Source organism: Serratia sp. KG1D, from assembly GCF_037150675.1.
Taxonomy (GTDB): domain Bacteria; phylum Pseudomonadota; class Gammaproteobacteria; order Enterobacterales; family Enterobacteriaceae; genus Serratia; species Serratia nematodiphila.
Map to the genome: position 1 here is coordinate 56,201 of NZ_JBAGIH010000002.1, position 57,182 is coordinate 113,382.

Annotated in this window: 52 protein-coding genes and 1 tRNA gene (2 of these 53 running past the window's edge); 27 read left to right on the forward strand and 26 right to left on the reverse strand. The window is 58.6% G+C overall.

Annotated features, from left to right (window positions below; genetic code table 11):
- The 3 genes from hchA to WFM45_RS12030 all read right to left on the reverse strand — a co-directional run.
- Nucleotides 1-140: the 5' portion of a glyoxalase III HchA gene (gene hchA / locus WFM45_RS12020; protein ID WP_250602228.1), read on the reverse strand. 736 nt of this gene lie to the left of the window's left edge; only the first 140 of its 876 coding nucleotides appear in the window; the start codon lies at nt 138-140; its stop codon lies off the left edge, out of view.
- Between the two features lie 246 nt (nt 141-386).
- Nucleotides 387-1,331, reverse strand: coding sequence for an NAD-dependent epimerase/dehydratase family protein (locus tag WFM45_RS12025; protein ID WP_049277169.1), 945 nt, complete (start codon nt 1,329-1,331; stop codon nt 387-389).
- A 66-nt stretch (nt 1,332-1,397) separates the two neighbouring features.
- Entirely contained in the window at nt 1,398-2,228 is an 831-nt protein-coding gene (locus WFM45_RS12030; protein WP_044030866.1) for an alpha/beta fold hydrolase, read from the reverse strand.
- Between the two features lie 199 nt (nt 2,229-2,427).
- On the opposite strand from WFM45_RS12030, the gene WFM45_RS12035 reads away from it, so the two are divergent.
- The 5 genes from WFM45_RS12035 (at nt 2,428) to WFM45_RS12055 (ending at nt 10,947) form a co-directional block, all read left to right on the forward strand.
- Entirely contained in the window at nt 2,428-3,852 is a 1,425-nt protein-coding gene (locus WFM45_RS12035) for a coniferyl aldehyde dehydrogenase (protein WP_336955802.1), read from the forward strand.
- Nucleotides 3,853-4,111: 259 nt separating this feature from the next.
- Nucleotides 4,112-6,307, forward strand: coding sequence for a catalase/peroxidase HPI (gene katG / locus WFM45_RS12040; RefSeq protein ID WP_015378454.1), 2,196 nt, complete (start codon nt 4,112-4,114; stop codon nt 6,305-6,307).
- 524 nt (nt 6,308-6,831) lie between these two features.
- Nucleotides 6,832-7,731, forward strand: a complete 900-nt coding sequence (locus tag WFM45_RS12045) for a VOC family protein (RefSeq protein ID WP_015378455.1) — start codon at nt 6,832-6,834, stop codon at nt 7,729-7,731.
- Nucleotides 7,732-7,772: 41 nt separating this feature from the next.
- Nucleotides 7,773-9,062 carry an alginate export family protein gene (locus WFM45_RS12050; protein WP_336955805.1) on the forward strand — a complete coding sequence of 430 codons (1,290 nt, stop codon included), beginning with the start codon at nt 7,773-7,775 and terminating at the stop codon, nt 9,060-9,062.
- A gap of 502 nt (nt 9,063-9,564) precedes the next feature.
- Nucleotides 9,565-10,947 (forward strand): serralysin family metalloprotease, encoded by a 1,383-nt coding sequence (locus WFM45_RS12055; RefSeq protein ID WP_250602231.1) that lies wholly within the window; start codon nt 9,565-9,567, stop codon nt 10,945-10,947.
- Between the two features lie 105 nt (nt 10,948-11,052).
- Here the strand turns inward: WFM45_RS12055 and WFM45_RS12060 are convergent, their stop codons facing one another.
- The 6 genes from WFM45_RS12060 to WFM45_RS12085 all read right to left on the reverse strand — a co-directional run bounded on the left by WFM45_RS12060 (nt 11,053) and on the right by WFM45_RS12085 (nt 17,973).
- Nucleotides 11,053-12,105, reverse strand: a complete 1,053-nt coding sequence (locus WFM45_RS12060) for an NAD(P)H-dependent flavin oxidoreductase (protein ID WP_033632609.1) — start codon at nt 12,103-12,105, stop codon at nt 11,053-11,055.
- A gap of 96 nt (nt 12,106-12,201) precedes the next feature.
- Complete coding sequence (locus WFM45_RS12065) at nt 12,202-13,812, reverse strand: MFS transporter (protein WP_033632608.1); 1,611 nt, start codon at nt 13,810-13,812, stop codon at nt 12,202-12,204.
- Nucleotides 13,805-14,230, reverse strand: coding sequence for a DoxX family protein (locus WFM45_RS12070; protein WP_033632607.1), 426 nt, complete (start codon nt 14,228-14,230; stop codon nt 13,805-13,807). Before WFM45_RS12070 ends, WFM45_RS12065 begins: the two co-directional genes overlap by 8 nt.
- Nucleotides 14,231-14,239: 9 nt before the next feature.
- Entirely contained in the window at nt 14,240-15,070 is an 831-nt protein-coding gene (locus WFM45_RS12075) for an alpha/beta fold hydrolase (protein ID WP_015378462.1), read from the reverse strand.
- Between the two features lie 143 nt (nt 15,071-15,213).
- Entirely contained in the window at nt 15,214-16,611 is a 1,398-nt protein-coding gene (locus tag WFM45_RS12080) for an MFS transporter (RefSeq protein WP_004928618.1), read from the reverse strand.
- Between the two features lie 171 nt (nt 16,612-16,782).
- Nucleotides 16,783-17,973, reverse strand: coding sequence for a sugar transporter (locus WFM45_RS12085; protein ID WP_033632605.1), 1,191 nt, complete (start codon nt 17,971-17,973; stop codon nt 16,783-16,785).
- Nucleotides 17,974-18,232: 259 nt separating this feature from the next.
- Between WFM45_RS12085 and WFM45_RS12090 the strand changes: the two genes are divergently transcribed.
- Nucleotides 18,233-18,919: an aspartyl/asparaginyl beta-hydroxylase domain-containing protein gene (locus WFM45_RS12090; protein ID WP_031300704.1), complete on the forward strand. Its 687-nt coding sequence runs from the start codon at nt 18,233-18,235 to the stop codon at nt 18,917-18,919.
- A 17-nt stretch (nt 18,920-18,936) separates the two neighbouring features.
- Here the strand turns inward: WFM45_RS12090 and WFM45_RS12095 are convergent, their stop codons facing one another.
- The gene (locus WFM45_RS12095; RefSeq protein WP_336955812.1) at nt 18,937-19,869 is read right to left on the reverse strand and encodes an aromatic alcohol reductase; all 933 of its coding nucleotides are present in this window, start codon (nt 19,867-19,869) and stop codon (nt 18,937-18,939) included.
- 86 nt (nt 19,870-19,955) lie between these two features.
- On the opposite strand from WFM45_RS12095, the gene WFM45_RS12100 reads away from it, so the two are divergent.
- On the forward strand, nt 19,956-20,375 hold the full coding sequence (locus WFM45_RS12100) for a winged helix-turn-helix transcriptional regulator (protein ID WP_160125614.1): 420 nt from the start codon (nt 19,956-19,958) through the stop codon (nt 20,373-20,375).
- Nucleotides 20,376-20,405: 30 nt separating this feature from the next.
- Here the strand turns inward: WFM45_RS12100 and WFM45_RS12105 are convergent, their stop codons facing one another.
- The 5 genes from WFM45_RS12105 to WFM45_RS12125 all read right to left on the reverse strand — a co-directional run bounded on the left by WFM45_RS12105 (nt 20,406) and on the right by WFM45_RS12125 (nt 25,444).
- Nucleotides 20,406-21,122 (reverse strand): ABC transporter ATP-binding protein, encoded by a 717-nt coding sequence (locus WFM45_RS12105; RefSeq protein ID WP_242142109.1) that lies wholly within the window; start codon nt 21,120-21,122, stop codon nt 20,406-20,408.
- Nucleotides 21,119-21,994, reverse strand: a complete 876-nt coding sequence (locus WFM45_RS12110; protein ID WP_004928596.1) for an ABC transporter ATP-binding protein — start codon at nt 21,992-21,994, stop codon at nt 21,119-21,121. The genes WFM45_RS12105 and WFM45_RS12110 overlap by 4 nt, the downstream gene beginning before the upstream one ends.
- Nucleotides 21,991-23,277, reverse strand: coding sequence for a high-affinity branched-chain amino acid ABC transporter permease LivM (livM, locus tag WFM45_RS12115; protein WP_085336768.1), 1,287 nt, complete (start codon nt 23,275-23,277; stop codon nt 21,991-21,993). Before livM ends, WFM45_RS12110 begins: the two co-directional genes overlap by 4 nt.
- A gap of 10 nt (nt 23,278-23,287) precedes the next feature.
- Complete coding sequence (locus WFM45_RS12120; RefSeq protein WP_048324303.1) at nt 23,288-24,202, reverse strand: ABC transporter permease subunit; 915 nt, start codon at nt 24,200-24,202, stop codon at nt 23,288-23,290.
- 123 nt (nt 24,203-24,325) lie between these two features.
- Nucleotides 24,326-25,444: a branched-chain amino acid ABC transporter substrate-binding protein gene (locus tag WFM45_RS12125; protein WP_033632602.1), complete on the reverse strand. Its 1,119-nt coding sequence runs from the start codon at nt 25,442-25,444 to the stop codon at nt 24,326-24,328.
- A gap of 433 nt (nt 25,445-25,877) precedes the next feature.
- Here WFM45_RS12125 and WFM45_RS12130 point away from each other — a divergent pair.
- Nucleotides 25,878-25,953: transfer RNA gene (locus WFM45_RS12130), tRNA-Asn, on the forward strand.
- A 73-nt stretch (nt 25,954-26,026) separates the two neighbouring features.
- Here the strand turns inward: WFM45_RS12130 and WFM45_RS12135 are convergent.
- The 3 genes from WFM45_RS12135 to WFM45_RS12145 form a co-directional block, all read right to left on the reverse strand.
- A complete protein-coding gene (locus WFM45_RS12135) occupies nt 26,027-27,235 on the reverse strand; it encodes an aldose 1-epimerase family protein (RefSeq protein WP_336955818.1) in 1,209 nt (402 codons plus the stop codon).
- Between the two features lie 425 nt (nt 27,236-27,660).
- Nucleotides 27,661-27,963: a transcriptional regulator gene (locus WFM45_RS12140; RefSeq protein ID WP_336955820.1), complete on the reverse strand. Its 303-nt coding sequence runs from the start codon at nt 27,961-27,963 to the stop codon at nt 27,661-27,663.
- 4 nt (nt 27,964-27,967) lie between these two features.
- Nucleotides 27,968-28,321 (reverse strand): type II toxin-antitoxin system RelE/ParE family toxin, encoded by a 354-nt coding sequence (locus WFM45_RS12145; RefSeq protein ID WP_336955822.1) that lies wholly within the window; start codon nt 28,319-28,321, stop codon nt 27,968-27,970.
- A gap of 436 nt (nt 28,322-28,757) precedes the next feature.
- Between WFM45_RS12145 and WFM45_RS12150 the strand changes: the two genes are divergently transcribed.
- Nucleotides 28,758-30,053, forward strand: coding sequence for an MFS transporter (locus WFM45_RS12150; protein ID WP_336955824.1), 1,296 nt, complete (start codon nt 28,758-28,760; stop codon nt 30,051-30,053).
- 26 nt (nt 30,054-30,079) lie between these two features.
- Entirely contained in the window at nt 30,080-30,886 is an 807-nt protein-coding gene (locus tag WFM45_RS12155; protein ID WP_033632598.1) for a substrate-binding domain-containing protein, read from the forward strand.
- On the opposite strand, the gene WFM45_RS12160 is transcribed toward WFM45_RS12155, so the two are convergent.
- The 3 genes from WFM45_RS12160 to WFM45_RS12170 all read right to left on the reverse strand — a co-directional run bounded on the left by WFM45_RS12160 (nt 30,861) and on the right by WFM45_RS12170 (nt 33,573).
- Nucleotides 30,861-31,760: a LysR family transcriptional regulator gene (locus WFM45_RS12160; RefSeq protein ID WP_049278342.1), complete on the reverse strand. Its 900-nt coding sequence runs from the start codon at nt 31,758-31,760 to the stop codon at nt 30,861-30,863. The two genes, WFM45_RS12155 and WFM45_RS12160, sit on opposite strands and share 26 nt — an antisense overlap.
- A gap of 103 nt (nt 31,761-31,863) precedes the next feature.
- Nucleotides 31,864-32,349 carry a diacylglycerol kinase gene (locus tag WFM45_RS12165; protein WP_228392530.1) on the reverse strand — a complete coding sequence of 162 codons (486 nt, stop codon included), beginning with the start codon at nt 32,347-32,349 and terminating at the stop codon, nt 31,864-31,866.
- Between the two features lie 99 nt (nt 32,350-32,448).
- A complete protein-coding gene (locus WFM45_RS12170; protein WP_016927031.1) occupies nt 32,449-33,573 on the reverse strand; it encodes a hypothetical protein in 1,125 nt (374 codons plus the stop codon).
- A gap of 738 nt (nt 33,574-34,311) precedes the next feature.
- On the opposite strand from WFM45_RS12170, the gene WFM45_RS12175 reads away from it, so the two are divergent.
- From WFM45_RS12175 to spt, 4 genes are read left to right on the forward strand one after another with little or no spacing between them, the layout of a single operon-like run.
- Nucleotides 34,312-36,051: a fatty acyl-AMP ligase gene (locus WFM45_RS12175; protein ID WP_033632596.1), complete on the forward strand. Its 1,740-nt coding sequence runs from the start codon at nt 34,312-34,314 to the stop codon at nt 36,049-36,051.
- Nucleotides 36,048-36,962 (forward strand): NAD-dependent epimerase/dehydratase family protein, encoded by a 915-nt coding sequence (locus WFM45_RS12180; protein WP_033632595.1) that lies wholly within the window; start codon nt 36,048-36,050, stop codon nt 36,960-36,962. Before WFM45_RS12175 ends, WFM45_RS12180 begins: the two co-directional genes overlap by 4 nt.
- A gap of 31 nt (nt 36,963-36,993) precedes the next feature.
- Nucleotides 36,994-37,254, forward strand: a complete 261-nt coding sequence (locus tag WFM45_RS12185; protein WP_015378483.1) for an acyl carrier protein — start codon at nt 36,994-36,996, stop codon at nt 37,252-37,254.
- Nucleotides 37,241-38,413 (forward strand): serine palmitoyltransferase, encoded by a 1,173-nt coding sequence (gene spt / locus WFM45_RS12190; RefSeq protein WP_004935542.1) that lies wholly within the window; start codon nt 37,241-37,243, stop codon nt 38,411-38,413. The genes WFM45_RS12185 and spt overlap by 14 nt, the downstream gene beginning before the upstream one ends.
- A 70-nt stretch (nt 38,414-38,483) precedes the next feature.
- Here the strand turns inward: spt and WFM45_RS12195 are convergent, their stop codons facing one another.
- Nucleotides 38,484-39,215 carry an ATP-binding protein gene (locus WFM45_RS12195; protein WP_015378484.1) on the reverse strand — a complete coding sequence of 244 codons (732 nt, stop codon included), beginning with the start codon at nt 39,213-39,215 and terminating at the stop codon, nt 38,484-38,486.
- A 372-nt stretch (nt 39,216-39,587) separates the two neighbouring features.
- Between WFM45_RS12195 and WFM45_RS12200 the strand changes: the two genes are divergently transcribed.
- From WFM45_RS12200 to WFM45_RS12250, 11 genes are all read left to right on the forward strand, one after another.
- On the forward strand, nt 39,588-40,313 hold the full coding sequence (locus tag WFM45_RS12200) for a lipoprotein (RefSeq protein ID WP_033632594.1): 726 nt from the start codon (nt 39,588-39,590) through the stop codon (nt 40,311-40,313).
- A gap of 30 nt (nt 40,314-40,343) precedes the next feature.
- Complete coding sequence (locus WFM45_RS12205) at nt 40,344-41,138, forward strand: hypothetical protein (RefSeq protein WP_033632593.1); 795 nt, start codon at nt 40,344-40,346, stop codon at nt 41,136-41,138.
- A gap of 72 nt (nt 41,139-41,210) precedes the next feature.
- Entirely contained in the window at nt 41,211-42,548 is a 1,338-nt protein-coding gene (locus WFM45_RS12210; RefSeq protein ID WP_060559893.1) for a lipopolysaccharide biosynthesis protein, read from the forward strand.
- A complete protein-coding gene (locus WFM45_RS12215) occupies nt 42,545-43,414 on the forward strand; it encodes a hypothetical protein (protein ID WP_016927024.1) in 870 nt (289 codons plus the stop codon). The genes WFM45_RS12210 and WFM45_RS12215 overlap by 4 nt, the downstream gene beginning before the upstream one ends.
- 20 nt (nt 43,415-43,434) lie before the next feature.
- On the forward strand, nt 43,435-44,001 hold the full coding sequence (locus tag WFM45_RS12220; protein ID WP_103085483.1) for a YtfJ family protein: 567 nt from the start codon (nt 43,435-43,437) through the stop codon (nt 43,999-44,001).
- 28 nt (nt 44,002-44,029) lie between these two features.
- Complete coding sequence (lptF, locus tag WFM45_RS12225; RefSeq protein WP_033632591.1) at nt 44,030-45,100, forward strand: LPS export ABC transporter permease LptF; 1,071 nt, start codon at nt 44,030-44,032, stop codon at nt 45,098-45,100.
- The gene (lptG, locus tag WFM45_RS12230; protein ID WP_336955835.1) at nt 45,097-46,176 is read left to right on the forward strand and encodes an LPS export ABC transporter permease LptG; all 1,080 of its coding nucleotides are present in this window, start codon (nt 45,097-45,099) and stop codon (nt 46,174-46,176) included. Before lptF ends, lptG begins: the two co-directional genes overlap by 4 nt.
- A 102-nt stretch (nt 46,177-46,278) precedes the next feature.
- Nucleotides 46,279-47,028 carry a glycosyltransferase family 2 protein gene (locus WFM45_RS12235; protein WP_336955837.1) on the forward strand — a complete coding sequence of 250 codons (750 nt, stop codon included), beginning with the start codon at nt 46,279-46,281 and terminating at the stop codon, nt 47,026-47,028.
- A 305-nt stretch (nt 47,029-47,333) separates the two neighbouring features.
- On the forward strand, nt 47,334-48,836 hold the full coding sequence (locus WFM45_RS12240; RefSeq protein ID WP_336955838.1) for a phospholipase: 1,503 nt from the start codon (nt 47,334-47,336) through the stop codon (nt 48,834-48,836).
- Nucleotides 48,833-49,606 carry an ankyrin repeat domain-containing protein gene (locus tag WFM45_RS12245; protein ID WP_336955840.1) on the forward strand — a complete coding sequence of 258 codons (774 nt, stop codon included), beginning with the start codon at nt 48,833-48,835 and terminating at the stop codon, nt 49,604-49,606. The genes WFM45_RS12240 and WFM45_RS12245 overlap by 4 nt, the downstream gene beginning before the upstream one ends.
- 32 nt (nt 49,607-49,638) lie before the next feature.
- The gene (locus WFM45_RS12250; RefSeq protein WP_336955842.1) at nt 49,639-50,397 is read left to right on the forward strand and encodes an ankyrin repeat domain-containing protein; all 759 of its coding nucleotides are present in this window, start codon (nt 49,639-49,641) and stop codon (nt 50,395-50,397) included.
- A gap of 203 nt (nt 50,398-50,600) precedes the next feature.
- Here WFM45_RS12250 and WFM45_RS12255 read toward each other — a convergent pair whose 3' ends face one another.
- Nucleotides 50,601-51,908, reverse strand: coding sequence for a serine hydrolase domain-containing protein (locus WFM45_RS12255; protein WP_336955844.1), 1,308 nt, complete (start codon nt 51,906-51,908; stop codon nt 50,601-50,603).
- Nucleotides 51,909-52,015: 107 nt separating this feature from the next.
- Here WFM45_RS12255 and WFM45_RS12260 point away from each other — a divergent pair, with 107 nt between their 5' ends.
- Nucleotides 52,016-52,927 (forward strand): LysR family transcriptional regulator, encoded by a 912-nt coding sequence (locus tag WFM45_RS12260; protein ID WP_336955846.1) that lies wholly within the window; start codon nt 52,016-52,018, stop codon nt 52,925-52,927.
- Nucleotides 52,928-53,119: 192 nt separating this feature from the next.
- Here WFM45_RS12260 and WFM45_RS12265 read toward each other — a convergent pair whose 3' ends face one another.
- Both WFM45_RS12265 and WFM45_RS12270 read right to left on the reverse strand, forming a co-directional pair.
- Nucleotides 53,120-54,178, reverse strand: coding sequence for an HNH endonuclease (locus tag WFM45_RS12265; RefSeq protein WP_072062323.1), 1,059 nt, complete (start codon nt 54,176-54,178; stop codon nt 53,120-53,122).
- 106 nt (nt 54,179-54,284) lie between these two features.
- A complete protein-coding gene (locus tag WFM45_RS12270) occupies nt 54,285-55,592 on the reverse strand; it encodes an SIR2 family NAD-dependent protein deacylase (protein WP_336955849.1) in 1,308 nt (435 codons plus the stop codon).
- 325 nt (nt 55,593-55,917) lie between these two features.
- On the opposite strand from WFM45_RS12270, the gene WFM45_RS12275 reads away from it, so the two are divergent.
- A complete protein-coding gene (locus tag WFM45_RS12275) occupies nt 55,918-56,922 on the forward strand; it encodes a LacI family DNA-binding transcriptional regulator (RefSeq protein ID WP_004935582.1) in 1,005 nt (334 codons plus the stop codon).
- 6 nt (nt 56,923-56,928) lie between these two features.
- Here WFM45_RS12275 and araD read toward each other — a convergent pair whose 3' ends face one another.
- Nucleotides 56,929-57,182, reverse strand: the end of a protein-coding gene (araD, locus tag WFM45_RS12280; RefSeq protein ID WP_336955850.1) for an L-ribulose-5-phosphate 4-epimerase. Its footprint extends 439 nt past the window's final position; only the last 254 of its 693 coding nucleotides appear in the window; the start codon falls outside the window, past its right edge; it ends in the stop codon at nt 56,929-56,931.

A 57,182-nucleotide genomic window follows, 5' to 3' on the forward strand; every position in this document is an offset into this window, starting at 1 on the left:
TAGGCGTTCGGGTAGCTGGCGCCCGTGAAGTCGGTTTTGGACGAGGTGTATTGGCTGAGGGAGTAAGGGGATGGGAAGAACGCGTTGTCTTCCGCCACATCCGGGGTGGGATTACGATCGTTGGACACTGAATCAGTCATGATTATCTCCATATTCACCGTTGCATTGCCCATTCAGCTTAAATAACCGCCGGCAGGGCCGCAATGAGGGATATCCCTCAATCACCCTCGCGCTGGCGGCGCTCAAGCGGGGTACCATAGCCAATAAAAAGCCCCGCCCGGAGAAGGACGAGGCTCGCTCGCGCCGATCGAGACGGTGTGAGAGGATCATGAGGGCAGAGTGATGACAGGGTGCCGAATGCGCCTGCTCATGGCGCGACAGATGCCTTAACGTCGCGCTTGCGCGTTCTTCCACTCCCGCCAAATCGTTTCCAGCCCGGCGCGATACGTCGTGACGGCGAAATCGGGAAAACGCTGTTTGAACTTGGTCGAGTCGAACAGGTTATCGTGCTCGTAGCGCGGCAGCAGCTCGCGCATCTCTCGCGCCCCGGACGAAAACAGCCCTGCGGCGATCAACGCCCATTTGCCGATAACGGAATATGAAATGTCCTTCCCAAACACCTCGCAAGCCAAGGCGGCGAACTGCGCATAGGTGAGCCGCTCGTCGCAGCATGGGAGATGCCACGTCTGGCCGAACGCGTCGGGCGTATTGCCGAGCCGAGCTAACCCGCGGCTGGCGTCGGGCGTCCAGATCAGCGTGCGCAGCCTGTCATCGCGAACCGGCACGCGCGGTTTTTCCCCCGCTTTCAGCCTGTCGACGATCAGCGCATTGGTGAAGCTCTGCGTTTTCCCCGGCCCATAAAACTCGGGCGCACGGCCGATCAGCACGGGGATCTGCCCCCGCTTCATCTCGTCGAGCACCCTCTCGGTCATCAGAGCGCGCACCCGTCCCTTGCGCCCCCGAGGCGCGAACGGCGTCGATTCCGTCTGCGGCTCGCCGTTCTGCGGATACATATAGGTATTGTCGAAATAGACAAAGGGCACGCCCGCGGTACGGCTGGCGTCCAGCGCATTCTGCAGCATGGTCGGAAATTGCCGCTCCCACAGCGCCGAATCCGGCGGCAGGCCGGCGGCGAAATACACCACCTCGCTGCCCTTCACCGCCGTCAGGGTCTGCTGTGCATCGAGCAGATCGGCCGCAACCAGCGTATCGCTGTCGTTGACCTTCCTCGGGTTGCGGCTGACCAATCTTAAATCATCGGTGTACGCGCGCTTCAGTTCACGCGCCAGCTCTTGGGCGATCTGGCCACTGGCGCCCAGGATCGTTTGCATTGGCGTTCCTCATCGCAATGAAAAAAGCCCCGCCCACTCAGGGCGGAGCAAAGTGCTTGTTCGCGCTTAACTGTTCACGAACGCCAGCAGATCGGCGTTGACCTGATCGGCGTGGGTAGTCGGGATGCCGTGCGGAGCGCCCTTGTAGGTATGCAGCGTGCCGTTTTGCACCAGCTTGGCCGACAGCACGCCGGAATCCTGATAAGGCACCACCTGATCGTCGTCGCCGTGGATCACCAACACCGGAATGGCGATCTTCTTGAGATCTTCGGTGAAATCGGTCTGCGAGAAGGCGACGATGCCGTCATAGTGCGCCTTGGCGCCGCCCATCATGCCCTGGCGCCACCAGTTCCAGATAATGGCCTCCGACGGTTTGGCGCCCGGACGGTTATAGCCGTAGAACGGGCCGGCGGGCACGTCGTAATAGAATTGCGCCCGGTTGGCGGCCAGCTGCGCCTGGAAATCATCGAACACCGCTTTGGGCGTGCCCTGCGGATTGGCATCGGTTTTCACCATCAGCGGCGGCACCGCGCTGATCAACACCGCTTTGGACACCTTGTCCTCGCCGTGGCGCACGATATAGCGCACTACCTCGCCGCCGCCCGTCGAGTGGCCCACGTGCATCGCGCCCTGTACGCCCAGGTGTTTCACCACCGCGGCGACGTCATCGGCGTAGTGGTCCATGTCGTGCCCTTCCCACACCTGGCTGGAGCGGCCGTGGCCGCGGCGATCGTGCGCAACCACGCGGAACCCTTGGTTCACGAAGAACAGCATCTGGGCATCCCAGTCATCGCTGGACAGCGGCCAGCCGTGGTGGAAATAGATAACCTTGCCGTTTTTAGGGCCCCAATCCTTGTAGAAAATCTCGACGCCATCGCTGGTCGTTACATAACCCATGTCGTTTCTCCCATTTACACTATGGTTAAAAAAGAAGGTTTATACTGCGCGCGGCGCCGGGATCTCTGGCTCCCTCATCCCGGCTGGCCGACGATCTTGCGTTGATCGTTTAACGAGTATAGGTTTAAAGCTCACTTTAAGGTCAAACCCAATTCGGCAAACCGCATTCCCGCTTTCGATCGGCATCAGGAGTATTCAAGTGCAAGGAGATGACACCGCCACGACGATAGAGCAACGGCTTGCCGCCCAGCGCCACGCCTTCCTGCGCGACGGCGCGCCGACGATGGATCAGCGCAAGGCCGCCCTGCGCCGCTTGCGGAGCGCCATTCTGGCCCAGCGCGGCGCGCTGGCGGCGGCCGTCAGCGCGGACTTCGGCCACCGCTCGCCTTACGAGACCGACATTCTGGAGATTCTGGTCACTGTGCAGGCGATCGATTACCTGCTGCGCAACCTGAAACGCTTCATGAAGCCGGAGCGCCGCCACGTCGCCCTGCCGTACCAGGCTGCGCGCGCCTATGTGCAATATCAGCCCAAGGGCGTGATCGGCGTCATGACGCCGTGGAACTACCCTTTATCGTTGACCTTCATCCCGCTGGCCACCGCCCTGGCCGCCGGCAACCGCGTGATGCTGAAACCTTCGGAGCTCACGCCGCATACCAGCCAGCTCATCGAGACGATGCTGGCGGCGCAGTTTCCCGCCGACGAGATCGCCGTGGTGACCGGCGGGCCGGAGATCGGGGCCAGATTCAGCGAGCTGGCGTTCGACCATCTGGTGTTCACCGGCAGTACGGCGATCGGCCGTCAGGTCATGCAGGCGGCCGCTAAAAATCTGGTGCCGCTGACGCTCGAGTTGGGCGGCAAAAGCCCTGCCGTCGTGGCGCCCGGCGCGCTCACCGCCAGAGACGTCAACAGCCTGGCGTTCGGCAAGCTGTCGAACGCGGGCCAAACCTGCATCGCGCCCGATTACCTGCTGATCCATCAGAACGATGTGGAGAGCTTCATTGCGCTCTACGACGCGGCGGTCAAAGCGTTTTACCCCACAGGGCCGACGGGCAGCGACTACGGCGCCATCATCAGCGACAGGCACTATCAACGTTTGCAAGACCTGCTGGCCGATGCCCAGGCGCGGGGCGCGCAAATCATTCCGGTCGGCCATCGCCCGGACTCGGCGTCTGAACGGCCGAAAACCCTGGCTCCCACGCTGATCGTCGGCGCCCCCGACGACAGCCGGATCATGCAAGAAGAGATCTTCGGGCCGCTGCTGCCGGTGCGCACCTACGCCGCCTTTGATGAAACGATCGACGTTATCAACGCCGGGCCGCGCCCGCTGGCGCTGTATTACTTTGGCCCGGCAGGCGCGCAGCAGGATCGGCTGCTGAAGCACACCACCTCAGGCAACGTCAGCGTCAACGCCACCCTGCTGCATTTCGCCCAGGACGATCTGCCGTTCGGCGGCATCGGCCCCAGCGGCATGGGGGCCTGTCACGGCATCGAAGGATTTCGGGCGCTGAGCCACGCCAAGGGCGTTTTCATCCAGAGCCGCTGGCACTTTACCGGCCTGCTGCGCGCGCCGTTCGGCAAACTGGCGGACGCGGTGCTCACGTTCATGTTGCGGCGCCGATAAAGCGGTGTGCTGACAATCAATAGCACAGCCATGAATCGCCGCAAGCTATCACAATATTCACTCATTCCTATTTTATCTCTCCGCCGCCGCTGACTAAGCTTAGCCATGAGTCACCCTTTGTCCGTTGGCGACGGGGGTGACGTAAATCGATTGAGTTCAGTTATTTAGCGCAACACCCGACGCAAGCCTTACCCGCATGCCTTGTTAACCGCTCCACGCCCGGCGGCTGGAGCATCTTTACGGAAGCAGAGAGCGCATTATGACAACTGAAAGCAAATGCCCGTTTTCGGGCGGCAAGCAGCCCGCACCGCAGAACGGCCCCACCAATCAGGATTGGTGGCCTAATCAGCTCAGCCTGAAACCGCTGCATCAGCACTCCCCCCTGTCCGATCCGATGGATAAAGACTTCAACTACGCCGATGCCTTCAACAGCCTCGATCTGGCGGCGGTCAAACAGGATCTGCACGCCCTGATGACCGACTCGCAGGAATGGTGGCCAGCGGACTTCGGCCACTACGGCGGCCTGTTCATCCGCATGGCCTGGCACAGCGCCGGCACCTACCGCATCGGCGACGGCCGCGGCGGCGCGGGCGAAGGCCAACAGCGCTTCGCCCCGCTCAACAGCTGGCCGGACAACGTCAGTCTCGACAAGGCGCGCCGCCTGCTGTGGCCAATCAAGCAGAAATACGGCCGCAACATCTCCTGGGCCGATCTGATTATCCTGACCGGCAACGTGGCGCTGGAATCGATGGGCTTCAAAACCTTCGGCTACGCCGGCGGCCGCGCCGACACCTGGGAGCCGGACGACGTCTACTGGGGGTCTGAGAAGATCTGGCTGGAACTGAGCGGCGGGCCGAACAGCCGCTACTCGGGCGACCGCGATCTGGAAAACCCGCTGGCGGCGGTGCAGATGGGCCTGATCTACGTCAACCCGGAAGGCCCGGACGGCAACCCCGATCCGGTGGCCGCCGCGCGCGACATCCGTGAAACCTTCGCCCGCATGGCGATGAACGACGAAGAAACCGTGGCGCTGATCGCCGGCGGCCACACCTTCGGCAAGACCCACGGCGCCGGCCCGGCGTCTCACGTCGGCGCCGATCCGGAAGCGGCCGGACTGGAGTCGCAGGGCCTCGGCTGGCACAGCACCTTCGGCACCGGCGTCGGCAAAGACGCCATCACCAGCGGCCTGGAAGTGACCTGGACCACCACCCCGACCCAGTGGAACCACGACTTCTTCCGCCACCTGTTCGAATACGAATGGGAGCTGAGCCAAAGCCCGGCCGGCGCGCACCAGTGGGTGGCGAAAGACATCGGCGAAACCATTCCCGACGCCTTCGATCCCAACAAGAAGCGCCGCCCGACCATGCTGACCACCGACCTGTCGCTGCGCTTCGATCCGGCCTACGAGAAGATTTCACGCCGCTTCTATGAACACCCGGAAGAGCTGGCCGACGCCTTCGCCCGCGCCTGGTTCAAGCTGACCCACCGCGATATGGGGCCGCGCGCGCGCTACCTCGGCCCGGAAGTGCCGCAGGAAGAGCTGATTTGGCAGGATCCGATCCCGGCGGTCGATCATCCGCTGATCGACGAGCAGGACGTCGCCGCGCTGAAAAGCAAGGTGCTGGCCTCCGGCCTGCCGGTGTCCGCGCTGGTCTCCACCGCCTGGGCTTCCGCATCGAGCTTCCGCGGTTCCGATAAACGCGGCGGCGCCAACGGCGCGCGCATTCGCCTGGCGCCGCAGAAGGACTGGGCGGTCAACCAGCCTGCGCAGCTCGCCGCGACGTTGGCCAAGCTGGAGAGCATCCAACGCGCCTTCAACGACGCGCAGACCGGTGGTAAGCGCGTCTCGCTGGCGGATCTTATCGTGCTGGCCGGCGCGGCGGGCGTGGAACAGGCGGCGAAGAACGCCGGCTTGACCCTGACGGTGCCGTTCGCCCCAGGCCGCATGGACGCCTCGCAGGAACAGACCGACGTGGACTCCTTCGAGGCGATGGAGCCGCTCGCCGACGGTTTCCGCAACTTCCTGAAGGGCAAATACCGCGTGCCGGCCGAAACGCTGCTGGTCGACAAGGCGCAGCTGTTGACCCTGACCGCGCCGGAAATGACGGTGCTGGTCGGCGGGCTGCGGGTGCTCGGCGCCAACGTCGGCGGCACGCAGCACGGCGTGTTCACCCATCGCCCGCAGGCGCTGACCAACGACTTCTTCGTCAACCTGCTCGACATGGGCACCACCTGGCACCCGGTGGGTGAGGACGGCCTGTTCGAAGGCCGCGATCGCCGCAGCGGCGCGGTCAAATGGACCGGTACCCGCGTCGATCTGGTGTTCGGTTCGCACGCGCAGCTGCGCGCGCTGGCCGAAGTCTACGGCAGCGCCGACGGGCAAGAGAAGTTCGCCCATGACTTCGTCGCCGCCTGGAACAAAGTGATGAACCTCGATCGCTTCGATCTGGCGTAAACTCCCCGCAACGGTCTGCTTCGGCAGGCCGTTTTTCCTCCCGAGAGCAACACTGCCTCCGCTCAGCGCCAGCCGTAGCGCACGTCGCTATATTTCTTTTCCCGCTTATTCGTATTTACTCAACAAGTCATATAAAAATTTGATGGGCGGCAATTCTTTTAATGCTGTATTTATATTTAGAGGGCAATGAAGAACGTAAATTCAGCGCGCTAATACGATATATCCCATCAAGGAGAACACCGTTATGGATTATCCTCAATTCACTTCAACACGCGACGAGCCGGGCCGCATTATCAGCGCCGTCCCTTAGCGACAGCGGGCCTGCTGGCCCGGCGCCTCACCGTTTACACCAATAAGAATAAATGTTCTGCCCCTGCGCCATATTCGCCGGGGCGTCAGAACTTCGCCCCTATTTAGCGTTTCATCACGCGCGTTGCGTTTTTAGCTTTTATTTTTCAGCCGACGGGAAAACTCATAGGAAATTACGCTGCACTCAGGAAAATAACCGCTACCTGGAGGTCATCATGCAACACATTATCGGTATTTCTTCTCGTCGGCTGAGGATATCGGCCCTTGCGCTGCTGCTCCCTGCCGTATCATGGGCGGCCGATACGGCATCTCTCGCCGTGGGGCCGCAATATGACACCACCCATGTCTACGTCGAACGCGGCAAGATGGATGCCTTTGTCGACAGCATCCTAAAAACCTTCGGCGGCACCCGCACCGAACGCGTGCTGGTCAACGTCACGCCGACGCCGAGCGAAACCTATTCCCAGCTGATACTGACGCCGGCCGGCAGCTTCTCGGTGTTCGATTTCAAAACGCCGATCCCATACCCGTTCGGCGTCGAACGCAACGGTTTTCTGGTCAGGGATATGGACGCCGCTATCCGGCAGGCCAGGGCCGCCGGCGCCGATGTGCTGGTCGCCCCCTTCGATGATCCGATTGGGCGCGACGCGGTGATCCAATGGCCCGGCGGCGTCAACATGCAGCTTTATTGGCACACCAAGGCGCCCAACTACAAGCCGCTGCTGAGCGTGCCGGAAAACCGCCTGTATCTCTCCGCTTACCGCGTCGATGACTTCCTGAAAAGCTATCAGACGTTCTCGCACGGCAAAGTCGTGCGCGACGAGCAGGTCAGCGATGCGGCGATCGGCCGCAACGATAACGGCAAGATCCGCCAGATCGAACTGGACTCGCGTTTTGGCAAAACGCGCATTTTCGTCACCGATGGGCATCTGCCTTATCCGTTCGGCCATGAGCGCACCGGCTATGGCGTCGAGGATCTGCAGGCCACGCTGGCCAAAGCGACGGCCAGCGGCGCGCAGGTGCTGTGGCGTTCGACGGCGGCGGAACGCCGCGCCTCGGCGCTGGTACGTTTCCCCGGCGGCTACATCGCCGAAATTCACCAGACGGCCAAATAAACCCAAGGCGCGCTGCGGCGCGCTTTTTTCTTCGGATATTCATGATGAAACGCACGCTACCCGCACTGTTGCTGTTCTCCACGCTTCCCGCTCTGGCGGCGGAGCCCGCCGCTTCCCCCTGGAAAAACATCCCGTTGGGCGATGCGGCCACCTTATCTTTCGACGGTTCACTGCGCGAGCGCTATGAATGGACGGATCAACGGGATCTGAGCGGCGGACGCGACGACACTTTCATGCAGCGCTTGCTGGTTGGCGCGCGCCTCGACTACGGCGACTATTTCGGCGCCTATGTGCAAGTGGGATCGTCGCTGGCCACGCCGCGCGATCGCGGGCGCAAGCCGACCGACGAAGATCATGCCTACCTCGGGCAGGGCTATGTAGATATGAAACTGCCCACTGCCTACGGCCTCGGCACCCTGCGGGTCGGCCGCCAGGAGATTGCGCTGGGCTCGCTGCACCTGCTGGGCACCCGCGACGGCCCCAACGTGCGCCGTTCCTTCGATGCTATCCGCGCCAGCTGGGTCAAGGATAAAAACCGCCTCGACGCCTTTATCGGCCATCCCGTCACCCTTAAAACCGGCAGTTTCGATGACGATACCGACAACAGCCAAAAGGTGTGGGGACTGTACGGCACCACGCCGCTGACGCCGCTGGCGTCCTCGCTCGATCTCTACACCTTTGGCTTTGAGGATAACGACGCCCACTACGCGCAGCTTAGCGGGCAAGAGCGGCGCTATACCGTCGGCGCACGCATCTTCGGCGCAGCGCGGGGGTTCGACTGGGATAATGAAGCTGCCTGGCAGTTCGGCAGCGCAGAACAGCGCGATATCCGCGCCTGGTCGGCGTCGGCGCACGCCGGCTATACGGTGAGCGACTGGCGCTGGCGGCCGCGCTTCGGCGGCAAGATTGGCATCGCCAGCGGCGACAAAAACGGTCACGATGGGCAGCTCAACACCTTCAACGCCATGTACCCCAAGCTGCCCTACCTGACCGAAAACGGGCTGGTGGCGCCGGCTAACCTGATCGCCATCCATCCTTCGGTCACCATTACGCCGTGGCAAACCCTGGCCATCGATTTCAGCTGGGACGCCTTATGGCGGCAACGCCGTGAGGACGCCTTCTATCTCGGGCCAATGCGCCCGGTGAAAGGCAGCGAACAGGGCTCGCGCTTTATCGGCAACCAGTACCAGGTCGAAACCACCTGGACGCCGAGAAGCGATCTCCAGTTCAAGGTGGCCTACGTCTACTTCGACGTCGGCCACAGCCTGCAGCAACATGCCGGGCTGAAAGATATGAACTTCGTGCTGGCGCAGGGCACCTACAGTTTTTAAGTATCAGGTAAGTTAATCGATATACGCGGGCACCCTTAATAATCCCGTACTCAATTAATGACGATCGCCGGCGAGTAGCCACCCATATGCATTGCGGCAATGGCGGCTACTCACCGCCATTCACAGATAAAAGCCAAATAAAAGCAAAAAGATAAATCAATCACGTAAACTCCGCGAGCCAATCACAGTGTAATATTAAATAAAGATTTAATTCCACCTAGTTATTTAAGCACGCCTTTTACGCATATCTTATGTAAAAGATTCATATAAGAATAACTCATTAATAAAATAATTGTGTTTATACTGCTTTAACTCAGTCACAGTACACAATTAATTCCTCACCGTGATTAATGATAAGGATATATTCCGCTTGAACGCAATATTCAAGCCAGACCAAGGAGGCAAGCCAATGATATCACATTAATTATCCCTGATTTTCAAACCTGTGTACGAGCATATAGAGCGTTAGGTGCAATATTGTCAACGTCCAAAGGAGTTTGATATGTCATTAGCTACCGATAAGATTTCCGATTATTTAACCCGTTATGAAAGAGGCGATCACGCGGAGAGCAGTAAACCGTCATATACCACGCAAGAGGTTTCAGATCTGCTGCTGAGAAGCCATTATTCCGCCAATGGCAAAGGCGTGACAGACCATGCGGCTACCTTGACCTACTCTTTCCCCGTCTATACCGGCAGCGACAAGACGGGCGCCACGCAGCTTACCGCCGCTCAGCAAGCCCAAACCAAGCTTTCATTGCAATCCTGGTCGGATGTGGCCAACATCACGTTCACCGAGGTTAAAGGCAACGACGCGAAAAATGCAGATATAAAGTTTGGTTTTTATAAGGCGGCCAGCGGGGGCAATTACACCTCGTATGAAAGTACGCAGAGCAATCTCAAAAGCACCATTTGGATCAGCGGTAATAACGGCTACGACGCCTCCAATCCGCAAACCAATAACTACGCCAGGGATACGCTTACCCATGAAATAGGGCATGCGTTGGGGCTTTCTCATCCCGGCAATTATGATGCGTCAAATGCCACCTACCCCACCTACGCCAACTCGGCGAAGTATTATGAAGACGACCATCAATATTCTTTGATGAGCTATTTTAACGAACAATACACCAGCGCTGACTATAAAGGCGTTTGGCCATCAGGACCGCAGCTGGATGATATTACCGCCATACAGAAGCTTTACGGCGCGAATACCACCACGCGCACCGGCGATACCACCTATGGTTTCAACTCGAATACGGACAGAGACTTTCTGAGCGTTAAAGCGTCCACGGACAAAATCGTGGCGGCTATCTGGGATGCCGGCGGCAATGACACGCTGGATTTTTCAGGCTACAGCCAGGATCAGCGCATCAACATTAACGAAGGCGCATTCTCTGATGTAGGCGGCTTGAAGGCGAATATCGCCATCGCCTACGGCGCGCAGATTGAAAATATCATCGGCGGCAGCGGCGCCGACATTCTTGTGGGCAACGCGCTGAACAATACGCTAAAAGGCGGTGCAGGCAACGACATCATTTACGGTGCCGGCGGCGCCGATCAGCTCTGGGGCGATGCAGGCGCGGACACCTTCGTCTTCCGCGAAACCGGCGACAGCCAAGCCACCGCGCCGGATTGGATCCGCGATTTCCAGACGGCGGTGGATAAAATCGACCTGTCGTGGCTCAACCAGACGGCTAAGGCCGAGGGGGGCGAGTTGCACTTCGTGGATAGTTTAAGCGGCTCGTTATATGAAGCGGCGCTGAATTATGACGCGCAGCAGAATCTCACCGATCTGGCCATCAATCTCTCCGGCAATCAATCACCTGATTTCTTGGTTAAAATCGTTGGGCATGTCGACGCTTCCGCCGATATTCTCGTCTAGCCAAGAAACCAACAGTCCGGCGCGAACGCCGGACTGTTCATCTCTTATCAGGCCTCACCCCGGCGTCTTTTTACATTACCACAGCAATAAATCGCGCAGACGAGGTCACACCGCTGCCAGCTCCGCCGCCAGGGTGGCGACCAGCTGCGCCGCCGGCATCGGCCGCGCCAGACCGACACCCTGCCCGGCCCACAGCGACATAAACTCCCCGCGCCCGGCCCTGGCCGCCGCCTGGCGGATATCGCCGGTGAGCGCATTCTGCACCGGATAAGGCAGGATCTGCGCCTCTTCCGCGCGCATCTGCCGCATGAAATCATTAACGATGCCGCGCGCCGGGCGGCCGCTGAAGGCGCGCGTCAGGCGCGTGCTGTCATCGCCGGCGTTGCTCAGCGCCGCCCGCCAGGCTTCGGCGATGCCCGACTCCGGGCTGCACAGAAACGCGGTGCCGAGCTGCGCCGCCTGCGCGCCCAGCAATTGCGCCGCCGCGATGCCGCGCCCGTTCATGATGCCGCCCGCGGCGATCACCGGGATTTTCACCGCCGCCACCACCTGCGGCAGCAGGGCCATCAGCCCGACGCAGGATTGTTCGATATCGCCGAGGAAGGTCGGGCGGTGGCCGCCCGCCTCCGAGCCCGAGACGCAAACGAAGTCGGCGCCCGCCTCTTCCCAGGCGCGGGCTTCCGCCACCGTGGTGGCGGTGCCGATCACCCGTGAACCGGCCTTCTTGAACTGCGTGACCGTGGCGCGCGGCAGCACACCGAAGGTGAAGCTGACCACCGGCGGCGCAGCCTCCAGCAAGGCTGCGATCTGGTCGCGGTTGTTTTCGGCGAATTGAGTGGGGATCGGCGGCTCGCTCAGCCCCAGCGCTTCGCGGAACGGCCGCAGCAGGTGCTGGGCGCGCTTCAGTTCGGCGAGATCCGGGTGCTGCTCATTGAGCAGAAACAGGTTGATGTTGAACGGCGCGGCGGTCTGCGCGCGGATCTGCTGCACACGTTCGAGGATCACCGCCGGTGAAAACAGCGCCGCCGCGCACGATCCCAGCGCCCCGGCGTTGCTCACCGCCACCGCCAACGCCGGCGGCGACGCGCCGTTCATCGGCCCCTGAACGATCGGATAGCGCAGCCCAAGCTCGCGGGCAAAAGCAGAAGGTGCCGTCATCAATGTGTCTCCCTGTACTGACTACATTCGTCTTACGGCGGCCGCGCCGCCGAACCGACCAAAAGCATAGCACCTTCTCACCGCCTGGCCGTGCAGTTAATGCTTCACCTGCCGCCTGTCCAACGACAGGAAGTGATGCACCACCGGTTTCTCCGGGCCGATATGGAAGCGCAGCGCCTCCTGCTGCAGATCGGCGTCGGCGTGCGACACCCGCTGGTGCTGCCGCAGATGCTCCGCCCAGGACTCCACCAGGAACCACTCCATGATGCATTCCGGATCGCCGGTATGCTCGGTGATGCCCCAGGCGTAAGCGCCATCGCGGCGGCGCGCCCGCTCCAGCATCAGCAGCGTGCGCAAGAACTGCGGGCGATCCTGTTCGCGGATGCGGTACTCCACCTGAATCATGACCGGGCCGCGATCGTTTTCGACCGGCGTGTTGACCAACGGTTCCGGCCAATGGTTCGACGGCTGCAGATCGGCCTCACCGGTCGGCAGACGCAGGCGGTGGAACAGCAGCCCCGCCGCCAACAGGCCGACGCCGCCGACCAGCAGCGTGGCGGCCACGCCCAGCTCCTGCGCCACCAGCCCCCACAGCAGGCTGCCCGCCGCCATCGCGCCGTTGAACACCATCAGGTAGATGGCCAGGCCGCGGCCGCGCACCCAGTTGGGCAGCACGCCCTGCGCCGCACCGTTGAGCGTGGTCAGCGCGATAATCCAGCCTGCACCCAGCACCAACAGCAGCACCACCGCCAGCCACTGCGGCGGCGCCAGCGACAGGGCCGCCATCACCGCCGCCGTCAACACCGCCGCCAGCAACACCAGCCCGTCGGCATTCAGCCGCTGGCGCAGGCGCGGCAGCACAATAGCCCCGAGGATCGCCCCGGCGCCCACCGCCCCCAGCAAAACGCCGTAAAAGCCGGCGCTGCCGCCCAGCATGCGGCGCGCCACCAGCGGCAACAGCGCCCAGACCGAGCTGGAGAAGGCGAAAAATACCGCCGCCCGCAGCAGCACCACGTGCAACTCGCGGCTGGAGCGGGCATAGCGCAGGCCGGCGCGGAAGGCGCCGAAGAAGTGTTCCGACAGGCCGCTGTCCTCAACCTTCGGCCGCTTCCACCACAGCAGCGCCGCGATCACCAGCACATAGCTCATCACGTCCGCGCCGTAGGCCGCGCCGGCGCCGAAGCTGGCCAGCAGCAGCCCCCCGGCCGCCGGGCCGATGGAGCGAGCGATGTTGATGCCCAGCGAGTTCAGCGCCACGGCGTTTTTCAGCTCGGCGCGCGGCACCAGCTCCGGCACGATCGCCTGCCAGGTCGGCCCCATCAGCGCCGCGCCGATACCGCCGACGAACGTCAGCGCCAGCAAATACTCCACCGTCAGCGAGCCGGTCTGCGACAGCACCAGCAGGCTGCCGCTCACGCAGGCCAGCAAGATTTGCACGAAGATCAGAAAGCGCCGCCGATCGAGAATGTCCGACAGCACCCCGGCCGGGATCGCCAGCAGGAACACCGGCAGCGTAGCGGCGGTTTGCATCAGCGCCACCGCCGAAGGGTTGCTCGACAGGTCAGTGATCAGCCACGAGCTGGCGACGTCGCGCATAAAGCTGCCGACGTTGCCGAGCACCGTCGCGCCCCACAGCACCGCAAATAATGGGATTTTCAGCGGCGCGAAGCCGCCCGCCGCCGCCTTGTTTTCCGTCTGCTCAGCCATCTGTTCGCTCCTTCAAATCGTTAAATGCCACCAGCAACAGCGCGCCGGCCAGCCCAAGGTGTTCAAAAAATCCGTTCATCATCTGGCCGCGCTCCGCCCCGTCGAACTGCCAGAACGGATTGGCCATCAGCGTCGCCATCAGGGTAAAACCGGCCAGCGCCAACGCGCCGAGCCAGCGATAAAAGCCGCTCAGGATCAGCGCCGACGCCGCCAGTTCGAGCAGCGTCACCAGCACGGCGAACAGCGCCGCCGGCTGCAGGCCGAAGTGGCTCATCTCGGCGACCGCGCCTTCGACGTTCAGCGCTTTGACCAACCCGCCCTGAATATAGGCGGCGCAAATGGCGAGCAGCAGCAGCCAGCGCACCGCAGGCGCATGCAGCCGCTGTGCGCAGCGGGCGGCGATAGCAGTCAGGTTCATCGCGCCCCCTTAAAACGGCGAATTTTGGATGAAGGCCAGCAGATCGGCGTTGAAGCGATCGGGATCGATCTGCGCCAAACCGTGCGAACCGCCGGCGTAAACATTCAGCTCCGCCTGTTGCATAAGCTTAGCGGCTTTCAGCGCCGAGGCGCCGATCGGCACGATCTGATCGGCGTCGCCGTGCACCAGCAGCGTCGGCTTGTCGATCGCCAGCAGGTCGGCGGTGTAATCCACTTCGGAGAACGCGCGCACACACTCGTACTGCCCTTTCACGCCGCCCTGCATGCCCATCAGCCAGAAGTGGTCGATCAGCCCCGCATTGCTCTCCACCTCGTCGCAGTGGAGGCCATAGAACGGCACCGCCAAATCTTTGAAGAACTGCGAGCGGTTGCCCGCCACGCCGCTGCGAATGCCGTCGAAGGCCGCCATCGGCGTACCCTCAGGGTTGACCGGCGTTTGCAGCATCAGCGGCGGTACGGCGCCGACCAGCACCACCTTCGCCACCCGATCGCTGCCGTGACGGCCGATGTAGCGCGCCACTTCGCCGCCGCCGGTGGAATGGCCGACCAGGATCAGATCGCGCAGATCCAGCGTTTCGATCAGCAGGGCCAGATCGTCAGCGTATTGGTTGATGTCGTTGCCGTGCCAGGTTTGCTCCGAACGGCCGTGGCCGCGGCGATCGTGGGCGATCACGCGGAATCCGCTCTGGCCGAAAAACAGCATCTGGTTGTCCCAGGCGTCGGCGGACAGCGGCCAACCGTGGGAGAACAGGATCGGCTGGCCGCGGCCCCAATCCTTATAGAAAATGCGTGCGCCATCGGGCGCGGTAAGGGTGCTCATGACGTGTTCCCCGCTCGGTATCGAATTGGATTTTGTACGGGTTAACAGTACGGCAGGCGTAAAGGCAGTGATAACGGAATAATTTTCGCATGATCGCGAGTTTTTTTGCTGAAGAAGCCGGCGTCGCCGCCGGCGCAAAAACGTCAGATGTTTTCCAGATCGATACCGCGCGTTTTTGGGCCGAACAGCCCGATCACCAGCATCACGATCAGCATGCTGGCGACGATAAACGCGATCACCCCCAGCGAACCGCCGTACTGCAAGATAATGCCGATGATGATACTGCTGAACACCGTCGACAGCCGGCTGAAGGAGTAGCAGAAACCGACGGCGCGGGCGCGGATATGGGTCGGGAAGATCTCGGACTGGTAAGAGTGGTAGCTGTAGGTCAGCCAGGCGTTGGACCAGGTGATGAAGAAACCGCACAGGATCAGCCACAGCGGGTTGTTCTGCAGTGCGAACAGCGAGCCGAAGATCACCGTCACCAGGCAGGACAACACGATCTGCCACTTGTTCTCCATCTTGTCGGCGTAGAAGCTGCACAGTAGCGAGCCCAGCGGGTAGGCCAGCGTGATAAAGAAAGCGTACAGCAGGCTGTGGGTGACCGAAGCGCCCTTGCCCGACAGCAGCGCCGGCAGCCAGTTGCCGAAGCCGAAGAAGCCGATGGCCTGAAAGAAATTCATCACTACCAGCATCAGCGTGCGATCGCGATATTGCGGCGCCCAGATGTCGCGAAAGCGGCCGCGCAGCGGCGCTCCCTCGGCATCGTCCACCGGGCGCGACGGGAAGTCCGCGGCCGCCACGCCACAGCGCCGCTCCATGTCCCGCATCACCTGCCGAGCCTGCGCATAGCGCCGCTGTTGCACCAGCCAACGCGGCGACTCCGGCAGCCCCTTGCGCACCAGCCAGATCACCAGCGAAGCCAGCGCGCCGGCAATCACCACATAGCGCCAGCCGCTCAGCCCCCAAATCGTCTGCGGCACCAGCCACCAGGACATCAGCGCCACCGCCGGCACCGACAGAAACTGCACGAAGAACGCGAAGGCGAAAGCCCGGGTGCGCAAGTGCGCGGGCACCCACTCCGTCAGGTAGGTATCGATGGTCACCAACTCGATGCCGAGCCCGACGCCCACCAGAAAACGCAGAAAGATCACCCATTCCGCCTGCTGTTGAAACGCCAACAGCAGCGAGAAGGCGCCATACCAGATCAGGGCGAACATAAAGGTGGCGCGCCGGCCGAAGCGATCAGCGTACGGGCTCAGCAGGCTGGCGCCGACGAACAGACCGAGAAAGGTGGCGGAGGCAAAGGCCGCCTGATCCGACACGCCGAAAACGCCCTGCGCGCCGGTGTGGAAAATGCCGTCGGCGATAAGGCCAGTGCTGATATAGCCGGTCTGGAACAGATCGTAGAGTTCGAAAAAGCCGCCCAGCGACAGCAGAATGATAAAGCGCCACAGGCCGGCCGACGCGGGCAAGGCGTCGATTCTGGCCGCCAAATCCCGCGCATGGATCGGCGACGCCGCTACAGATTCACTCACCATTAACCTCGCATTAACATTTTTGATGACTTTCTATGCTAGCGAAGCGGCGTCGGAGTTAAATTTTTAATTAGCAGACTATGAAAAAAAGTTAAGCATAAAACGCTGCAGCAGCCTGTTTTATAGCAGGAAAATGTAGCGCGGGATGCCGCAGCGGCATCCCGAATCGGCAGGTTAACGGCTGTGGTGCTGCTGCAGCCGTTCGCTGCGGTAGACGCTCAACAGGCACCAGCCGAGGGCGATCAGCGCCAGCGGCGCGGCGACGAAGCCGATGTTGCCCATGCCCAGATGCAGGCTCACCTGGTTGCCCAGCAGCGCGCCGCTGCCGATGCCGAAGTTGTACAGGCCGGAGAAAATCGCCATCGCCACGTCGGTAGCGTCCGGCGCCAGGCTCAGCACTTTGGCCTGCATCGACAGGCCGATCGCCATGATCGCCATCCCCCAGAAGATGCACAGCACCGTCAGGTGGCTTTCACTGCCGGCCGCCGGCAACAGCAGCAGCAGGCTCAAGGCCAGCAGCGTGATGGCGCCGATGAAGAAGCCGGAAGGAAACCGCTCGCTGTAGCGGCTGAACAGCAGGCTGCCGACGATGCCGGCGGCGCCGAACAGCAGCAGCATCAGCGTGGTGAAGTTCTCCGACAGCCCGGCCACGGTCTGGATAAACGGCTCAATGTAGCTGTAGGCGGTGAAGTGCGCCGTCACCACAATGATGGTCAGCATGTAAAGCGCCACCAGCGCCGGGCGCTTGAACAGCAGCGGCACGCTGGCCAGCGAACCGGAATGCTCGCTTTTCAGCACCGGCAGCAGGCGCCACAGCAGCACCAGCGCCAGGGTGGCGCACACCGCGATGCCGATAAAGGTCATGCGCCAGCCGAGCAGCTGCCCGACCACCCGCCCGAGCGGCAGCCCGAGCACCATCGCCAGCGCGGTGCCGCCCGCCAGCAGGCTCAGCGCCTGGGCTTTCTTGCCCGGCGGCGCCACGCGGATCGCCAGCGAGGCGGTGATAGACCAGAACACCGAGTGCGCCAGCGCCACGCCGGCGCGCGAAATGACCAGCGTGGTGAAGTTCCAGGCCACGGCGGTCAGCACGTGGCTGGCGATAAACAGCATGAACACGCCGATCAGCAACTTGCGGCGCTCAATCTTGCTGGTCAGCAGCATGCACGCCAACGAGGCGGCGGCGACGATCCAGGCGTAAATGGTAATGATCAAGCCGACCTGTTCGGTTTGCATCGAGAAGCTGGCGGCGATATCACTCAGCAGACCGACCGGAATAAACTCGGTGGTGTTGAAGATAAAGGCCGAGACGGCAAGGATAACCACGCGCAACCAGGCGGTTGAGCGCGAAACGGGAGCGTGTTCCATGGTAAACAAAATCCGGACAGGTGCGGCAAGTTGCGATATTTTAACCAACCGGCCCGATAAATGCGATATGCGTCACACTTTAATTGTGTGGTTTTTTTCACCGCCCATCGACACGCTCACCGACGCACGGTTGCCAAAATGCTGTGCTAATCTATTGAAGCGTACCAATTTTTCCTGCCGTTCTTCCCAGGCCGTCCACGCGCCGCGCCGAAGAAGCGCGCAGTGTCCCTTTGGCGTTTCCTGAGGCGAGGTCATTATGATGTCCGCGATTTATGATTGGTCCGTGCTCGCATTGCGCAATGTTTACGATCGCCGCATTCAGGGCAAGCCGGTGCTCGACAGCGCCGCGCTGTTCCCCGACGCCGAACGTTTCACCGCCCAATGGCGGCAGATCCGCGAAGAGGCGCTGACCGTCGCCCACGATCTGCACAATATTCCCCGTTTTCACGAGATCATGAGCCAGCAGGCGTCGATCTCCGCCAACGACGCGCGCGACTGGCGCATGTTCATCATGAAGGCCTACGGCCAGCCCATCCCCCACAACCTGGCGCGCTGCCCGACGCTGGCGGCGCTGATCGCTTCGTCGCCTGACGTGCTGTCCGCCTCGCTCTCCTTCCTGGCGCCCGGCAAACAGGTGCCGCCCCATCGCGGGCCGTTTCGCGGCATTCTGCGCGGCTATCTGGTGCTGGACATGCCCAAACGCGCCGACGGCGCGCCGGCGGCGGTGCTGAAAGTGGACGGCCGCGAATACCGGCTGCACGAGGGGGAGTTCATGCTGTGGGACGATACCTTCGAACACGAGGTGTGGAACGACAGCCCGCAGGTGCGCACCGTGCTGCTGCTGGACATCCGCCGCCGCGACATGCCCGCCGGGCTGCGGCTGCTCTCCGGCGCCATCATCGCGCTGGTGCGGCTGAACGTGCGCTGGATGCAGCGCCAGTTCTGACTGCGGCGCTCAGGCGATTAACCGCCCTGATAAGCCAGCCACTGCTCGGCGGTGGTGGTGGCTATGCCCTGGCGCGCATTGAAGGTTTTTGCCTTATCCCAGGCCACGCCGTCGGGCCGGGCGAAAGCCAGCCGGTATTTGGCGCCGACATCATGCGGATGATTGCGCACCTCCGCCTGCAGCCGCTCTTTGTCCAACAGGATCCTGTTGACCTCCACGCCCCAGTGCGCCTGCATAAGATCGGCAAGCTCGCGGTAGGTCAGCGTGTCGCCGGCGATATAGACCACCTGGTTGCGAAACGCGGGCCGATGGAAAAAAATCGCGGCCGTCAGCCGGCCAATGTCCTCAGGGGTGGTCAGCGTCACCGCGTAGCGCCAGTCGCCCAGCGCGCGCACCGTTTTGCTTGCCACATCCACCACGCCAAAGCCGGGGTCAAACAGGTAGCTGGTGAAAATGCCCGTGGAAACAATCACCCACTCCGTCGCCTTCTGCGCACGCAGCAGGTGGCGCACCTCAAGCTGTTCATCCCACACCTGTTGCCCGCTGCCTTTACCCACGACATCGTAGTCCACGCCGAACTGCCACGGGAAGTAGCGCGCCACGCCCGCCAGCAAGACGGCCTGGGTGATCTTTACCTGCGTGCCCGCCCCGCCGACAAAGCCGCTGCAGTTGATCACCGCGTCGAAGGAACGGAATAGCGCGCTCAGCGCCTCCACGCCGTTTTGCTGCAGATCGCCTTCCACCACGGCGATGCCGAGCCGCGCCAGCGCATCCCGCCGCGCCCGGAGCGGGCCGCTCACGGCGCGTGCAGCCTCCGGCCGGAGCAGCACGCTGATTTTTAAAGATGGAGATAACCGAGCCTGCCGGCTCATCGCACGCAATACCGGCAGCCCCAGTTCACCGGCGCCGAGTATGAGCACGGCATTGATAGATGGATTTGTGGATTTCATTCTTGCCTCCTGTCTTGACACTGCGTCATCCTGACAGCTGACAAAAACGGGTTCAATTAGGTACACGCGTGATACCGGAGAGGAATATGACGAGCGATCGGGAAGCGCTGCTGCAATTTTCGCAGGCGTTCTGTGAAGAACTGAGCAACGACGATGAAGGGTTGAAGCGTGAGATCCTCGCGCATGCGGGCAACCGTTGGTCGCTGGGGGTATTGCATATCCTGGGCACTCACGGGCCGCTGCGCCACGGCGAGATAAGCCGCCAACTGGCGGGCGTGACGCAGAGAATGCTGACGCGGACGCTGCGCCATCTCGAGCGGGACGGGCTGATATCGCGCTGCGATTATCAGGAGAAACTGCCCCGCGTGGTTTACACCATCACCGACGCGGGGGAAGAGATGCTGCTCAACATGCTGCCACTCTGGTCGTGGATTATCGCCTCCGCCGACGCCTTCAGAGCGGCCCGTTCGCACTACGATGGCCAAGAGCGCAACGCCGAAAAATGAACGCGGGCATCCCTGCCCGTGGGGCGGCGCTCAGCCGCCGCCCAGATAGGCCTTTCTCACCTCCGGATCGTTCAACAGTTCTTCCCCGCTGCCGGTGAGGCGGATCTGGCCGTTGACCATCACATAGCCGCGATCGGACAGTTTCAGCGCATGGTTGGCGTTTTGCTCCACCAGAAACAGCGTCATGCCGCTGCGGGTCAGTTCGCGCAGCACGCCGAAGATCTGCCGCACCACGATCGGCGCCAGCCCCAGGCTCGGCTCGTCCAGCAGCAACAGCTTCGGCCGGCTCATCAGCGCGCGGGCGATCGCCAGCATCTGCTGCTCGCCGCCGGACATGGTCATCGCCCGCTGGTTGCGCCGCTCCTTGAGGCGCGGAAACAGCTCGAACATGCGCGGCAAATCCTCCTCCAGGTAGCGATTGCCGACGGTGATGGTGCCCATCAGCAGGTTCTCCTCCACGCTCATGTCCGGAAAGATGCGCCGCCCCTCCGGCGCCTGCGCGATGCCGCTGCTGGCAACAAAGTGCGTGGAGCGACGGCTGATGTCCTCGCCGCCAAACAGGATCTGCCCGCCGGCGATGCGCGGCTGGCCGAAGATCGACATCAACAGCGTGGACTTGCCCGCGCCGTTGGCGCCGATCAGCGCCACTGTCTCCCCGGCGTTCACCTGCAGCGACACCTGGCGCAGCGCCTGGATCGGCCCGTAAAACACATCCACTTCGCGAAATTCCAACATCGCTTCGCTCATCCCGCCAGCTCCTCTTCATCCGCGCCCAGGTAGGCGGCGATCACCGCCTCGTTGTGCTGGATCTCCTGCGGCGTGCCGCGGGCGATCACATCGCCGTGATCGAGCACGATCACCCGATCGGAGATCTCCATTACCATGCCCATGTCATGCTCGATCAACAGCACCGTGATGCCGTGATGCTGCCGCAGGAAGCGAATGATGCGGCTCAGCGTGGCCGTCTCCACCGGGTTCAGCCCGGCGGCCGGCTCATCGAGGCAGATCATCTCCGGCGCGGTGCACATGGCGCGCGCGATCTCCAGCCGCCGCTGCTGGCCGTAAGACATCTCCCCCGCCAGCCGGTTGGCGCAGCTCACCAGATCCACCACCTCCAGCCAGTAGAAGGCGTGATCGAGCGCGGCGCTCTCCGCCCGGCGGTAGCCCGGCGTATTCAGCACCCCGGCGATCAGGTTGCGGTTGCTCTGCATGTGCTGCGCCACCAGCAGGTTCTCCACCACCGACATTTCGCGGAACAGACGGATATTTTGGAAGGTGCGCGCCAGCCCGGCACGGTTCACCAGGTGGGTGCCGCCGAACATCTTGTAGTAGAGGCGCGAACCGAGCCGCTTTGGGCGTATCCAGTCGCCGGCGCGGAACTTCTGCCCCAGCACCTGGATCACGTCGGTCGGCCGCTTGTGGGTATTGAGCAGGATCGCGCCGCCGCTGGCGCGGTAAAAGCCGGTCAGGCAGTTGAATACCGTGGTCTTGCCGGCGCCGTTGGGGCCAATCAGCGCGGTGATGGAGCCGCGTTCCACCTCCAGATTGACGTCGTTCAGCGCTTTGATGCCGCCAAAGTGCATCATCAGGTGTTCCACCCGCAAAATGGCGTCGCTCATGGCGCTACCCCCTTGCGTTCGGCGAAGCTGGATCGGCTGATGCGCACCAGCCCGCGCGGCCGCCAGATCATCATCGCCACCATCAGCACGCCGAACAGCAGCACCCGGTATTCGGCGAAGCTGCGCAGCAGCTCCGGCGCCACCGTCAGCACGAAGGCCGCCAGCACCACGCCGAGGGTGGAGCCCATGCCGCCCAGCACTACGATCGCCAGGATCAGCGCCGACTCGAAGAAGGTGAACGAAGTCGGGTTGACGAAGCCCTGGTAGGTGGCGAAGAACACCCCCGCCAGCCCGGCGGTGGAAGCGCCGAGCATAAACGCCGACAGCTTCACCAACACGTGATTCAGCCCCAGAGAACGGCAGGCGATCTCATCCTCGCGCAGCGCCTCCCAGGCGCGGCCGATCGGCATGCGCGTCAGCCGGTGCTTGATATACAGCACCAGCAGCACCACCAAAAACAGCACCGCGTAGATGAAAATGAACTTGAGATTCGGGTTGTAATCGATGCCGAAAAACTCGTGGATCGGCACCCCGCCGTCTTTGGCGCGCCGGCCGAACTCCAGGCCGAACACCGTCGGCGCCGGCACCGAGACGCCGTTCGGCCCGCCGGTGAGCGACATCCAGTTGTTCAGCACCAGCCGAATGATCTCGCCGAAACCCAGCGTAACGATCGCCAGGTAGTCGCCGTGCATGCGCAGCACCGGAAAACCCAGCAGTGCGCCGGCCAGCGCCGCCATCAGCGCCCCCAGCGGCAGCATCGCCCAAAACCCCAGCCCGAGATATTGGTAGCCCAGCGCCAGCCCGTAGGCGCCAATGGCGTAAAACGCCACGTACCCCAGATCGAGCAGCCCCGCCAGCCCGACCACAATGTTCAGCCCCAGGCCGAGCAGCACGTAGATCAGGCCGAGGATCGCCACCGTCAGCAGGTATTTGGTGGCGACAAACGGGAACAGCAGCGCGATCGCCGTCATCAGCGGCAGGATCCAGCGCAGGTTGGATTTATAGCCCAGCGGCCGCACGTAAACGCCGTCGTTGCCGCCGTCGAAGCGCGCCAACACCCTGCGCCCCGGCGCGGTTTGCAGGAACAGGCTCAGCAGCAGCCGCCCGGCCATCACCGCGGCGATGATCCATACCAGCCGATGCGGCTCGAAGTTGAAGCTGTAGCCGTTCAGCACGATGCCGACGATCGGCCCGAACACGATCAGGGCGATCAGCCCGGCCAAAACGGCGTCCAGCAGGCTGCGTTTGACGTTCAGCCCGCCGTTGATTACGAATTGCGACATGGCGTTCTCCTTAAACCTTGGCGACCAGCGGCCGGCCGAGCAGGCCCTGCGGGCGGAAGATCAGGATCGCCACCAGCAACCCGAAGGAGAACACGTCCTTGTAATCCGAATTCACCATGCCGGCGAACTGCGCCTCCGCCACGCCGAGCAGCAGCCCGCCCAGCATCGCGCCCGGCAGCGAGCCGATGCCGCCCAACACCGCGGCGGTGAAGGCCTTGATGCCGATGATAAAGCCGACGTAAAAATCGAAGGTGCCGTAGTTCATGGTGATCAGCACCCCGGCCAACCCGGCCATGGCGGCGCCGATCACGAACACCAGCGAGATCACCCGATCGGTATTGATGCCGAGAATCGAAGCCATTTTGCGATCCTGCTGGGTGGCGCGGCAGATGCGCCCCAGCCGGGTGCGCTGAATGATGTAGGTGAGGATCGCCATACCGAGCAGCGACGCCACCAGAATGAACACTTTGGTGTAGGTGATCTGCACCACGCCGCCGTCGAACTCCAGGCGGAACACGCCGCTCAGCAGCGTCGGGATGCCCTGCTGGCGCGGCCCCTGGCTTATCTGCGCGTAGTTTTGCAGGATTAACGACATGCCGATGGCGGAGATCAGCGGCGCCAGGCGGGTGGAGTTGCGCAGCGGCTTGTAGGCAATGCGCTCGATTACCCAGCCGTACACCCCGGTGATGACGATGGTGAACACCAGCGTGCCGAGGATCAGCAGCGGAAACGAGTGCAGCCCGAAGAACGACAGCAGCGCCAAACCGATGGCGCACAGGTAGGCGGAGATCATATATACCTCGCCGTGGGCGAAGTTAATCATGCCGATGATGCCGTAAACCATGGTGTAGCCGATGGCGATCAGGCCATACACCGCGCCGAGGGTCAGGCCGTTGATCAGCTGTTGCAGAAAGAATACATCCATAATGAGCAGTCTCGCCTGGTAAGGCCGCCAACGCAGTCCGACGCGGCCAAAGGTCATCGCGGAACGGGCGCGCCAGAGCGGCGGCCCGTCGGTCATAGGGTCATAACTTCACGGTTCGGCCGTTTACAGCTGGTGATATTTGCCCTTGTCATCCCATTGATAGACCACGTAGTCCGAGACCTTCAGATCGCCCTTCTGATCCCAGGCTTTTTTACCCATCACGGTGTCCACGTCGTGCGACTTCAGCCATTCGGCGGCCTTGGCGCTGTCTTTGCCGCCGGTGGCGTTGAAGGCGGCGGCGATCGCCTGGATCGAGGCGTAGGAATAGAGGGTGTAGCCTTCCGGCTCAAAGCCGCTGGCGCGGAACTTGGCGATCACCGCCTTGCCCTCCGGGATCAGGCGCGGATCGTTGCCGAAGGTCATCAGCACGCCGTTGGTGTACTGCGGCCCGCCGGCGGCGGTCACCAGCTCTTCGGTCACCACGCAGTCGCCGGAGAAGAACTTGGCGGTCACGCCCTGCTCGCGCATCTGGCGCACCAGCGGCCCGGCTTCCGGATGGCAACCGCCGAAGTAGACCACGTCAGGTTTGACCGAGGCGATCTTGGTCACCAGCGCGTTGAAGTCTTTCTCGCCGCGCGACAGCCCCTCATACAGCACCTCTTTAACCCCGCGCTTGTTCATCGCCGCCTTCGCTGCGTCCGCCAGCCCCTGGCCGTAGGTGTCTTTATCGTGGATCACCGCGATGCGTTTGGCCTTCAGGGTATCCAGCATGTAGTTGGTGGCGATGACGCCTTGCTGATCGTCGCGCCCGCACATGCGGAACATGCTCTTCATGCCGCGCTCGGTGATCTGCGGGTTGGTGGAGCCGGGGGTAATGGCGATGATGCCGGCCTCGTCATACACCTCGGAGGCGGGCATGGTGGATGAGGAACAGAAGTGGCCGACCACCGCCGACACCTTGTCCTGATCCACCAGCCGGTTGGCGACCGCGACCGCCTGCTTCGGTTCACAGGCGTCATCCCCCTGCACCAGTTTGATTTTTTCCCCTTTGATCCCGCCGGCGGCGTTGATGTCCGCCGCCGCCTGCGAAGCCCCGCGCCAATACTGATCGCCATAGGTGGCGTTCGGCCCGGAGAACGGCCCGGCGACGCCGATGACGATATCGGCCTGCGCGGAAAAAGCCGTACCTAAACAACCGATGAGCAAAGCAGCGAGCGGACTTTTTATCAATTTCGATGACATTGTTATCTTCCTCAGCACTGTTGTAGCGAAACGCCCTGGGGCGCGGATCAGTCACTTTATGTGTAGACGGGGAAAATAATTTTCTTGAGAGCGCAGTCGCATTCCCCAAAAATGGGTAAGCAAAAATCCAGCCATTGTGACGACGAATACATATTGTTTGCTTATTCATCCTACATATCAGTTGCAGCGCGGCGTGTAGCGGGGGTAACCGAGAGTATGGGCAGTGCGGCTAGCGTGAGAGGGAGAACGGCCCTGCACCATCGCCGTGCAAAGGCTTGTGCAATCGTTGTGGGCCGCAAAATCACCGCACAGCGATGGAAAATGCCGAAAAACAGCGCAAGGTGTTCATTCCCTCAGCAAACGCGCTTTTTTTGCAGTTTAGCGCTTTGACAAACCCCGGACGCCCCGCTATTATTCGCCCCGTTCCAACGATTCCTCTGTAGTTCAGTCGGTAGAACGGCGGACTGTTAATCCGTATGTCACTGGTTCGAGTCCAGTCAGAGGAGCCATATTTAGAAAAGCCCGCTTAAGGCAACTTAAGCGGGCTTTTTGCTTTAACGCTAAACGCGTCGACAGGCAGCGTTACTCTTTGGCTATCGGCGCGGCATTCTCATCAATTTTTACCTTACCCTGAATATCAGCAATCTTCTTCTCCAGATCCGCCACCTGCGCTTTGCTGTGCAGCAAGGTATAGGTCAGATCAAACTGCGCACTGGCGCCAGGCTGCAACTGCTTGACGCGTTTTTGTTCGCGCTCGACGGTAACCGGGTAGGCATAGCTGGTGCCCGGCTCAATCCCCGTCACATACCCTTGTTTTAACGTATCGGTATTCTTCCACAGCGTCAGGACGGGCAACTGGCGGGTATCGAACTGAATCGCCACCCCTTTGTCGCCCGCGTTATTGACCAGCGCCGCCAGTGTCTGATGATTCGGATCCGATAATGGCTTAATGTTAAAGACCATTTCATCGAACCCTTTGGTTGGGCCGGCATAGGTTCCCCAGGTCTTCAGCCCGGCTTTGGCATAGTCGTTAAACGGGCTGATGCTGGCCATCGGCGCCAGGAAACGGGCGCCATTTTCCAGAATCGGCGCGCCGAAATTGCTGTGATAAATAATCTGGTAGTCATGGGGATAATCCGCCCGGTTGGTTAACACATCATGCAGGCTGAAACTGTTGCTGCCGGGCACATAGCGCAATTCGGTGAGGGTTTGCAGATCGGCTTTTTTGAATGTGCTCTCTTTGATCAGGCCGCGAATACGAATTTCATACGGCGCCGTATCCGCTACCTCAACCTCAACCCGCGAGGCCGGCGTATTGCCCGCTTTGCCGTGCAACGTGTAAATTTGCCCTCCTTCGGTCACCGGATGACCGGTCCACTCATAGCCACAACGCACCATCATCTCATTGAAACCTTCCAGCCAGCCGAGCCCATTGCGGCTTTCCAGATTGATAAAAGCGGGGTTGACCACCTCTTTGACCGGTGAATCCCATCCCATTTTCGCGCCAAAGCCTTCTGCCCGCAGGAGGTTCATGCCGCGGGTGGGACTCAGCGTGATGGTCAGGCCATCCTGGCTGCGGATAATCAGGACTTTGCTGCCTTCTTGCTTACCGCCGTGCAGCACTTTCTGCTCGATGCTGAACGTTTTATCCTTCACCTTCAGCGCCTCGCTCGAAATCTTCCAGTTTCCTTTCTCCACGCCATCTTCAGCGCTGGTCAGCGCCCAACTCTGCGCCGCCGCCTGCCCTGAAATCAGGGCCGAAAACACCGCCATAACCCATGTCTTTTTCATTTCCCTTCCCCTTTAGCTGAATCGATTTTTTTCTAAACAAGGAAAATCTACTGTTAAGCAGGTTAAAGAAATGTGATGAACTTCACCGGGTGAGTATTTGAAGTAATAGTGCGATAAAAATACGAATTTCATCGCAGTTCTAATGAAAGATATTGAGTTTTTGCACATGAAATGAGCTATTTATCAACATAATTTGTATCGTTTCAGCTAAGAAGCAAGGAGACAGTTACGGGCAAGCAAGACATCGCGAAGGGAGTGCGGGTGGCTTGTTTAACGCTATCCGGCCCAAACGAAAGCGCTCACACAGCCTGCCCGTTTTGAGCCTCTTTGCTTTCACGGCCGCCTGCTCGTGTCAAAGGAGCCCTGGTGCACAAAGCCCGCTCCGGGGAACCTGAGCGGGCTTTGTGCTTTTCTGCCGTTAGCGCTTACAGCACAAATTCGTAGTGCGAACCGTCCGGCAGTTCGACATCCAGCCGCAGTTTGCCGCCGGCCGCCTCAACATAGCGTTTAAGCGAAGACAGTTTCAGATCGCGGCCCGGTTTTTCCATCACGGCGACGGTCGGCTGCCTGATCCCCAGCGCCTGCGCCATTTCAACCTGCGTTTTCTGTACTTTTTCACGCAGCTCGGCAAGGTGAATGTTCAGCATGATGTCCGCCACCAGCGCCTGCGCTTTGGCCACGACCTCGGGCTTTTCATCCGCAATAAGCTGTTCCAACGTTCTGCCCATCGCGTCACTCCTTCTCGTTTAATGTGTTCAGCCAGTTCGTGAATTCCCGATCGGCAATCTGCAGCATTCGATCGTAAAAACGCTTTTCATTACCGGCTTTATTGCCCGCGCAAAGCACAATGCCAATACGGTACGGATCGAAAGCGAAGAATGCCCGCAACGGTTCGCCACGGCTCTGAATACGCAGCTCTTTCATGTTGCTGTAACGCGAGCCTTTAACCGTATCGGCATAGGGCCTGGGCAAGCCGTGCCCTTTTTCCCGCAGGACCATCAATGCAGCAAGCACGCAGGCCCGGTCGGCATCGCTGAGTGATCTGAACCAATGATCAAATGCATCCGTTGTTTTAATTTCCCACACGGGACCTCCCTAAAATATAGATCAGTAACTATATAGATGTAAAGCTATAGCAGAGAGGCGCTGGGATAGCATGCAAAGGCATGCGTTGTTACTGCAAGGCTGAACGTACATCCACGCATTTTGCAAACGCAGTGCGCGGCATTCACCTTTTTACGAGCGGTATCGAATAATCGTTCAGAGGCACGGGCGCTTCCCCGCGCCCCTTTATGAACCCTGTCACAAAAAGCGCATAACGTTTTCGGCGTTCTGCGCAGCGGGCGGTGAGCGGCAAACTTGTTAACGCCACGTTACATCGGGTTAGGCAACATTGTTAACGCAGATTGATGCGCCAAACGCATCGCGCCATGCGTTTATTGCGCTTATTTACTTTATTTTCCTGAGCGAGTCTTCAGCAACAGGCGCGGCGTCAGGCGCCAATAACAAACTGGAGATAACGATGCATTCCTCTACCTCACCCATGACCACCCGGGCCAGATCCGGCGCGATACTGCGCGTCACCTCCGGCAACTTTTTAGAGCAGTTCGATTTTTTCCTGTTCGGCTTTTACGCTACCTACATCGCACACACCTTTTTCCCGGCCAGCAGCGAGTTCGCCTCGCTGATGATGACCTTCGCGGTATTCGGCGCGGGCTTTCTGATGCGCCCGATCGGCGCCATCGTGCTGGGCGCTTACATCGATAAAGTCGGCCGCCGCAAAGGGCTGATCGTCACCCTGTCGATCATGGCCGCGGGCACCTTCCTGATCGTGCTGATCCCCTCTTACCAAAGCATCGGGCTTTGGGCGCCGCTGCTGGTGCTGTGCGGGCGTCTGTTGCAAGGCTTCTCGGCGGGCGCGGAGCTGGGCGGCGTGTCCGTCTATCTGGCCGAAATCGCCACGCCGGGCCGTAAAGGCTTCTACACCAGCTGGCAGTCCGGCAGCCAGCAGGTGGCTATCATGGTGGCGGCGGCCATGGGCTTCGCGCTCAATGCGGCGCTGGAAGAAAGCGCCATTCGCGAATGGGGCTGGCGCCTGCCTTTCCTGTTCGGCTGCCTGATCGTTCCCTTCATCTTTTTCCTGCGCCGCAAGCTGGAAGAGACGCAGGAATTTACCGCTCGCCGTCACCACCTGGCGATGCGCGACGTGTTTAAAACCCTGCTGAAAAACTGGCCGGTGGTGATCGCCGGCATGCTTATGGTCGCCATGACCACCACCGCGTTTTACCTCATCACCGTCTATGCGCCGACCTTCGGCAAAAAGGTGCTGCTGCTCAGCGCTTCCGACAGCTTGCTGGTCACCCTGCTGGTGGCGATCTCCAACTTCATCTGGCTGCCCATCGGCGGCGCGCTGTCGGACCGTTTCGGCCGCAAACCGGTGCTGGTCGCCATGACGTTGCTGACGTTGGCCACCGCCTACACGGCGCTGAGCCTGCTCGCCGCCGCCCCCAGCTTCAGCATGATGCTGGCCGTGCTGCTGTGGCTGTCCTTCATTTACGGCCTCTACAACGGCGCCATGATCCCGGCGTTGACGGAGATCATGCCAACGGAAGTGCGGGTGGCCGGGTTCTCGCTCGCCTACAGCCTGGCGACGGCGGTGTTCGGCGGCTTTACGCCGGTAGTCTCCACCGCGTTGATCGAATACACCGGCGACAAGGCTTCACCGGGCTACTGGATGAGCTTCGCCGCGTTGTGCGCCCTGCTGGCGACGCTGTATATGTATCGCCGCATCGCCATGCCGCTGCAAACCGCGCGCTAAGCCGCCATCTCAAAAGGAATGATGCCATGCAAAAACTCACTCGTTCGATCCTCGCCGCGCTGGTGTGCGCCTCCTGCAGTACGGCGGCGCTGGCCAAAGACGTGACCGTCATGATTTCCGGCGGCTTCAAAGCCGCGCTGGAGAAGCTGGCTCCGGAATATGAAGCTCAAAGCGGCGACAAAATCATTCTGGTGTCCGGCCCCTCGATGGGCAAAACGCCGCAGGCGATCCCCGCGCGGCTGGCGCGCGGAGAGCAAGCCGATGTGCTGATCATGGTGGGCGACGCGCTCACCCAACTGGAAAAAGAGCGCTGGACCCAGCCGGGTTCGCGCGTGGAGCTGGCCGATTCGCCGATCGGCATGGTGGTGAAACAGGGCGCGCCCAAGCCGGTGATAAAAACGGATGCCGAGCTGCGCAATGTCTTGCTGCAGGCGGACTCTTTCGCCTATTCCGACAGCGCCAGCGGCCGCTATGTCAGCGGCCAACTGTTCAAAAAACTGGGCATCGAGGAACAGGTGAAAGGGAAAGCGCATAAGGTTGAGCGCATTCCGGTGGCCTCTGAAGTGGCGCAGGGGAAATACGCGCTGGGCTTCCAGCAGGTGAGCGAATTGCTGCCCGTGGCGGGCGTCACCTTTATCGGCGAGCTGCCGGAAAACGTGCAGTACATCACCCGCTTCGCCGGCGCGGTGACCGCCAAGGCCGAGCACCGCCGCGAAGGCAAAGCGTTGCTGGACTTCCTCGCCTCCTCTCAGGCCCAGCCGACCATTCGCGCGACCGGCATGCGAACCGTGCCGGCGCAGCAGCCGGTCAGGCAGAGTGATACTGTTCAGTAATCAGCTTTTCCAGCTCGGCGGCGACGAAAGACTGCATGCGGCCGCGGCGCCGGATCAAACCGACGGTGCGTTTCACCACCGGATCAACCAGCGATACCGACGTCAACACCGAATGTTCTGAAGTGGGCATCGACATGGCGGGCACGGCGGCAATGCCGATGCCCGCCTCAACCATGCCCAGCATGGTCGTCACATGGCGAGTTTCACACACGCTGGGGCGTTCCGGCACGAGGTGTTCCAGGCGCTGATCGAGCAGATTGCGATTGCCGGAGGTTTTATCCAGCGAGACGTAATCCTGCTGATAGAACTCTTGCCAGGTGAGGCTCTTTTTAGCGGCGAGCGGATGGTCGCGCCGGCAGGCGGCCACGTAGACGTCCCCCACCAACGGCACAAATTCAAGATTAGGCTGCAGCCGCCCGGCGAAGCAGATGCCGAAATCGGCCTGGCCGCCGGTGACCGCCTCGATGACATTACCTGCGCTGCCGTCGATCAGCTTGACGCGCACGCGCGGATAGCGCAGCCGGAAACGGCGTATCACGTCGGGCATGAAATAGTAGGCCGCCGAGGGCACCGTGGCGACGGTAACCAGCCCCACCCGCTCCTGGCTGACCTTATCGATATCGGCCATCACCGCTTCGACGTTCATCAGCAACTGTTCCGAACGTTCGGCAAAAGCCTGCCCGTACAGCGTCAAGGTCACGCGCCGGGTGGTGCGATCGAACAGCTTGATGCCCAGCGCGTTTTCCAGCTTCTCAATCCTGCGGCTCAATGCCGACTGGGACAGGCAGATGGACTCTGCGGCCAGCCGAAAATTGCCATACTCCACCAGCGCGCGAAACGCATAGAGATCGTTGAGATCAAAATTCACGGGCATAACGGCCAACTCTCCTTGCTTAAATGGCAGAAGACGCAAAACAGCGATGATAACCGCTTATATCGCCACGTTCACCGACTGGGTGGTTGAACCACCCAAGCCCCTATCGCCCCAGCAGCACCATTCCCCAAATAATGATAGTCATCACCACGGCTACCAGCTGCGCTGCGCCGCCCAAATCTTTGGCGCGTTTGGATAACGGATGTAATTCCAGCGAAATGCGATCGACTACGGTTTCAATCGCCGTATTAAGCAGCTCAACCACCAATAGCAGAAAACTGCAGGTGATTAATAACAGCCTTTCTATATTTGTAATATCCAAACCAAATGTAACAACCAGTAAAATAGCGTTAATAACCAATAATTGGCGGAACGCATCTTCGGTAAGCACAGCATCAATAAACCCGGCCCAGGAATTCCTAATGCTGTAGGTTAATCGGCTTATTCCTTTTTTCTTTTCCACAGGCATACAATCAGCTCTCGTCAAAACTGCGACAGTCACTCGCAAATAAATCACGCAGCGTGAATTTATCTCAAGTTTATTAATTAAAAACCTTAACCGTTCTCTTTCAGAAAACGATGCATTCACTCACTCGCCGTCACCCTGCTCCTGAAACGGCACCGCCCGAAAATGCCCTGGCGCGGTTATTATTCTGGGAGCGTAAAAAGGGGACGCGATATCAGCCGCTTAAAGCGTTTTCTCGTACAAGCGGTAACGCTTGTACGGCACCGCGCCAATGCGTTCTAAAATCGTCCGCATGCCGGTATTGGTTTCCAGGATCCACGACATTTCCAGCGCGTCGATATTGCGCTTCGCGAAAGGCTCGCGCAGCGCCTCAATCAGCAGCAGCGCAATAATGGGCCCGATGCGGCTGAATTGATATTCCTGGCGTACGCCCATCAACGGCACGCGCGCGGTGCGCACGCCGCTGACTTTCAGGCGCCACAATAGCTTCGCCCAGCCAAACGGCAATAAACGCCCCTGCAGATCGGCAATCGCTTCGTTAATGTTCGGCAGACCGACGATAAAGGCGCAGGGGGCGCCATCCACCTCGGCGATATGGATCATATCGTCGGGCACCAGGAACTTCAGCTGATCCCCCATGGTGGCGAACTCATGCTCGGTGAACGGGACAAACCCCCAGTTATGTTGCCATCCGGAGTTGAACACCTCGCGCAGCACCTGCATCTCCTCGCGAAAGCGCTTGCGATTGAGACGGCGGACGGTCACCTTTTTACGCACCTGATCCATCATCCGGGTTAACGACGGCGAAAAATGCAGGTCGGTTCTTTTCATCCAATAGGCAAGCAAATCAATCCCTTCACTGTAGCCCTGCTGCGCTATCTGGGCCGCGTAGTAGGGTTTCGCGTGCGTCATCAGGGCGGAAGGCGGGGTATCGAACCCTTCGACCAACAGGCCGCTTTCCTGATTGATATTGAGGCTGAATGGCCCGGTGATTTTACGCGCGCCTTTCGACCTCAGCCACTCCTCCGCTACCGTGAATAAGGTGCTGAACACGGCGGGATCGTCAACGGCGTCAATCATGCCGAAGTGGCCGGTATCCTCACCATGCAGCTCCCGGTGCAAAGAATCGATTTGCGCAGTGATGCGCCCAACCACTTTGCCCTGTTTTTTGGCCACCCATGCCTGCCATTCAATATGGTCGGTCCCGGGATTCTTCTTTGACAGGTGCTCTTCGCGCTCTACATGCAGCGGCTCAATCCAGTTCGGATCATCGCGAAACAGTTGCGAGGGGAAAGCAATAAATTCTTTAAGTTCGCGTTTATCCAGAACTTTCTCAATACGGATCATAAATAGCCTTACGTTTTAATAAAATAATTAAATAAGCACGCGACAACGCCTTTAGCATTTTTTATGCTGTTGCCTTTTATTGAATTGTGTATTGCCTCCGGCTCAATGATAAGAAAAACCGAATATTCCCCCCCGGCGAATCAGCAATGTGTTGCCTGACATTCACCCTGCGATGTCCATAATTGATAAAAAAAGGAAACAGAAAGCGGCGCAGCCAGGCTACGCTAATAGTGCTCTTTTATTATTTCGTGCTGTTATGGTAAAAGAAACTCGCCGCTTTTAGTGTACCGACTTTAATCAGGAGGTGCGCCGCCATTTTTACCACTTAATGCTATTTTTAAGATTAGCCTTAAATGAATCGTTCACTTTTGAATTTCTTGCGGCATACTGTTTATGAAGTGTTTAAGTTCCAAGATAGCCATGCATGAGGTCATAACCTATGAGCCGACAGTTATTTCCTGCCCGACAGATGCAGACTAAAGAACGGCGAAGCCCGGATATTACAATAGTCTCTCGTATCTCGCCAGGGTGCCGCTCAAGGCTGATGACTCGGGCTACTCACGCTCTGCCCGGTTAATAACCGGCATGCCGCTCAAGCACGGCAATATACGCTGTTCGCGGAATGAAGATGGTTGAATAACAAACTTATTCAAAACCTATTCATAGTAAAACATCAATTACCTCGCCAAGAGTGATTTCTCTCTTTTGGTGATTTTTAATCTATGGCTAAGTTTGTCTATGTCTGAAACAAGTTCCGTTCATTCTCTTCCCATGCGCTATGCGGACTTCCCCACGTTAGTAGACGCGTTGGATTACGCGGCGCTCGGTAATACGGGAATGAATTTTTACGACCGTCGCAATCAACTCGTGACCGTTCTCGACTATCGCACGCTGCAGCAGAAAGCGATCGCGGGCGCGCGGCGTTTATTGTCCCTGAAGCTCAAGAAAGGCGATCGCGTGGCGCTTATCGCCGAAACCAGCCCGGGCTTCGTCGAAGCCTTTTTCGCTTGCCAATATGCCGGCCTGGTGGCGGTGCCGTTGGCGATCCCGATGGGCGTTGGCCAGCGCGACTCCTACACCGCCAAACTGAAAGGGCTGATCGCCAGCTGCAACCCCGCGGCGATCATCAGCAGCGAAGAGTGGACACCGCTCATCGCGTCGGCCACGGAAAACACGTCGGCGATGCACATCCTCAGCGACGCGGACTTTAACGCCTTGCCAGAGCCGGAGATCGCGTTGCCGGCGCCTTCGCCCGACGATATCGCCTATCTCCAATACACCTCGGGCAGCACCCGCTTCCCGCGCGGCGTGATCATCACCCAGCGGGCGGCGATGGCGAACCTGAACGCGATCAGTCGCGACGGGATCAAGCTGCGCGCGGGCGACCGCTGCGTGTCGTGGCTGCCCTTCTATCACGATATGGGCCTGGTCGGTTTCCTGCTGACGCCGGTGGCGACCCAGCTGTCCGTCGACTACCTGCGCACGCAAGATTTCGCCATGCGCCCGATGCAGTGGCTGAAACTGATCGCCAAGAACCGCGGCACGGTGTCCGTCGCCCCGCCGTTCGGCTACGATCTGTGTCTGCGCCGCAGCAACGCCAAAGAGCTGGCCGATCTGGATCTTTCCAGCTGGCGGGTCGCCGGCGTGGGCGCCGAGCCGATCCCGGCCGAGCTGCTCAGCCAGTTTGGCGAACACTTCAGCAGCATCAACTTCGACAGCAAAGCCTTCATGCCGTGCTACGGCCTGGCCGAGAACACCCTGGCGGTGAGTTTTTCCGACCCTTGCTCCGGCCCGCAAACCAACGAGGTCGACCGCGATATTTTGGAATACGAGGGTAAAGCGGTCGCGCCAGGCAAGAAGACCCGCGCCGTCTCGACCTTCGTCAACTGCGGCCGTGCGCTGCCCGGCCACCGCATCGAGATCCGCAGCGAAACCGGGCAACCGCTGCCGGAACGTCAGGTCGGCCATATCACGATTTCCGGCCCTAGCCTGATGAACGGCTATTTCTGCGACGATGAGTCCCAGCAGCAGATCCAGGTGACCGGCTGGATGGACACCGGCGATCTCGGCTATCTGCTGGACGGCTATCTGTACGTCACCGGCCGCAAGAAGGATTTGATCATCATTCGCGGCCGTAATATCTGGCCGCAGGATATTGAGTACGTCGCGGAATCCGAACCGGAAATCCGTTCCGGCGATGCGATTGCCTTCGTGACCGAAGAACACGACGAAGCGGCCAGGATCATTTTGCAGATCCAGTGTCGAGTCAGTTCGGAAGAACGCCGTGAACAAATCGTGCATTCGCTGAGCGCGCGCATTCAAAGCGAGTTCGGCATCGCGGTGGACATTGAGCTGCTGCCGCCGCACAGCATTCCCCGCACGTCGTCGGGTAAACCCGCGCGCGCGGAGGCCAAGAAACGCTGGCTGAGCGCTTCGCTCTACCCGCAAATGCCGCAGCTGGCCGGTTTCGCGCAATGAGCGGCACCGTGGCAGTGACGGGCGCGACCGGCTTTATCGGCCGGCATATCGTCCAGGAACTGCTGGCGCAAGGGTTTAGCGTGCGCGCCCTGACGCGGCAAGCCGGAAAAGCCGCCGCAGACAACCTGCAGTGGATCCCCGGCGCGCTGGAAGATCGGCCCTCGCTCACCGAACTGGTGCGCGGCGCGGAGTGCGTCGTGCATTGTGCGGGCCAGGTGCGCGGGCATGCGGAAGCGGTGTTCACCCGCTGCAACGTCACCGGCAGCCTGAATTTGATGCAGGCGGCCAAACAGAACGGCCGCTGCAATCGCTTCTTGTTCATGTCGTCGCTGGCGGCCCGCCATCCGGCGCTGTCCTGGTACGCCCATTCAAAACAGGCCGCCGAGCAGCAACTCATCGCCGCCACGGGCGATATCGCGCTGGGGATTTTCCGCCCGACGGCGGTTTACGGACCCGGCGATAAAGAGCTGAAACCGCTGTTCAACGGCCTGCTGCGCGGCGTGCTGCCCCGGTTGGGCGCGCCTGACGCCAGGCTCTCTTTTCTGCACGTGAGCGATTTGGCAAAGGCGGTCAGCCAATGGGTGCAAACCGAACCCGCGCAGCCGAATATTTACGAACTGTGCGACGGCGTGGCCGAAGGCTATAACTGGCTGCGCCTGCGAGACATCGGCGCCGCCGTGCGTCACGGGCCGGTGCGTCTGGTGGGCATTCCGCTGCCGCTGCTGAAAGCCCTGGCGGATATCAGCGTGGTGTGGAACCGCCTGGTAAAACAAGAACCGATGCTGACGCGCAGCAAAATACGCGAATTAACGCATCGCGACTGGTCCGCCAGTAATCAGGCGCTGTCTCAACAGATTAATTGGTTTCCACAGGTGAGTTTGGAACGCGCGCTGCGTGAAGGGCTGTTTTAATTATTCCAAGTAGAGGTGTGTCAACGTTCTTATGCTAAATCGCGATGCTGTAATGGATTATATCCTGACGTGTTTGCAAGGTATCGTCGAAGGCGGAGTGGAAATAAAACCTGATAGCGATCTCGTCAATGATCTTGGCCTGGAATCCATCAGAGTCTTGGATCTGCTTATGATGCTGGAAGATGAATTAGATATCTCCATTCCTATCAATATATTGCTTGATGTCAGAACGCCTGAGCAACTGCTTGACGCGCTGCGCCCTTATCTGGAGAAAAACCATGGGACTGTATGATAAGTTTGCGCGGCTCGCCAATGACCGTGAACAATTTCAAACGTCCGGTCTGAATCCGTTCGGCACCTGTATCGACGAAGTGTATTCCGCCACCCAGGGGCGCATCGGCGATCAAAAGATTGTCCTCGCCGGCACCAATAATTACCTTGGCCTGACGTTCGATGCGCAGGCGATCGCCGCCGGCCAGGCGGCTCTGGCCGCGCTCGGCACCGGCACCACCGGCTCGCGCATGGCGAACGGCAGTTACGGATCGCACCTGACGCTGGAACGGGAGCTGGCGGAATTCTTCGATCGCCCGAGCGCCATCGTGTTCTCCACCGGCTATACCGCCAACCTGGGCGTCATCAGCACGCTGGCGGGACCGGGTGCCGTGGTGCTGATCGACGCGGACAGCCACGCGAGCATTTACGACGCCTGCGCCCTCGGCGGCGCGGAAATTATTCGCTTCCGCCACAATGACGCCGCCGATCTGGAGCGCCGCATGGTGCGTCTGGGCGAACGCGCCCGCGAGGCGATCATTATCGTGGAAGGCATCTACAGCATGCTGGGCGACGTCGCCCCGCTGGTGGAAATCGTCGACATCAAGCGGCGATTGGGCGGGTATCTGCTGGTCGACGAAGCGCACTCCTTCGGCGTAATGGGCGAGCACGGCCGCGGCCTGGCCGAAGCGCTGGGCGTCGAGCAAGACGTGGATATCATCCTGGGCACCTTCAGCAAAAGCCTGGCTTCGATCGGCGGCTTCGCCGTCGGCGGCAAGGGGATGGACGTGCTGCGCTACAGCAGCCGGCCGTATATCTTTACCGCTTCGCCGTCGCCGTCCAGCATCGCTTCGGTGCGCACGGCGCTGCAAAAAATCGCCCGCCATCCCGAGCTGCGGGAAAAACTGTGGAGCAATGCGCACCGCCTGTACCACGGCCTCGCCGAGCTGGGCTATACCCTGGGGCCGCGCATCAGCCCGGTGGTGCCGGTCATGATCGGTTCAAAGGAAGAAGGGTTGCGTTTCTGGCGCGAGCTGATCGCCCACGGCGTCTATGTGAACCTGGTGCTGCCACCGGCCGCGCCGGCGGGCGTGACCCTGCTGCGTTGCAGCGTCAATGCCGCGCACAGCGATGAAGAAATCGACACCATCGTGCGCGCCTTTGCAGCGCTGAAAAAATAAAGCCTTTCCTTCTCGGCCGCGGCGGCGGTGCCGAAAATGGCCACGCCGCCCTGCCGAACCGATGCGCACCTCAGTGCGCAGCCGTTGATACCCCATCAGCCGAATAGCGATACCCCTGCGCCGCCATAAATTCCGCGATGGCTTTTTCCGCCGCCGAAAGCACCTCCTCGATCGGCCGATCGGCATCGAGATCCACGATGTCGGCGCCTTCGAACGTCAATAGCGGCGTGACGGCGATCTTCTTCTCCAGCGCCGCTTTGCGGTGATCGGGTTTGCGCGCGCAGGCCACGTCCAGACTGACATTCAGCTTGAGCACCAGATCCGGTTTTTGCCCCGCCATCCATTGAAACGCCGCCCGTTCACGCGCCGCCAGCCAACGGACGAAACGGCTCCCTTCAACGTCGACGGGAAAAACCGTGCCGTCGTAAGCGCCAGGGATCTGCGCCTGCGGAAAACGGTCGGTCAACACGATGAACCCTTGCCGGCGATACGCCAGCATGCGGCGAAAACGCAGCAGCCGCCGCCCCACGAAAGCGATAATCACCGCCGACGGCAACAGGCCGATGCGGGATTTTTTCGTTTTGACTTTTTTGGTATTGCTCTCGATAGCCTTGCCCACCGAGCGCCCGAGCAGCGGCAATTTCGCCGCCGCGCGCCCGACGTTGCCCGCCTGCTTGCCCAGATGCACCTGCACCGCCGGGCCATAATGTTTCACATACTCGATCAGATGTTCACAAACGGTGGACTTACCCGATCCGTCGCTGCCGATAACCGCAATCAGCGGCGGAAATTTTGCACTCATAATAAGACTCTCTTTCAATACACCAGAAACGGCGTGCCATATTTGAAGCGAACGATCGCTTATCATTGCCGCGGTGGCTGCGTGAAAAAAATTTGCCATACGCAGCGCCCAAAAAGCACAAAAGATTAAGCGAAAATTGAAAACCTCTGCTCTTTTTTCGCCGTGAGCCATGCCGAAAATTAACATAAAAAGCGAAACCGGCCCACGCACGAACAATTAGCACAAAATAACAAGAACAAACGCCATGAATATCAATTCAAATAACGAAAAAGAATACCGATCTCATTATTTTATCGCAGCAAAGCACAATAAATATCTTGAACCCAAGGCGTATTGGAATACAATAGTTTTTTTCGCATTGGATCAATTATTGTGAGTCAGCAGATAAGACCTTCATCTGATCGCTCGCCCGTGCGCGTAATAGCGATAACCGGCTGTGACGGCTCGGGAAAATCCACGTTAGCCGCCAGCCTGGTCAACGCTTTATCGGCACAAGAACCTGCCGAACTGCTGTATCTCGGCCAGTCTTCCGGGCGCATCGGCGAATGGATCAGTTCGCTGCCGATTATTGGCGCGCCCTTCGGGCGTTATTTGCTGAAGAAATCGGAACGCGTGCATGAGCGCCCTTCCACACCGCCGGATAATGCCACGGCGCTGGTGATATTTTTACTCTCCTATTGGCGCGTTTATAAATTCCGTCGCATGCTGAAGAAAAGCCGCAGCGGCGCATTACTGATCACCGATCGTTATCCGCAAGCCGAAGTGGCGGGGTTTCGTTTCGATGGCCCGCAGCTGGCGAAAACCGCCGGCGGCAATCGCTGGATCCGCTGGCTGAGAAAGCGCGAACAAAACCTGTACCAATGGATGGCGTCTTATCAGCCCTTATTATTAATTCGGCTGGATATTGACGAACAAACGGCCTATTCACGCAAACCCGATCACTCGCTGGCGGCGTTGCGTGAAAAGATCGCCGTCATCCCGCACCTGACGTTTAACGGCGCTAACATATTGGATTTAGACGGCCGCGAGCCGGCCGACCGTATTTTCGACGCATCGCTGCGCGCCGTTAAAATATCGCTGAGGGCCGCCAATGCCTAGCCGACAAATAACCTTTCCGTACCGAAACAGATGAAAAAAAATAAACTCACCGCCACACAGGATACCTCTCCCACCTGCATCACCGGGCTGATTGCCGTGGTGGGCAGCGACGGCACGGGCAAGTCCACGCTGACCGCCGACCTGGTGAAAAACCTGCAGCAACATCGCCCCACAGAGCGGCGCTATTTGGGGCTGATCTCCGGCGAAGACGGCGACAAAATCAAGCGTTTGCCGTTCATCGGCGTGTGGCTGGAACGGCGCCTGGCGGCCAAATCCGACAAAACCCAACGCATGAGCAACAGGCCGCCGGCGCTGTGGGCGGCGCTGATCATGTACGGCTTTTCGCTGTGGCGCGCATCCAACCTGCGCAAGGTGCGGCGGCTGGCGCAGAGCGGTGTTCTGGTGATCAGCGATCGCTACCCGCAGGCGGAAATCTCAGGTTTTTACTACGATGGGCCCGGAATCGGCGTGGAACGCGCAAAAGGGTGGCTATTAAGCCGCCTGGCGGCGCGCGAACGCCGTTTATATCAACGCATGGCCGTCTATCGGCCGGAGCTGATCATTCGCCTTGATATCGACGTCGATACGGCCTTTTCCCGCAAGCCCGATCACAGTTACGAAGAGCTGAAAGACAAGATCGCCGCCATGGTGCGCCTGCAATACAACGGCTCGCGCATCATCGAGCTGGACGCCAGAGCCCCTTACGACGAGGTGCTGAGCAATGCGCTCAATGCCATTTCCGCCGTGGTGAACCCCGCGAAGCGCCCGCAGAGCGATCTCGGGCAACCCGGCGAGAACGCCGGCGAAGAAACTCAGGTTTATTAAACGAATACAGGGCAAACGCATGACTGCGGAACACAAAATGCAGCAAAACAACGATAACGGCTGGTTTGGGCTATGAAACGGTGGTTTTCCGACGGCGCGTTTCGTTCCATTTTACGTAATGCCGCCTACCTGGGCTCCGGCAGCGTCGCCAGCGCGCTGCTCGGCCTGCTGGCGCTCTCCTGCGCCGGTAAAGGCATGTCGCCTGAAATGTTCGGCGTGCTGGTGGTGATTCAGGCCTATACCAAAGCGGTCAGCGATTTCATCAAATTCCAGACCTGGCAGTTTGTGGTGCAATTCGGCACTCCGGCGCTGGAGCATCAAAATACCGGGCGCTTCCGCGACGTCGTCGCCTTCTCCTTCGGCCTGGATATCGCCAGCGGCGTCATCGCCGTGCTGGGCGGCATGATCATGTTGCCGTTCTTGTCTCACGCTCTGGGGCTGGACAGCGAAAGCTTCTGGCTCGCCATGCTGTACTGCACCCTGATCCCATCGATGACCTCGTCCACGCCGACCGGCGTGCTGCGCGCCTTCAACCGCTTCGATTTAATCGCCATCCAGCAGGCGATCAAACCGTTCCTGCAGGCGGTGGGCAGCGTCATCTCCTATTATTTCGATCTGGGGTTCCCCGGCTTTATCGTCACCTGGTACGCCTCTAACCTGATCGGCGGCACGCTGTTTTGGTGGTTCACCGCGCGCGAGCTGCGCCGCCGCGATATCCATGGCGCGCTGAGGCCGCGCCTGTTCAACGCCGCGCGCCGCATCGAGGGCGCCTGGAACTTCGTCTGGACCACCAACATCGCCCATACCATCTGGGCCGCGCGCAACTCCTGCACCACCGTGCTGGTGGGCGTGGTGCTCGGCCCGGCCGCCGCCGGGCTGTTCAAGATCGCCATGACCTTCTTCGATGCGACGGGCACCCCGGCCAAGCTGCTGGAGAAAAGCTTCTATCCCGAGATCATGCGCCTGGATCCGCGCACCAAGACCCCGTGGCTGCTCGGCCTGCGCTCTTCGCTGCTGGCCGGCGGCATCGGCCTGGCCGTTGCGGTGTTGATGTTGCTGGTGGGCAAGCCGCTTATTTCCGCGGTCTTCGGGCAGCAATACCTGGAAGCCTATGACCTGATTCAAATCATGCTGGGCGCGATCATCGTCTCCATGATGGGCTTCCCGCAGGAATCCTTACTGTTTATGGCGGGCAAACAGCGCGCCTTCCTGATCGCGCAGGCGACGGCCTCGGCGGCCTACATTGCGCTGCTGGTGTCGATGGCGTATGCCTTCGGCGTACAGGGCGCCGCCTTCGCTTATTTACTTGGGCAATGTTTAGACGTTCTGTTATCCCTGATACCGACGATCGGCGCCTACCGCAATCGCTTTATGTTGGGGCTGAATGTGCCCAAAGAGAGTAATCAATGACCGCTAGCAATAATTGGAAAAAGTTCTCAGCCGAAACCACCCAGGCGCTGTTTGTCGCGGTGGAAGAGGACGACCTGGTTGAGGCGAATATCAGCCTGCCGCAGCAGATTGATCTGGAATGCTCCCCCGAGAGCATTCGGGACAACTACGCGCTGTGCCTGCAGTTTTGGGAAGACGGCTTTTCCCGCCGCGAGCTGCTGCAATTGGTGAACGGTTTCCTGCAAGACCCGCAGTTGGCGGCGGCTACCCGCATGCGCTACAAATATATCCGCGCCCGCTATAAGCACCTGCGCTTCGCCCAGCAGCTGTACGGCGCCCCCCACCGCGCCAACCGCCTGTTCCACACCACCACCGTGGTGCTCGGCCATTTTCAGGACGCGTTTCGCAACGGCAACCAGAAGAACCTGACGCTGTACGGCAACCTGCTGCGGCTGCTGCTCAGCAAGCCGGTGTGGTCTTACGTGCGCTATGCGCTGCGCCACACCCGGCTGGAAAGCGCACAGGGCTTTATCACCTACCGCCAGGAGCAAATGCGCCAGCTGCAAACGCTGATCGCCGGCCCGGCGCTGACCGGGCATCAGTTCCATGACGTGCGCAAAATCGTCAGCCGCCAGGTCTCGTTCTACGACACGCTGAGATCGATCGATCCCGACAACCGCGAGGCCCGGCAGATCTCGCGCTTCCTGGCGGCGATTAACGGCCTGATGGGCGACCGGCATGACGTGATGGTGGCGGACAAGCTGGCCGGCGGCGATATCTATGATCGGCCGGCGATCCTGGATATCGACATCCGCCAGCGCCTGGAGCTGCTGCTGGCGCGTTTTCCGCTGTCGTTTTCCCAGCCGGCCATCGCGGCGGGCAGATAAGCGGGTTGCACGGAGCCATGATGACGTTACGTCGCTTGCTGACCCTTGCGCTGCTGCTGTCGCCGCTGACGGCATCTGCGCATAACTTCGTGCATGGCCGGCCGGTGGCGCCGATCGCCATCGCCGATCGCGGCGAGCTGCTGCTGCGCAACGGCGATTTCAGCTACCGGTCGTGGAACAGCGCAAAACTGGCGGGCAAGGTGCGGGTGATCCAGTACATCGCCGGGCGCACCTCCGCCAAAAAGAAGAACTCGCTGCTGATCAACGCCGTTAAGGACGCGAACCTGCCGGGCGATCGCTTCCAGCCGACCACCATCGTCAACACCGACGACGCGATACCGGGCTCCGGCTTCTTCGTGCGCGGCAAGATCGAGAAAAACAAGCGGCATTACCCCTGGGCGCAATTCATCGTCGACAGCGACGGGCTGGGGCGCATGGCCTGGCGGCTGCCGGAGGAGAGCTCCACCATCGTAGTGCTGGACAAGGCCGGGCGCGTGCAGTGGGCGAAGGACGGCGCACTCACCCCGCAGGAAGTTGACCAGGTGATCGCCCTGCTGCGCGCGCTGATCGCGCAGGAGACGCCATGAAGCGCACGCCGCCGGGAACCGATAACGCATGTCTTTGATTGAACGCTATATCACGGTTGAGATCCGCCGCCTGGTGATGATGATCGCCGGGTTTCTGATCTTCATGTTCGCCAGCTACTCCGCTCAGCGCTACCTGACCGACGCCGCCAACGGCACGCTGGCGCTGCGGGTGGTGGCCGACGTGGTTTTCTATAAATCGCTGATCGCGCTGGAGATGATATTGCCCGTCGCGCTGTATGTCTCGGTGGCGGTCGCGCTGAGCCAGATGTACAGCGATGCGGAGATCACCGCCATGCTGGCCGCCGGCGCCAGCCCGCTGCGGCTGTACAAGGCGGTGCTGATACTCGCCGTGCCGCTGGCGATAGCGGTCACGCTGCTGTCGCTGTATGGCAGGCCCTGGGCGTACGCCAATATTTATCAGCTGCAGCAACAGTCGCAATCGGTGCTGGACGTGAGCCACCTGCAGGCCGACAAATTCAACGTCAGCGGCAACGGCCGCATGATCCTCGCCAGTCACGTCGACAAAACGGCCAACCACCTGACGGACGCCCTGATTTATGTGCGCGGCGGCCATCACACCAGCCTGTACCGCGCGCAGTCGGTGGAGGTGCTCGACGCCTCCCCCGCCAGCCCCGCCGTGCGGCTGAAAACCGGCACCGCCTATGTGCTGGATCGTGAGGGCGCCGACGACAACGGGCAGAACTACGACAACTTCGACATCGCGCTCAAACCGTTCGTGCCCAGCGCCGAGAGCCGGCACAAGTCGGCCTCGCCGGCGGAACTGGCGCGCTCCGCCGATCCGGGCGACGCCGCCGAACTGCAATGGCGCGAGAGCCGCGGGCTGACCACCGTGCTGATGGTGCTGCTGGCGATCCCCTTTAGCCGCATCAAGCCGCGGCAGGGGCGCTACGCCGCGCTGCTGCCCCTCACGGTTCTGTTTACCGTGATTTTCTATGGCGGCAACATTTGCCGCACGCTGGTGGCCAACGGCTCTCTGCCAACGATCCCCGGCGTTTGGCTGGTGCCGATAGCGATGGCTGTCGGTATCGCCCTGCTGCTGGCGCGCGACCTATCTCTGCTGCGGAAACCCTCCCGATGACCCTTTTTAGCCGCTATCTGATCCGCAACGTGTTCATCGGCTTCGCCGCCGCGGCCGGGCTGCTCATCCCGCTGTTCACCACCTTTACGCTGATCAACGAGCTGGAGGACGTGACCCCGGGCGGCTACCGCTGGCAGCAGGCGCTGCTGGTGACCGTGATGACCCTGCCGCGCAGCCTGGTCGATCTGGGGCCGTTTATCGCGCTGCTCGGCGGCATCGTCGGGCTGGGGCAGCTCTCCAAAAGCCTGGAGCTGACGGCGATCCGTTCCGCCGGGATGTCGATATTCCGCATCGCGCTGGTGATGCTCGCCGCCGGGCTGCTGATGAACCTCTCGCTCGGCGCCCTCGATGAATGGGCCGCCTCGCCGCTGCAGCAACGCGCGCTGCAAATGAAGAATAACGCCCTGGCGCAGTCGAATAATAACGACGTTACCGTTAACCCGCTGTGGGCGCGGCACGGCAACGAGTTTGTAACAGTGAAGACCGTCGATGAGAACGACCAGCCCCACGGCATTGAGATCTTCCGTTATCAAGCCAACCGCGCGCTGGAGTCTTACATTTACGCCGACAGCGCCAGCACCGCCGCTGACGGCAGCTGGCTGCTGCACAACGTGATGCAGAAAAGCTGGCAAGGCAGAAAGGAGACGATTGCGCGACAAGACAGCCTGCTCTGGCGCTCACTGTTCGCCGTGCCGAGCCTGAAAGAGCTGACCCTGCCGGCGGGCAGTTTCTCGCTCCAACAGCTGGATCGCTATATCGATTACCTGCAAGGCTCGGGGCAGCCCAGCACCGAATACCGCCTGGCGCTGTGGAAAAAACTCGGCCAGCCTCTGCTGGTGCTGGCGATGATTTTGCTGGCCATCCCGTTTACCTTCACCGCCCCGCGCGCCCCCGGCATGGGCAGCCGGCTAGCGCTTGGCGTCATCATCGGGCTGCTGACCTACATCGCTTACCAGATCGTTCTCAACCTGGGGTTGCTGTTCGCCCTCAACTCGCCCTTCACCGCCCTCGCCCCGCCGCTTTTGCTCCTGGCGTTGGCGCTGGCGCTGGTTTATCGGTTTGACCGGCGGGGTTAAGCATTTTCTGAGGTTGATAAGGGATAAGAAGAGAATCGTAATTTCCATTCCAGAGAAAATATCACGCACTCACCTGCTCGCGATTTTTAAGGATGTTAGTTAATGGCAAAGATAGCTGTTTGTATACTGACTTTTAACTCCTCTCGTTTATTACACGAGGTGCTTTCTCCACTCATGGGCATTGCGGATGAGTGGATTGTGGTGGACTCCGGCAGTACGGATAAAACGCTGTCTATTTGCCAAAGCTTTGGAATAAGCCCTATTTATCATCGTTTCGAGACTCACGGACGGCAAATGAACTTTGCGATTTCTCAAGCTCATCATGACTGGGTGTTGTGCCTGGACAGCGACGAAATCCTTGATGCCGAAACCATAGCGTCCATTTTAAAATTCAAAGCGCAGGAAAACCCACCGCCACAGCAAGCCTTTAGAATCAAAAGGAATTGGTTTGTTCTCGGACAGCCAGTCAGAACGATTTATCCCATCTCCTCACCGGACTACCCCGTTCGGCTGTTCAATAGAACACAGGTCAGGTTCAATGATGCTCCGGTAGATGATGCCGCTGAAGGCTATATTCACACGTCGGTCATTCCCGGCAATGTTAAGCACGATACCTTTTACTCTCTCCATGAAATATTCAACAAGCTCAATAGCTATACGACAAGGGTAGTAAAATACAGAAACATTAGGCCCTCGATATTTCGTGGCGTCGTTAGCGCGATCGGCGCATTTTTTAAATGGTACATACTGAGCGGCGCATGGAAGGAAGGCAAAGTCGGCGCCGTCACTGGCTTCTATGCCGTGGCCTACAGTTTCCTGAAGTATTTTAAATCCTGGTATGGCAAAGATTGATAACGTTAAGGACAGAAACAGGGGCACATCCCCGCCGCTACTGATCCTGGCGTTGGTTTATCGATTTATGCGGCGGAGTTAACACCCTACAGCAGCCTTTAGAAAACAAGAGCTTTCCGGTTAATAGTTGGCCGGCTTTACAAATTGGCCTGAGCCGTTATCATCCTTTATTTGGTGTCCTATGCGCCGTTAGCTATCGCTGGCTGCCGTTCGATAACATGCCCCTCAGGGGGCCATCGAGTGCAAGGAGTGCGAGCGCCCGCCTGAACAGGCCAAGACGCAGCAAGCAAAGGAAGAGACACACTATGTTTTCCAGTTTGAAACTGCTGTATATCGCCGATGATATTATTTCACCTGATGAATTCCCCCGTATAGTCAGCCCCTCCAGCGCCTGTCACGGACTTTCATACATGCCGGACAATGACATTCTGTCGCTTTTTTCTGGTTTTCGCGGTGGTGAACGGATCCGCCGTGAAGTCGGCGTTACGCAAAACGGAATAAGCTCCAACCTGCGCGCAAAGGTGCAGAGTGACCTGATGAGCGGCGTTGTCGTAGCGGTCGAAACCCGGCCCGGCGTGTTGGCGACGATGGGGCCATTTTACGCCGACATCGACGGTTATCTGATACCACAGGGGCGACAAGAGCCCAACTACCCGGTGGACAGGATAGTGAGGCGGTACGAAGAGGCCGTGAAGTCTTATGGCGGCCGCCGGGCGCGCCCGTCCGTCTTCCCCGCACAAGTCACGCGGGCCAAACCGGCCCTTGGCCCGGATATCCCGGCGCAAAGTGGAAGAGCTGCACAGCAGGTCGTGTCAGGGCCCTTGACCAAGGCACAACGCTGGCAGGAGCGAAAGTACCTCATTGGCCGCGGGCAACGGAGTATCTACCCCGACGCCCGAATCGCCTCGGAACGCCTGGCGGCAAACAATGTCGCCGTCGAGAAGGCAAAGCTGGCGGAGAATATCTACAAGACCACGAACCCGCTAAAGGATACTCCCGGCGTTCCTGAGGGTTGGAAAGATATCAGTAACGATAATGCGGCCCTGAGTAAAATTGGGCTAAACAGAAATATGCTCTTTGACAGGGATGAATCGCCGGATTTTTTGGCAAGGGTATATCAACCTGATAGCCGTGTTTTTGGTAAAGAGATGAATCCGACGGTCGTGTTCAGAGGGTCAAGAGCGCCAGAGTTCCCGCAGGGAATCGGCAGCGCCGCCAAAAAGGCCCTTAAGGGCGACTTATCAGGGGTTAAAAATGTGAATGACTGGATAAATAATGGCGCTCAGGGGATGGGGGCAAACTCCGAGTATTATAAAAAGGCCATCAATATTGGCGAAAGCATATCAAAAACCCCCGGCATTGATATTACTGGTCATTCATTAGGTGGCGGCATGGCCTCCGCCGCATCAATGACCAGTGGAAAACCCGCCTGGACGTTTAATGCAGCCGGACTCAACAGCGGAACAATTAGAAAATACGGAGGGGGGACTCTTGGTTCAGCCAAGAACATACAAGCCTATCGAGTGGAGGGTGAGCTGTTAACCACGTTACAGGAGGTTAATAACGAAAGTGATTATGAGCTTATAAAAAATGCCCTGCCCGATTCGTTACAAAAACCCTGGGGGGTAGCATTTCCTTTCACCTTGAAAGTGTGGTCATCACTAGCGCTGCCTGATGCTGCCGGCATACCGCACACGCTTGCCGGAGGGACAGGAACCCTGCTCGATAAACACGGTATAGACCAGACAATAAAGTTGATTGAAGATCAGAAAGACGAGGATATCGCCACTATCAGGGGGAGATTATGAGCAAGTTGATAATGGCAATGGCGTTACTGTTTACTGTTTTCATGATGCAAGGATGCAATAAAAAAATGGAATATGAACCACAGGATTTTTTTGAAGGCCAGCAACTGGAAGTCGCACAGCTAATTTATGATGGCGATGAAGTGAAACTGAAAGAAAAGCTTCCTTCAATAAGTAAGCAAGAACTGAATCGACCGGTTAAGGCGGACATGACCCTGCTGTTTTGGTCGGTGCTAAACTCAATTTATGATAAAAACACGCCAGAAAGGCTGAAAATAATAACCGACTTGGTAAAAGCTGGCGCAGACCCGCTGCAACCCAGACCAGAAGGAGGAAGCAGCCCAGCGGAATTCGTCATGAAAGCCGACAAGGGAATTTGGATCAAGGCCATGCTCGACGGCGGTTTACCGCCAAACGCAAAAGATAAGGTATTCAATGAGCCCATTGTATTCCAAACAATCAAAGCCAAAAACACTGAAACGTTAAAGGTGATGCTGGATTATGGCGCAGACATAAATACAAGAGACTCATTGGGAAACACCTTATTGATAAGCTCACTGGATTCTCATTCGTTTGATCATACGATTTTTTTGTTAGAGAGAGGTGCAGATAGCAAAATAAAAGGGAAATTTGGTTGGACTATGGGTAATCAGCTTCAGCGCTTTATAGATAGAGGTGTAGGAGATGCCGAGGATAAAGAGAAAATTGACAAGATAAAAGAGTTATTAATTAAAAAGGGTGGTGACTGGCCTCCACTACCTGTAGAAAATTGACTCTATTCTATCACCACTATCAGGGAGAGAATATGAGAAAATTGATAATGGCAATGGCGTTACTGTTTACTGTTCTCATGATGCAAGGATGCAAAAAAAACATGGAATATGAACCACAGGATTTTTTTGAAGGCCGTCAACTGGACATCGCACAGCTGATTTATGATGGCGATGAAGTGAAACTGAAAGAGAAACTTCCCTCTGTCAGCAAGGAAGAACTGAATCGACCGGTTAAGGCAGACATGACCCTGCTGTTTTGGTCGGTGCTAAACTCAATCTATGATAAAAACACGCCAGAAAGGCTGAAAATAATAACCGACTTGGTAAAAACTGGCGCAGACCCGCTGCAACCCAGACCAGAAGGAGGTAGCAGCCCAGCGGAATTCGTCATGAAAGCCGACAAGGGGATTTGGGTCAAAGCCATGCTCGACGGCGGTTTACCGCCAAACGCAAAAGATAAGGTATTCAATGAGCCCATTGTATTCCAAACAATCAAAGCCAAGAACACTGAAACGTTAAAGGTGATGCTGGAGTACGGAGCGGACATAAATATCAGAGACTCCTTGCAACAAACCTTATTAATGGATGCTTTTTTTAGCTCAGCCTTTGAGCACATGACCCTACTGCTCAATCGGGGTGCGAATCCTAATCCGGTAAATATAAACAATCTTTCGCTGTTAACAGCAGTAAATCGGCAAATAAAAGACAGCCAAGATGACTCAGAATACAATGAACAGTGTAAGAAAATACTCGAGCTCATGCTTTTAAAAGGAGCAAAGGAAGCGCAGTAATTTCATCAACGCTGATCTGACAGCTGCCGGTTATTTATACAGAGCTGTCAGATTGCATCTGGCTTAAATATTCGCAGCCCAGATGCATTCTCCATCAAGTAACGTTTCCATTGACGTCAGGCTACAACATCCACCATCAACAAAGAATATCCCTATACGTCCAACTCCTTCGCCCCTGCTCGCTCTGCCGATAGTTGCCGACGTTAACGCAACTCCTTCGCTATCGCGCTAAACATCAGCGATGCTTCCAGCGGTTGCGCGCTGAAAGAAGGCTCCGCCTGCGGCCAGGTGGACCACTGGACTATCACCAGATTCTCCGCCTGATTCACCATGATCATCTGGCCGAAGATCCCCAGTGCCCACAGGGAATGCTTGAGGGACGCCTGCGGAGCGGGTTCTACGTTAGTCGCATTCATTGGCACTTCGTTGTTCCACCACTGGTAGCCGTAGATGCCGTCAGGATGCGCCACCGATACCGAGCCCGTCGCCCGCGTCCAGTTGGACGACTGGGCTACCCAATCTTCCGGCAAGATCTGTTTGCCGTTCGGCAACGTCCCGTTATGCAGAATGAACTCACCGAAGCGCCCCCAGTCTTCCAGCGTGGCGTTGAACCCGTGCGCGCCCACGTCGTGCTGGCCTTTGGCGTAGGCATGCCACACGCCGTCGCTCGCCATGCCGTACGGCTGCCAGATGCTTTGCTCCAGATAGGCCGCCAGCGGCATGCCGGTGGCGCGCTCCAGCACATCGCCCAGCAACCAGGCACCGCCGGAGGAGTAAGACCAGTTCTGCCCGGCCGGATGCGCACGCTGCAGGCCGGCCACCAGCTTGCGCACGCAGGCATAGGTGCCGGGTTTGGCTTCACACTCGGTCAGCTGCGCGAAGTCCGACTTCGGGTTGGTGTAATCCTCATTCCACGCCACGCCGGAGGTGTGGGTTATCAGCTGCCTGAGGGTCACACCGTCCCACGCGGTGCCTTTCAGATCGGGTTCATATTGCGTGATGAGATCGTCGAGCGAGCGGATCTTGCCCTGTTTAATCGCCACGCCCACCAGCGTGGCGACCACGGATTTGCCCACCGAGCGCGACGTCCACAGCGTGGCGTCAGCATTGCCCTGCCCCAGATATTTCCAGGCGATTTTGCCGTCTTTCAATACCAGCATGCCGCTGACGTTCTGGCGCTGAAGATAATCCTGCAGGCTGTAGGTTTTGCCATTCACCTGATAGCTGGCATTCGTTAGCTGTTTAGCGGCAGCCACCAGCGGTGTGGCACTGCCGTGATGAAACACATCCCCGGCATAGTTGCGGTAGTCATTACGAAAACCGATCACCCGGTCGCTCTGGCTCCAGGTGAGCATCTTGTGCGTGTCCGGTAATTGCGCATCGAAAGGCGCGGGACAGGCGCTGAGTTCGGTGCCCGCACAGGCGGCCAGCGCAGCGGGCGCCAGCAGGCCGCTGCAGAGACTGATGACAACGCCCGCCAGTAGGCTGCGGTTAAACACTTTGCTTTTCATATTTTTTCTCGCTTAGCTCAGGAAGGCGTTCAGCTTAAAAAAACGCGACCTATAATAAAAAACGCCTGATGGGGGAAAATCCCCCGCAAAATCGACGGGGGAACCGCGTGCCGAGCCTGATTTATTCCTTTGCCCAACTGGAAGCCTTCACCGCCGTGGCCGAGCACGGCAGCCTGGCGAAAGCCGCGCTCAAGCTGGGCAAAGACCGCACGACGCTGCGCGATTTGATTGATTTTCTCGAGGATGGCTTGGGCTATGCGCTGTTCCTGCGCGAGGGGCGCAGCCTGCACCTGACGCCGGAAGGCGAACAGCTGCAGCGCCAGGCGCACCTGCTGATGCGCCAGGTGAAAGCGTTTGAGGCGTTTGCCAAAGACGTGCCGAAGAGCGCGGCGCAGGAAATCTCGCTGGTCTACGATCCCTTCACGCCCCGCGCGCTGCTGCAGGCACTGATTGCCACCATGGCCAAACGCAACACGCGCCTGAGCCTGATTAACGCCTCGCGCGACGAAGCGGAAAGGCTGCTGGCAAGCGGCCAGGCCGATCTGGGGATCTGCCAGGCGCGCCATCGCAGCGTGGGCGACGCCATGGAGTGGCGCGCCTTAGGGGCGATAGAGATGGATTTTTACGCGTCTAAAGCGCTTTTCCCCGGCGCGGAACAGCCGCTCTCGCTGCTGGAACTCTCGCTCACGCCGCAGGTGATCATGCACCCGGATTCTGACGAGCCCGTGGCGCGCCGCCTGCAAATTTCCGGGCATACCATTTTCACCAACGAGCTTGAGATGTTGCGCGCCCTGCTCGAACAAGGCTGCGGCTGGGGATTCCTGCCGACGCACATGCATGCGGAACAGTGGAAAAACGTCAACACGCTGTGCACCGAAGTGGGCAGCCAAGGGATCAGCCAAACCATGGTGACTATCTGGAAACCAGGCAATGACCGACGGACGCTGATTGATGAAACGTTGGGGTTGTTGCCGGGGTTGTGGAGAGGGGTTGGGGGTGAAAAGTCGCTGCTAGATTAGCGGTGTTGTTACCAGAAGACGATCGTAGAGCTCATCGTCCACGTTGCTTTTTCGATCGTTCTTTGTCGTGGATTGCTGTTTTCACACAGTGAGTCTCTCAGCGCCTTAGCTCCACTGCTGTTGGCGCTAGTTTATTGTTTTGAACGATGACATTAGAGGGGCGGCTTTGAGCAAGAATCGGACATTACTAGGTTAAGAGCATTCATCGTCATCATGTTTTTCACTCCAATATTGCCGATGATTTATCAAATGAGTGATTAACGGCCAATCTTTTTTATCTTTTGGTAACCTTAGGTATCGTCCATCTAACTCTGCATATTCTGTCCCAGCTAACTGTTCTGATATCCTTATTTTCAATTCGGTATCAATCCAGAGCAAACCACGGTCAAATAAAGTATGAATATCTGTTTTGAGTAACAAACCGTGCTGGGCGCGGGTATGCCAGGCACCGGCATAAGGGATGATATGAGCAGCCTCAAGTAACACCTGGATCGAAGAGCCTGTTACCGCACATCTGCCCTCATAAGCTTCAATGAGTTTTCGTCTAAATACGGGTTGTCCTTCCCGAACAATAACTTCACGCAGAGCCTTTAGACGGATGTCACCTTCATCCTCAGGGAGTTCCGTGAATACTTCGTCTCTCGCTTCGAGCACTAACCGATCACATGACCTTGGGACAGCAATCTGAACTGGCGTTCTGCCATCATCGCCAATATCCCATATACCGTGCAGCTCTTGGGCATAAAGTTCATACCGTGTATTTCGTAGTTTTCCAGTACGAAATAAAACGTCGTATGGGTTACCTAGGTCAGTACGAGCACTTTTACGGCTACCAAGATATCGATACCGAGAGTTGCTATTGACAGTCAGTGCATCCAGTTGAATGCGGATCTCAGTCTCTTTCAAGGGCGCGTTGCTGTTCCGGATCCACTTAACAATATCTGCAGCAGAAGCGGAATTTAGTTGTATTACGGCATACCATACACGGAGATATTGTGGATAGAGCATTTCTTCAGGGATGATACCTGGTGCATCAGCCACAAATGTTGAGAAATTATGATGACGCATCCACTCTCCCCATTGGCGTGAGTGTGTGCTAATGCCTACGCGATGGGGTTCGCGCTTGCCGATTTCATCATTAAGTTCCTGTCGGGATGGAGCTCGACCCAATTTATCATAAAGCTCATCACAACAGTCCCACACAGCTCGTACCAATGGGCCCTGTGGATATCCATCTTTACTTTGATCCAAAAGTGTTCTCCTTCAACGAATATACCATTAAATTAGTATATCCTCTTATAGCTCTAAACCGTTCGAAAACTATCATTTTTTATAAGTGCATGTTATCCATATATCATTAATCAATATCGTTTACTATGGTTAGAGCATCAGGCCATGTGGTATTCTCCTCAATGTGTTTTTTAATTAGCATCCGGTTTGACACAATCATAGATGGCCAACGATTCTTCCAAGAGCGGTATGCATGCCAAGAGTATCCAATATAGTAATCTTTCCTCATTGTTGTCATCGAGCGTAGTACTGCATCAAGGTATTTCGCCTCTATTGAAGTTTTATGCACTTCAAAAATAGTTCCGAGGTAAATTAGCCAACGAGCTAGATGTTCATATTGTTCCCAGGCATTATGCTCGTTGGTTAAATTTGTTTTTGTTTCAATAACATCGCCAATCATTGCTACTACCATTGCATTATTCCAGCTCAGCCCTTCAGCGGCAATTGCAGAAATAATCTGATAGAATGAGTCTTCGAGCTTTAAGTACGTGTCTTTGAATGAGTGATTTTCATATACAACTTTCCGGATGGACTTTAAAGATATTTCAGAAATTCTTTCTGCTTTCGGTATTTCCTTGTTTAAATTCTTAAAGAAAAGATTAATTTCAAGGGCATCTAAAACTCTAATTCCGTAGCAGTGAAAATAATAATCCTTCACATTTTGGTCGATTGAGGATCTAGAAATCAAAAATATATTCGAGCCAACCACATGACTTTTAGAAAAACCCTTATAATCACTAATAATTGCTTTTAGGTTTGTATCCCCAAGAGAATACCCCAAAATCACAACAGTGTTTTCATACAAAACAGTGCTTAATTTTCGAGAAAAATATGAATCACTATTTATAAATTTAAAGTAATCCTCTGATGTGATCACCATGTTTTGGGGAGAATCTATGGAACCATGTACATGATAGACTTTAACATTCGCAGAAGATCTTGGTATCGGTAACCCCGGTGTAATTGATTGAGAAGTATTTTCACATGTTAAACTTTCAGCTAGCTTATCATAATTGGTTGTTACAACTCGGAAAGAACGGTTAGAAAAAAAATACTCAATTTCCTCATTACCACCCCCTAATTGTATCTTGGAAATAATCTTAGCAACTTCTTCATGAATGTCCTTATCTTGAGCTGCCAGCTTTATTGAGATTATTTGCGCTGTTTCTTCTAGGCTTAAAGGTGATGACTTTTCTTTTGGAAAAAGTGACATATTTAATTTATCTGCATTTGGTAAAATGCCGCACAGTTCTTCGAGAAGACCTTTCCATGTTGGGGCATCACCATTAGACACCTCCTTAGAAAAACCTGTTCCGGTAAATAGACAAAGCCTATTTGTGGCTGCTGCATATGCAATTTCAAACATCTCACTCATCTGAGAACCCTTTTTCATTTTTATAACCACCAAAAATACAGCTTAGCGGTTTTGTTTTCAATATGGGGATGTCCGCTCCTGGCACAAAGCTGCCATTGATACCTAGCTTCGAACATGAAACACACCTTATCAAATTCCCCGCAACAAAATACGGCCATATAAAATGATTCAACTCATAATTAATAAACCAACGACATTATTACCTCTATTTTCATTTCATTATTTTCCCTCCCCAACTCCAGCCTCCCCCCAACGCCCCCCTAGCACCGCCCCCGCCCTTTCCCTACAATAAGGGATCTGTTGAGGCATAACGCAAGGAAAGACGGTGTCGAAAGCCAATCCCAATGCCACTATCGTGGATATCGCCCGCCGCGCCAGGGTGACCAATATCACCGTTTCCCGCGCCTTCAATAAGCCCGAGCTGGTAAAGCCGGAAACCCGCGAGCGCATTCACGCCATCGCCAAAGAGCTGAACTATGTGCCCAACGCGTTCGCGCAGGGGCTGAAAAGCAGCAGCAGCCAGATTATCGGCATCGTCACCAGCAGCATGTACAACCCGTTCTATTCCGGCCTGATCAAGACCGTGTCGCGCATTGCGCGCCAGCAGGGTTATCAGATCATGCTGTTCGACACCGACGGCAGCGAAGAGGCGGAAATGCGCGCCATTCAGGCGCTGTTCGGCTACAAGGCGCGCGGCATCCTGCTGTCGGCGGTGCGCGACGACAAGCGCTACCGCCCCGCCTATCTCGAGCTGGCCGAGGTGTACGGCGTGCCGCTGATCCTGATCGACCGTGACCTTTACGATCAGCAGCTGAGCGGCGTGTTCCTCGATAACCGCGAGATCGGCGTGCTGGCCGGGCGTTATCTGGCGGAGCAGCCGGAGCAGAAGCTTTTGATTATCGGCGGCCCGGCGGATTCGGAAATTACGCTAACGCGCACCGCCGGCATCGTCGCGGCCTTGCAGGGCAGCGGGCGTGAGATTCATATCATCAACGGCGACTACGATTTCACCTCGCAAGAAAGCGAGGTGCGCGCCTATCTGGCGCAGCCGGAGAACCGCCCGGATTACATCATCGGCCTGAACGGCATCATCACGCTGGGCGCCATCGCCATCTGCCACGAGATGGGGCTTTATCAGCAGGTGAAGTTCTTCTCGATAGACGAGCCGCCGCGCGCCGGCGCTTACGGCCTGCACATTCCGGGGGTGTATCACGATACGCAGAAACTGGGGGAGATCGCCGCGGAGCTGCTGTTCAGCGCCATTAACAGCCCGCGCGGCGAGCTGCCGGTGCGCAGAGAGTTCTTCACCGGCTCGCTGTTGAATCGCTGACGGGCGCTATTGCCCGTAGTAGGCGTGTTTGCCGTGCTTGCGCAGGAAATGTTTGTCCAATAGCTCCGGCTGCATCGGGGCGATGGCCGGCGCCAGCTGGCGCGTCGCCATCGCCATGATCGCCACCTCCTCCAGCACCACCGCGTTATGCACCGCATCCGCCGCGTCCTTGCCCCAGGCGAACGGGCCGTGGGAGTATACCAGCACCCCTGGCACCTGCTGCGGATCGCGCCCCGTCTGATTGAAGGTCTCGATGATCA

What these genes read in the sequence shown, in the direction of transcription:
- WFM45_RS12025 (WP_049277169.1), bottom strand. Translation starts at nt 1,331, where the DNA reads ATGCAAACGATCCTGGGCGCCAGTGGCCAGATCGCCCAAGAGCTGGCG.
- WFM45_RS12030 (WP_044030866.1), bottom strand. Translation starts at nt 2,228, where the DNA reads ATGGGTTATGTAACGACCAGCGATGGCGTCGAGATTTTCTACAAGGAT.
- katG (WP_015378454.1), top strand. Translation starts at nt 4,112, where the DNA reads ATGACAACTGAAAGCAAATGCCCGTTTTCGGGCGGCAAGCAGCCCGCA.
- WFM45_RS12045 (WP_015378455.1), top strand. Translation starts at nt 6,832, where the DNA reads ATGCAACACATTATCGGTATTTCTTCTCGTCGGCTGAGGATATCGGCC.
- WFM45_RS12050 (WP_336955805.1), top strand. Translation starts at nt 7,773, where the DNA reads ATGATGAAACGCACGCTACCCGCACTGTTGCTGTTCTCCACGCTTCCC.
- WFM45_RS12055 (WP_250602231.1), top strand. Translation starts at nt 9,565, where the DNA reads ATGTCATTAGCTACCGATAAGATTTCCGATTATTTAACCCGTTATGAA.
- WFM45_RS12060 (WP_033632609.1), bottom strand. Translation starts at nt 12,105, where the DNA reads ATGACGGCACCTTCTGCTTTTGCCCGCGAGCTTGGGCTGCGCTATCCG.
- WFM45_RS12065 (WP_033632608.1), bottom strand. Translation starts at nt 13,812, where the DNA reads ATGGCTGAGCAGACGGAAAACAAGGCGGCGGCGGGCGGCTTCGCGCCG.
- WFM45_RS12070 (WP_033632607.1), bottom strand. Translation starts at nt 14,230, where the DNA reads ATGAACCTGACTGCTATCGCCGCCCGCTGCGCACAGCGGCTGCATGCG.
- WFM45_RS12075 (WP_015378462.1), bottom strand. Translation starts at nt 15,070, where the DNA reads ATGAGCACCCTTACCGCGCCCGATGGCGCACGCATTTTCTATAAGGAT.
- WFM45_RS12080 (WP_004928618.1), bottom strand. Translation starts at nt 16,611, where the DNA reads ATGGTGAGTGAATCTGTAGCGGCGTCGCCGATCCATGCGCGGGATTTG.
- WFM45_RS12085 (WP_033632605.1), bottom strand. Translation starts at nt 17,973, where the DNA reads ATGGAACACGCTCCCGTTTCGCGCTCAACCGCCTGGTTGCGCGTGGTT.
- WFM45_RS12090 (WP_031300704.1), top strand. Translation starts at nt 18,233, where the DNA reads ATGTCCGCGATTTATGATTGGTCCGTGCTCGCATTGCGCAATGTTTAC.
- WFM45_RS12095 (WP_336955812.1), bottom strand. Translation starts at nt 19,869, where the DNA reads ATGAAATCCACAAATCCATCTATCAATGCCGTGCTCATACTCGGCGCC.
- WFM45_RS12100 (WP_160125614.1), top strand. Translation starts at nt 19,956, where the DNA reads ATGACGAGCGATCGGGAAGCGCTGCTGCAATTTTCGCAGGCGTTCTGT.
- WFM45_RS12105 (WP_242142109.1), bottom strand. Translation starts at nt 21,122, where the DNA reads ATGAGCGAAGCGATGTTGGAATTTCGCGAAGTGGATGTGTTTTACGGG.
- WFM45_RS12110 (WP_004928596.1), bottom strand. Translation starts at nt 21,994, where the DNA reads ATGAGCGACGCCATTTTGCGGGTGGAACACCTGATGATGCACTTTGGC.
- livM (WP_085336768.1), bottom strand. Translation starts at nt 23,277, where the DNA reads ATGTCGCAATTCGTAATCAACGGCGGGCTGAACGTCAAACGCAGCCTG.
- WFM45_RS12120 (WP_048324303.1), bottom strand. Translation starts at nt 24,202, where the DNA reads ATGGATGTATTCTTTCTGCAACAGCTGATCAACGGCCTGACCCTCGGC.
- WFM45_RS12125 (WP_033632602.1), bottom strand. Translation starts at nt 25,444, where the DNA reads ATGTCATCGAAATTGATAAAAAGTCCGCTCGCTGCTTTGCTCATCGGT.
- WFM45_RS12135 (WP_336955818.1), bottom strand. Translation starts at nt 27,235, where the DNA reads ATGAAAAAGACATGGGTTATGGCGGTGTTTTCGGCCCTGATTTCAGGG.
- WFM45_RS12140 (WP_336955820.1), bottom strand. Translation starts at nt 27,963, where the DNA reads ATGGGCAGAACGTTGGAACAGCTTATTGCGGATGAAAAGCCCGAGGTC.
- WFM45_RS12150 (WP_336955824.1), top strand. Translation starts at nt 28,758, where the DNA reads ATGCATTCCTCTACCTCACCCATGACCACCCGGGCCAGATCCGGCGCG.
- WFM45_RS12155 (WP_033632598.1), top strand. Translation starts at nt 30,080, where the DNA reads ATGCAAAAACTCACTCGTTCGATCCTCGCCGCGCTGGTGTGCGCCTCC.
- WFM45_RS12160 (WP_049278342.1), bottom strand. Translation starts at nt 31,760, where the DNA reads ATGCCCGTGAATTTTGATCTCAACGATCTCTATGCGTTTCGCGCGCTG.
- WFM45_RS12170 (WP_016927031.1), bottom strand. Translation starts at nt 33,573, where the DNA reads ATGATCCGTATTGAGAAAGTTCTGGATAAACGCGAACTTAAAGAATTT.
- WFM45_RS12175 (WP_033632596.1), top strand. Translation starts at nt 34,312, where the DNA reads ATGTCTGAAACAAGTTCCGTTCATTCTCTTCCCATGCGCTATGCGGAC.
- WFM45_RS12180 (WP_033632595.1), top strand. Translation starts at nt 36,048, where the DNA reads ATGAGCGGCACCGTGGCAGTGACGGGCGCGACCGGCTTTATCGGCCGG.
- WFM45_RS12185 (WP_015378483.1), top strand. Translation starts at nt 36,994, where the DNA reads ATGCTAAATCGCGATGCTGTAATGGATTATATCCTGACGTGTTTGCAA.
- spt (WP_004935542.1), top strand. Translation starts at nt 37,241, where the DNA reads ATGGGACTGTATGATAAGTTTGCGCGGCTCGCCAATGACCGTGAACAA.
- WFM45_RS12195 (WP_015378484.1), bottom strand. Translation starts at nt 39,215, where the DNA reads ATGAGTGCAAAATTTCCGCCGCTGATTGCGGTTATCGGCAGCGACGGA.
- WFM45_RS12205 (WP_033632593.1), top strand. Translation starts at nt 40,344, where the DNA reads ATGAAAAAAAATAAACTCACCGCCACACAGGATACCTCTCCCACCTGC.
- WFM45_RS12210 (WP_060559893.1), top strand. Translation starts at nt 41,211, where the DNA reads ATGAAACGGTGGTTTTCCGACGGCGCGTTTCGTTCCATTTTACGTAAT.
- WFM45_RS12215 (WP_016927024.1), top strand. Translation starts at nt 42,545, where the DNA reads ATGACCGCTAGCAATAATTGGAAAAAGTTCTCAGCCGAAACCACCCAG.
- WFM45_RS12220 (WP_103085483.1), top strand. Translation starts at nt 43,435, where the DNA reads ATGACGTTACGTCGCTTGCTGACCCTTGCGCTGCTGCTGTCGCCGCTG.
- lptF (WP_033632591.1), top strand. Translation starts at nt 44,030, where the DNA reads ATGTCTTTGATTGAACGCTATATCACGGTTGAGATCCGCCGCCTGGTG.
- lptG (WP_336955835.1), top strand. Translation starts at nt 45,097, where the DNA reads ATGACCCTTTTTAGCCGCTATCTGATCCGCAACGTGTTCATCGGCTTC.
- WFM45_RS12235 (WP_336955837.1), top strand. Translation starts at nt 46,279, where the DNA reads ATGGCAAAGATAGCTGTTTGTATACTGACTTTTAACTCCTCTCGTTTA.
- WFM45_RS12240 (WP_336955838.1), top strand. Translation starts at nt 47,334, where the DNA reads ATGTTTTCCAGTTTGAAACTGCTGTATATCGCCGATGATATTATTTCA.
- WFM45_RS12245 (WP_336955840.1), top strand. Translation starts at nt 48,833, where the DNA reads ATGAGCAAGTTGATAATGGCAATGGCGTTACTGTTTACTGTTTTCATG.
- WFM45_RS12250 (WP_336955842.1), top strand. Translation starts at nt 49,639, where the DNA reads ATGAGAAAATTGATAATGGCAATGGCGTTACTGTTTACTGTTCTCATG.
- WFM45_RS12255 (WP_336955844.1), bottom strand. Translation starts at nt 51,908, where the DNA reads ATGAAAAGCAAAGTGTTTAACCGCAGCCTACTGGCGGGCGTTGTCATC.
- WFM45_RS12270 (WP_336955849.1), bottom strand. Translation starts at nt 55,592, where the DNA reads ATGAGTGAGATGTTTGAAATTGCATATGCAGCAGCCACAAATAGGCTT.